Here is a 55,441-nt window from a genome sequence, read left to right as displayed (position 1 = left end):
CCGAGGTCCCGCAGGTACGGCAGGTGCGCCCGCAGGCCCGCCAGGTCGCCGGTGCCGTCCCCGTTCCCGTCGGCGAAGCTGCGCGGGTAGACCTGGTAGATCACTGCGCCACGCCACCACTGCGGGTCGGTCTGCGGCTGAGCCTGCGCCACTCGGGTCTCGTCTCTCGTGGGCCGTCGTCGTCGACGGGCCGGCTGTCCGGTCTCTCGGCGGCCGCGACGAGCTCCGCGGCCCGGAGGACCACCACGAGACGTCGATGTCGCGTTCCAGACACTAAAGGACGCGACGAGAACCACGCAAGAAACTGACAGGACAGTTATCGAAGTGTGACCGAGACGCCATCGAATCTCGATGAGCGCCCTTCACGACGAAGGCCCCGCCCCGCCCGGACGGGCGGAACGGGGCCAGCGCGCCGTGCTCGGGTTCAGCTCGCGACCGCGACCGGTTGCGCGGGAGCCGGGCCGGTCGAGCCGCGCACGACGAGCTCGGGCTCGAACAGCAGCTCGTCCTGGGGCACCGCTCCCCCGTGGATCTGGCTGACCAGCAGGTCGATCGCCGCCCGGCCCATCGGCTCGATGGGCTGACGCACGGTGGTCAGCGGCGGCTCGGTGCAGCTCATGAACGCGGAGTCGTCGTACCCGACCACCGAGATGTCGTCGGGAACCCGCAGGCCCGCGCGCCGGGCGGCCCGGATCACGCCGAGGGCCAGCGGGTCGCTCGCGCAGACGATGCCGGTGACCCCCTCTCGCAGAAGCCGGTTGCCCGCCGCCTGTCCGCTCTCCAGCGAGTAGGCGCTGCGGACCACCTGGTGGGCGCCGAGCTCGAGCCCCAGCCGCTGGGTGATCGCCTGCGCGGCCCGGAGCTTGCGCTCGGAGGGCACGTGGTCGATCGGGCCCAGGACCAGGCCGATCTTCGTGTGGCCCAGCGAGGCCAGGTGGCCCACCGCCTGCTCGATCGCCACCTCGTCGTCGCACGACACCCGGGGGAACGGGAGCTCCTCGATCGAGGCGTTGATCAGGACGACCGGCAGGTTGCGGCCCGTGAGCCGCTCGTAGTGCCCGTGCGTCGCGTCGCGCTGCGCGTAGTGGCCGCCGGCGAAGACGATGCCCGAGACCTGCTGCCCGAGCAGCAGCTCCACGTAGTCCGCCTCGGATACCCCGCCGGCGGTCTGCGTGCACAGCACGGGCGTGAAGCCCTGCTGCGCGAGCGCCCCGCCGACCACCTCCGCGAACGCGGGGAAGATCGGGTTCTGCAGCTCGGGCAGGACGAGCCCGACCAAGCGGGCACGCTCGCCGCGCAGCTTGGTCGGTCGCTCGTAGCCGAGCACGTCGAGCGCCGTGAGCACGGCCTCCCGCGTGGACTCCGAGACGCCGGGCTTACCGTTGAGCACGCGGCTGACGGTCGCCTCGGAGACGCCGACCTTGCGTGCTACCTCTGCGAGTCGCCGTGACATGCTCGTCACTCTACGTCGCTCGGCTGCAAGTCGCTTGCATATCGCTGCAAACGCTTTACCGGTCGCGTCACCCGTTTGGCGCCGTCCGACCTCGGCCGACGTGCGCGCTCCGCGGTGCACTTCTACCGTCGTGGTTGCCCCTCACCTCACAGACAGGTCCCTCGTGCCGTTGCCCGTGTCCCACTCGCCGGCGAGCCCCGCGCTCGGTCGGCGCTACCACCTGGAGCAGCAGCTCGGGCGGGGCGGGTCGGGCGAGGTGTTCCGCGCCACGGACGAGCGCCTCCACCGCGCGGTCGCGCTCAAGCTGTTCGCCATCGGCTCGGCCTCGCCGGACGAGATCCGCCGCTACGCGCACGAGGCGCGCGTGCTGTCCTCGCTCGCGCACCCGAGCCTCGTCGCGCTGCTGGACGTCGGCGCCGACGTGCTGCCGGACGTCGGCCCGGTCGCGTTCCTCGTCATGGAGCTCGTCGACGGCCGGACCTTGCGCGACACCATCGCGGACGGGCCGCTGGCCCCGGGGTACGTGGCCGACGTGGGACGGCAGCTCGCCCTGGCGCTCGACCACGCCCACGCCGCGGGCGTCGTGCACCGCGACGTCAAGCCCTCCAACGTGCTCGTCGCCACGGACCGCGCCGAGAGCGGCCACCGGGACGCGCCGTGGCTCCCGGTGGTGCTCGCCGACTTCGGCATCGCGGTGACCACCGTCCACGCCGCCGCGACCCAGCCCGGGACGTCGGGCACGGCGGGCTACCAGAGCCCCGAGCAGGCGCTGGGCGCCGCCGCGGGGCCGGCGAGCGACGTCTACTCCCTGGGCCTCGTCCTGCTCGAGTGCCTCACGGGCGAGCGCGCGTACCCGGGTGACCCGCTGAGCAGCGCCCTGGCCCGCCTGCTCGAGCCGGTCCGCATCCCGGAGCACGTCGGTCGGGACTGGACGCGTCTGCTGCGCGCGATGACCGCGGAGGACCCCGCCGCGCGTCCCGTGCCGACCGTGGTCGCCGCGGAGCTGCGGGCGCTCAGGGTCTGACGGCGGCGGCCGGCGACGGGTCCGGGATCCCGGCCTGTGCCGCGCGCAGCTTGTCGGTGAGCCGCTGCAACGTCGCCAGCTCGTCGCTGTCCAGGGCCCCGCCGACGAACCGCCGGATCGAGCGCACGTGCCGCCGCCCGATCTCCCGCTGCACGCGCGACCCCTCGGCGGTCAGGCTGACGGCGACGCCGCGGGCATCGCCGAGGACCGGACCTCGCTGCACGAGCCCGGCGGCCTCGAGCCGCTCGACCATCCGCGACAGGCTGGGCTGCGTGAGCAGGCTGCCCTCGCCGAGGTCCTTGAGCCGCGCCGTGCCGTCCGGGCAGCCGGAGAGCGTGAAGAGGACGTCGTACTCCCGGATGGTCAGCTCGCCCCAGACGTCGTCGCGCTGGAACCTGCGCATGAGGGCGACCTGGGCACGGAACAACGACTCCCACGCCTCGGCGGCCTCGCGTGCGCCGGGGAGCTCTCGTGCTCCGTCGTCCATCGACTGCCCCTCTGGTCACCCGCGGTCCATGCAAACGTATCTATCTCAACGCGTTGTCGACCGCCCCTGTTCCGCGGCGGTATCGAAAACACCCGCTCCGGCACGACTGAAACGCTTCGGCACCTCGCGGCCCCGGGCCTGCGGCGACCACTCTGCGATCCGGCACCGGCTCAACGAGGAGGACCCCCATGCCTGTCGTACCCACCACCCGGCGCTCGGCACTGCGCACCGCGGCCGTCGCCCTCGCTGCGACCATCGCCGTCGGCGCCGCCGTCGCGATCCCCGCCCAGGCGGCATCGACCCTCAAGGACCTGGCCACCGCGGCCGGCAAGGACATCGGCTTCGCGCTCGCACCCGACAAGCTCTCCGAGTCGGGCTACAAGTCCGTCGCCGACAGCGAGTTCACGCTCGTCGTCCCCGAGAACGCCATGAAGTGGGACGCCACCGAGCCGTCCCAGAACTCGTTCAGCTACGGCGCCGGCGACCAGGTGGCCGCCTACGCCGCGACCAGCGGCAAGAAGCTCTACGGCCACACGCTCGTCTGGCACTCCCAGCTGCCCGGCTGGGTCACCAACCTGTCCGGCACGGCCCTGCAGTCCGCCATGACCAACCACATCACCAACGTCGCGACCCACTTCCAGGGGAAGGTCGTCGCGTGGGACGTGGTCAACGAGGCGTTCGACGACAACGGCTCGCGCCGCGCGTCGTCGCCGTTCCAGCAGAAGCTCGGTGACGGCTACATCGAGACGGCGTTCAGGACCGCCCGGGCGGCGGACCCGGCCGCCAAGCTCTGCATCAACGACTACAACACCGACGGCATCAACGCGAAGAGCACCGCGATCTACAACCTGGTCAAGGACTTCAAGGCCCGCGGCGTCCCGATCGACTGCGTCGGGTTCCAGGCCCACCTGATCATCGGGCAGGTGCCCTCGGACCTGAAGGCCAACCTCCAGCGCTTCGCGGACCTCGGCGTCGACGTCCGGATCACCGAGCTCGACATCCGCATGGCGACCCCGGCCGACGCCACCAAGCTGGCCACCCAGGCAGCCGACTACAAGAAGGTGTTCCAGGCCTGCCTCGGCGTCACCCGCTGCCAGGGCGTGACCCTCTGGGGCATCACCGACAAGTACTCCTGGGTCCCCGGCACGTTCCCTGGCCAGGGCGCGGCGCTGGTCTGGGACGACGGGTACGCCACGAAGCCGGCCTACGACGCGATCGCCTCGGCCTTCGGCCAGGTCCCGCCCGTGACGACGACGCCGCCGGTCACGCCAACCACCCCGCCGGTCACCCCGACGACGCCCCCGGTGACCCCCACCACCCCGCCGAGCGCCGGTTGCCAGGTCACCTACGCCGTCAACCAGTGGAACACCGGCTTCACCGCCAACGTCACCGTGAAGAACACCTCCTCGGGCCCGATCAACGGCTGGTCTCTGAGGTTCACGTTCCCGTCCGGGCAGGCGATCACGCAGGCGTGGAGCTCCGTCGCCTCGCAGTCCGGCTCGGCCGTGACCCTCACGAACGCCGCCTGGAACGGCGCGATCCCGGCCGGCGGGAGCGTGCAGATCGGGTTCAACGGCTCGCACAACGGCACCAACGCGGCGCCGGGCTCGTTCGCCCTGAACGGCACGACCTGCACGACGGCCTGACCCGATCCGGCCCGGGACCCCCGCACGGGACCCGGGCCGGCTCGCGCCACCTGCGGATACGCTGGCGCGATGACGACCGAGGCGGCACCGCGCACCACCTACCTCCTGGTGGACGGCGAGAACATCGACGCGACCCTCGGGTCCTCGATCCTCGGCGGGCGACCCACCCCGGAGCAGCGGCCCCGCTGGGAGCGCGTGCTGACGTTCGCACAGCAGACGTGGAACCAGCCCGTGAAGGCGCTGTTCTTCCTCAACGCCTCCAACGGCTCGCTGCCCATGTCGTTCGTGCAGGCCCTGCTGGCCATCGGGTTCCAGCCGATCCCGCTGTCGGGCGAGTCGTACGAGAAGGTCGTCGACATCGGCATCAAGCGCACGCTCGAGGCCATCTCCGGCCGCGGCGGCGACGTGCTCCTGGCCAGCCACGACGGCGACTTCGCTCCCGAGCTCGAGGCGCTCGTCGACGACGAGGACCGCCGCGTCGGCCTCCTCGCGTTCCGGGAGTTCACCAGCACCCAGCTGTCGGCACTCGTGGCCCACGGGCTGGAGACGTTCGACCTCGAGGGCGACGTCGCCGCGTTCAACGTGCAGCTGCCCCGACTGCGGATCATCCCGCTCGACGAGTTCGACCCGCTGCGCTACCTCTGACGGCCCGACGCCAGGCCCAGGTCACGGCGCCATAACGATCTACCTGCTACCGGTCAGGTTTTACCTAGTACCGCGTGGCTCAGATGCTTTGTGCGCTGGTAGACAGTCGCCTGGTTCCGCCCGAGAAGTCCGCCGAGCTGCGCCGTCAACGGCGACGGTGCAGGTCAGCGGCTCCTCGGGCGGCCATCTATCGGCAGCACCGACCGGGCGGTCCCCTCCTCCCGGCGGTCACCACGACGAGGTGGTCATGAAGCGTCACATCCTGGCGGGGCTCGTCCTCGCACTCCTCACGACGGCGATCGTGCTGTTCTCCGGCCCCGAGCTCCAGGGCGTCGCCCTGCTCGGCGCCGCGCTCGGCGGGGCCCTCGGGCTCGTGCCCGACCGCTCCCCCGCCCAGCGCGCCGGCGGGTTCGCCGTCGGGTTCGCCGCCGCGTGGCTCGGCTACGCGCTGCGTGCAGCCGCCCTGCCCGACGCCGCCGCCGGCCGCGCGGTCGCGGTGCTGGTCGTCCTGGGCCTCTGCCTCGCCGTCGCCGGGCTGACGCGCGGCCGGCTTTCCCTCTGGTCGACGCTCCTCGGCGCGGCCGCGATGGCCGGCGCCTACGAGGCGACCTACGCCGCCGACCCCACCGCGTTCGTCACCTCCTCGGCCACCACCGCGACGTCGATCCTGCTCGCCGCCGGCGCGGGGTTCCTGGCCACGTCGCTGCTCGGCGTCGTCGTCGCGCAAGACCGCGAGGAGGAGCGCAACGAGCAGGACTCGTTCTTCGCCGAGGCCGAGCAGCCCGCCGCCCTCTACCAGGGCGCGGCGAGCTTCGCCGAGACCGCGCGTGGCGTGCCCGCCACCCGTCCTCTCGACCCCCAGGAGGCCTGACGTGCGCCGCACGACCACCACGGCGGCCGCGGCCGTCGTCCTGATCCCCCTGCTCGTGTGCGCCGCCGGCTCCCCCGCGCTCGCGGCGGACTCCGGCGACGTGGCCGTGACCAACACCGAGACCGTCCAGGCCCGCCTGTCGGCCACGGGCGCGTTCCAGGAGGCGCGCGTCTACGACCAGCTCGCCCTGAGCGGCCACGGCACGACGACCGTCACCAACCCCGTCTCGACCAAGGGGCTGCGCAACCTCGACGGCTTCGGCGGCTACACCGTGGTCGACGGCAACCTGGTGAGCACCCTCAGCGTCGACGGCGAGCGCCGGGAGCGCTCGGTGAGCACGTACGACAAGGACCTGCCCCTGCGTGTCGAGGTCACCTACACGCTGGACGGCAAGCCGGTGCAGCCGGGAGCCGTCGTCGGCAAGAGCGGCACCCTCGGCGTCCACTACAAGGTCACGAACACGACCGGCAGGACGCAGGACGTGACCTACGACGACGGCACCGGCGCGCAGGCCACCACGTCGGCCCAGACCGTCATCCCGATGATCGGCCAGCTGGTCACCGTCCTGCCGGCCACGTTCACCGACGTGCAGTCCGACGAGGCCGGCATGGCCGGCGACGGGCACGGCGGGACGCGGATGCAGTTCCAGATGACGCTGTTCCCGCCCATCGGCTCCGCCACCGCGGAGTTCGGCTACACCGCGACGGTGAGCCACGGGGTCGTGCCGAAGGCCAACCTCACGTCCATGCCGGTCTCCCCGCTGGACTACCCGTCGTTCAAGGGCGGCGCCGCGAGCTACAAGTCCGGTGCGCAGAAGGGCGTCGACCTGACGGGCGGTGCCCTGCAGATCGACGACTCGGTCCTGCAGCTGCACGACGGCGCGGCCCAGCTGCTGGCCGGCCTGCTCCAGCTGCGCGACGGCGCCGCGACCCTGTCCGCCGGGCTCAACGACGACGCGGCACCCGGCGCGGCGGAGCTCGCCGACGGCCTGACCGACGAGGCCGCGCCCGGCGCGGCGCAGCTCGCGGCCGGCCTCAACGGGAAGGCGGCCCCCGGGTCGTCGCAGCTTGCCGCCGGCTTGAACGGCAAGCTCGCACCCGGCGCCGACCAGCTCGCGGCCGGTCTCAACCGGGACGCCGCGCCCGGCGCGGCAGCCCTGGCCCTCGGCGCCGCCCAGCTCGACAGCGGGCTCGCCGACGCGGTGAAGAAGGCTCCGGCGCTGATCACCGGCCTCACGACCGTCGACGGCGGGCTGGCCAACGTCGAGGCCGGCCTGGTCAAGATCTACGGCGGTGTCGACCTCATGTCGCAGAAGGCTCCGGCGCTGAAGGCCGGGCTCGGGCAGCTCCGCGCGAAGATCGGCGACACGTCGACGCCCAAGACCCTGGTGTCCACGCTCGACACGATCCGCCTCGGCGCCTCGTCCGCGTCGACCGGCGCCTCGACGCTGTCGGCGAAGGCCGTGGGCCTCGGCGGTCTGCTCGACGCCGACATCGCGACGCTCGACGGTCTCAAGGGCGGGCTGACGGGCACCGACCTGGACACGTTCGTCGCCACCCTGGCCAAGCTCAGCGCCGAGGTCGACTCGCTCTCCGACCTGAAGGCCGAGTCGATCGCGTCGGGGAACGCTCTTCTCGCCGCACAGCTCAGCGCGGCGGCAGCGGGCCTCCAGGCCGCCGAGTGCGGCGTCAGCGGAGCACCCCAGGTGTGCCTCGACGCCAACGGCGGCAAGCTCGTCCCCGGCGTGCTCGAGTCGCTCGGTTCTCTCGAGGACGGTGTGGACGCGCTGATCACCGGGCTCGGTTCGGTCAAGGCCGGGATCGGCGACGACGACGACACCAAGGCCGACCTCACCGCGCGGGGCGGCATCCACTCGCTGCAGGCCGGCGTGAAGGAGCTCAGCGCGGGCGGCGGCGCCCTCGGCACCGGCCTCGGGCAGCTCAGCGCCGGCGCGACGAGGCTCAACGGGGGCGCGGGAAGCCTGTCCGCCGGCCTGACCACCGCGGCCGCCGGCTCGTCGGCGCTCGCCGCGGGCGTCCACGACGCGGCCGACGGTTCCACGGTCCTGGCCGAGGGCCTCCAGGGTGCGGCGTCGGGCTCCTCGGACCTGGCCAAGGGGCTCGCTGTCGCCGCCGCGGGTTCGCAGGCACTCGCCGAGGGTCTCGTCGACGCCGCCGACGGGTCCACGCAGCTGTCGGACGGCCTCGGCACGGCGGCGGAGGGTGCACCGCAACTCGTCGACGGCACGCAGCAGCTGTCCGACGAGGGCACCTCGCAGGTCGTGGTCAGCGGGCAGGCCACCGCCGAGGACTTCGGCGTGAAGTACGCGGTGCTCAGCGCGGGCGCCGAGCGGGCGTCGACCGAGGGCATGGCGTACGGCGCACCCGCGGGCGCGGTCGGCGCGACGGCCTACTCGATCGACATCGCCGGGGTCGACGGTTCCGGGGTCAGCTCGCTCGGGCGGTTCATCGCGGCGCTCGTCCTGTTCGCCGCCGGCGTCGGCGTCGCGACGCTGGCACGGCGGCGCTTCGTCTGAACGTCACCGAAGGCGTGCGGCCCCTCCCGGGTCGCACGCCTTCGGGCTGTCTAGCCGCCGAACCCCGCGGCGAGCGCGTCGTCGATCGCCTGCTCGACCTGGGCGCGGTGCTCGCCGGCGAAGAGAGCGACGCCGTGCGCGTCGCCCGTCAGCTCGACGAACGTGCTCGGGTCGTCGGGCCGCGACACGAGCTTCGACGACAGCGCCGTGACGTTCCGGTCGTCGGCCGAGGCGATCACGAGCAGCGGGCCGGTGTAGCGGCTGCCGGCCGCACGCGCGTCGTGACCGTCGTACTGCGCGGGCGGTCCGAGCGCGACGACGGTGACCGGGTCGAGGTCGTCGGCGAGCGCGGCGGCGTACATGCCGCCCTTGGACGCGCCGACGAACGCGACGTCCGTCGCCCCCTGCGCGTCCAGCACGTCGACCGCGTCCCGGAAGGACCGCTCGCCGTCGCTCGACCAGGTGAACGTCGCGACGAGGTACCCCTCGTCGACCAGCCGCTCGAGCTGCCGGGCCCACTGGCACACGTCGCCGTCGCTCTGCGGTGCCAGCACGACGCCGCGGGCGCCGGACCCGGCGACACCCACGAGGGTCGGGTCGCCCTCGGGTCCCACGTTCACCGCCGAGGCGCCGTCGGGCAGGCACAGGGGCGCGTCGGCGGGGCGGACCGTGGCGACCGACGACGGGGTCGGCGTCGATTCCCCCGCGCCGTCGCCGCACGCGCACAGCGTCAGGACCAGGGCGAGGACCCCGGCAGACGGGCGGAGACGGACCGCGGAGGGCACCCTCCGTTCCTAGGCCCAGGGACGGCCCGAGGGCAAGGCACTTGTCAGGTCGCGTCGTCGTACCGGTCGAGGACGATCTCGACCAGCCGGTCGTCCGGGGCCAGCGGCGCGGCGACCGCGTCGGCACCGGCCTCGAGCACGCGGTCGTAGAAGTACCCGGGCGCCAGGAGGTAGGAGGCGACGACGACCCGGCCGCCGGGGGGCAGGTCGGCGCGCGCGGTCTCGACGGCGGCCGCGACCCGGGGCTCGGCGCCGGCGCCGTACCCGATGGTCACCGGCTGCGGCATGCGGTCCGCCAGCCCGGCGGCGACGGACTCCACGGCGAGGGCGGCGGCGGGGTCGGTCGATCCGGCCGCGGCGAGGACGACGGCGTCGTCGGCCGCGAGCCCGACGGTCTCCAGCCGGTCCACGAGGATGTCGACCAGGCGCGGGTCCGGGCCGAGCGGGGAGGCTGCCGTGGCGCCGGGCTGGTCGACCGCGCGTGCGATGTCGACCTTGACGTGGAAGCCGATCGACAGCAGCAACGGCACGACGACCGCCGCGGACGCGTCGTTCTCGAGCGCGTGCGCGACCACGTCGGCGACCTCGGGCTGCTGCACGTCGACGAACGCCTCGCGCACGTCCAGGTCGGGCCGGGCCGCGGCGACGCCGGTGAGGATCGAGCGCACGGCCGCGCGACCGGACAGGTCGTCCGTGCCGTGGGAGCAGCCGACGAGCACCGGACCGTCGAGGTCCTGGGGACGCTCAGGTACCGGGCCGCGCGCGTGCAGGGCGTTCGTCATCCGACCTCCTCCAGCTGGAGACGGTAGCCCCTCTTCACCACCGTCCGGATGAGGACGCGGCTGCCGGTGGCCTCCCGCAGGCGCGCGATCGCGACCTCGGCGGCGTGGGGGTCGCGCGAGTCGCCGGGCAGCGCGGCGAGCACCTGGTCCCGCGGGACGACGGCGCCGCCGGCCGCGGCGAGCAGCCGGAGCACCTCGAGGCCGGTCGGCGTGAGGGCGAGCACGTGGCCGTCGAGCACCGCAGTGCCGCGGTGCACCTGGAGCGGGCCGGCGATGGTCTGCAGCGCCTGCAGGCCGCCGTAGTGCCCGACGAGCGCCCGGACCAGCGAGCCGAGCCGGCCCCGGTCGGGCACGAGCGGCTCGATGCCGCGCTCCAGCAGGGGCTTGGCGGTGATGGGGCCGACCGCGGCCATCACGACGGCGCCGCGCCGGGCCAGCCCGGCGATCCTGTGCGAGACCCCGGCGTCATCGGCGGCCGCCAACCAGGCCGCCGCGCCCGGCGCGGAGGTGAAGACGACGGCGTCGATCTCGCCGGCGGCCACCGCGCGGACGGACGCCTCGACGACGGCCGGGTCCGGCGGCGGTCCCCAGCGGTAGACGACCAGGCTGCGCACCCGGGCGCCCGCGGCGGCGAACGCCTCGTCGAGACCGTCGGCTCCGGCACCGTGGTGCTGCACCGCGATGTCGCGGCCCGCGACGCCCTCGTCGAGCAGCACCTCGGCGATCTCGGCGCTCGTCTCCGACTCGGCGACCCAGTCCGCCGTGAGACCTGCCGCCTGGATCGCGCCGCGGGCCTTGGGTCCTCGGGCGACGATGCGGGTGCCGCGCAGCATCTCCACCAGCGGCTCGTCGAGGCCCGCCGCGTCCGCAGCCTCGATCCAGCCGCGGAACCCGATGCCGGTGGTGACGACGACCGTGTCCGGCGGGTCAGCCAGCAGAGAGCGGGTGCCCTCGAGCAGCGCGGCGTCGTCGGTGTGCGGGACCATGCCCAGCGCGGGCGCGTGCCGGACGGCGGCGCCGCGGCGGCCGAGGGCTGCGGCGAGCTCGGCCGAGCGGCGGTCGGCGGTGATGAGCACGACGAGGCCCGCGAGGGTCTGGTCGATGGGTTCGCTCACGGTGCCATTGTGACGGGCGCGGGGGCCGTTGCGTCGGGAGAGCCGGTGGTGTGAGGCGCGTCACCCTGCTCGAGCAGGCCCGCGGCCGCCACCGCCCCCAGCACGATCACGGCGGGCGCCCGCACCCCCGCCGCGGCCGCGACGTCGACGACGTCGTCCAGCCGGGCGCGCGTGACGCGCTGGCCCGGCAGGGTCCCCTCCTCGACCAGCGCGACCGGCGTGGCCGGGTCGGCGCCAGCATCGAGCGCCTCGGTGGCCAGAGAAGCCAACGCGCTCACGCCCATGAGGACGACGACCGTGCACGAGGCGTCCCGCAGGCCCGTGAGCGCCGCGGACGACCAGCCGTCGTGCCCGTTCATCACGTGCACGGCCCCGACCGTCCCCCGGTGCGTGAGGGGGATGCCCGCGGCGGCGGGCGCGGCGAACGCGCTGCTCACTCCGGGGACCACGGTGACGTCCACGCCTGCCTCCCGGCACGCGAGGACCTCCTCGCCGCCCCGCCCGTACACGAACGGGTCGCCGCCCTTGAGCCGCACGACCGTGCGGCCGCGCTGCGCCTGCTCGACCAGGATCCGGCCGATCTCGTGCTGCGGGACCGGGTGGTGGCCGGGCGTCTTGCCGACGTCGATGATCTCGACCCCCGGTGCCAGCTCGTCCAGCACCGCGACCGGGCCGAGCCGGTCGGTGACCACGACGTCCGCCTCGGCGAGCGCGCGGCGGCCGGCGAGCGTCAGCAGCCCGACGTCCCCGGGACCGCCGCCGACGAGCACGACCCGCCCCTCCCGGGATCGCCGGTGCCGCAGGTCGACGCGCCCCTCGCGCAGGTGCTCGGCGAGGGCGTCCCGGACCGCGACGGTGCGCCGGGGGTCGGGCGTGCCGGTCGAGACGACGCCGACGAGCACGTTCCCCTGCTGCGTCGTGGCCGGAGTGCGGGCCGAGCCCTCGGCCCCCGCGCCGGCGTCGACGCAGAACGTCCGGCGGGCCTCGGCCCAGCCGGCGACCGCGGCGTCGGTCCCCCGGTCGCCCGTGGCCGTGTGCACCAGCCAGGCGCCGTCGAGGTCGGCTTCCTCCACCTCGCGCGCCCGCCACTCCAGCAGACCCCACCGGTGCAGGTCGAGCAGCACCTCGCACAGCTGGGGCGCGACGACGACCGCGCGCGCGGCGTCGGCGAGCAGTCCCTGCACGCGCCGCGCGGCCACCGGTCCGCCGCCGACGACGAGCACGCGGCGGCCCGTGAGCTGGAGCCCGAGCATGGTCGTCATCGCCCGACCTCCACGCGTCCGTCGCGCACCCGGACGGGCCAGGTGTGCAGGTCCGGGTCCATGCCGCGCGCCGGCTCCTTGCCGGCCACGTCGAGGCACCGGCCCGTCGTCAGGTCGAACACCTGCTTGTACATCGGGGAGGCGACCGTCGGGACCTCGACCCCCTCGACCGACCGGGAGCCGACGATGCCGCGGGAGATCACGTGCGCGTCGCTGAACGGGTCGTGCTGCTGGACGGCGAGCACGCGGCCGTCGAGCAGGCGGAAGAGGGCGACCTGCTCGCCGTCGAGGAGCGCGGCGGCGCCCCGCTCGGGAGCGAGGTCGTCGAGCCGGCAGACCGCCGTCCACACGCTGGTCTCGAGCAGGGTCATGAGCGGACCTCCAGGGTGGTGCCGGCGACGAGCACGGGCTCGCCGCGTCGGGCCGCGTCCTTCTCCTGCGCCGTGGCCGGACGCGACTGGCCGCGCTCCGGCACGTACGCCAGCGACGGGTCGGGAGTGTCGGGGGCGTTGACGAAGCTGGCGAACCGGCGCAGCTTCTCGGGGTCCTCGAGGGTGGCCCGCCACTCGTCCTCGTACTCGTCGACGTGCCGGGCCATCTGCTCGTCGAGGTCCGCCGCGATGCCCAGGGAGTCGTCCATGACGACCGCGCGGACGCCCTCCAGACCGCCCTCGACGTCCTCGATCCACGGCGCCGTCCGCTGCAGTCGGTCCGCCGTGCGCACGTAGTACAGGAGGAACCGGTCGATGGTGCGGACCAGGGTCTCGGTGTCCAGGTCCTCCGCGAGCAGCTGCGCGTGCCGCGGCGTGAAGCCGCCGTTGCCGCCGACGTAGACGTTCCAGCCGTTGTCGGTCGCGATGACGCCGACGTCCTTGCCGCGGGCCTCCGCGCACTCGCGTGCGCAGCCCGAGACGCCCAGCTTGATCTTGTGCGGCGACCGCAGCCCGCGGTACCGCAGCTCGAGCATGACCGCGAGCGCCACCGAGTCCTGCACGCCGAACCGGCACCACGTCGACCCCACGCACGACTTCACCGTGCGCAGCGACTTGCCGTACGCGTGGCCGGACTCGAAGCCGGCGTCCACCAGGCGCTGCCAGATGAGCGGGAGCTGGTCGATGCGGGCGCCGAACATGTCGATCCGCTGCCCGCCGGTGATCTTGGTGTACAGCCCGAAGTCCTTGGCCACGGCGCCGATCGCCATGAGCCCCTCGGGCGTCACCTCGCCGCCGGCGATGCGCGGGACCACCGAGTACGAGCCGTCCTTCTGCAGGTTCGCCATGACGTGGTCGTTGGTGTCCTGCAGCGCGGCACGCTCGCCCTCGAGGACGTGCGCCGGCGACGTCGTCGCCAGGATCGACGCGACGGTCGGCCGGCAGATGTCGCAGCCGCGTCCCTCGGCGCGGGTGCCGAACCGCTCGATGACCTGCGTGAACGACGAGACGCCCGACACCCGGACCGCGTCGTACAGCTGCGCGCGGCTGAGGGCGAAGTGCTCGCACAGCGCGGTGCTGACGGCGATGCCCTGCGCCGCCAGCTCGGTGGTCACCAGCTTCTTGACCAGCGGGAGGCACGAGCCGCAGCTGGTGCCGGCCTTGGTGCACGCCTTGACCGCGCCGAGGTCGGTGCACGCGTGGTCGGTGACCGCGCCGCGGATGGTGCCGGCCGAGACGTTGTTGCAGGAGCAGACGGCGGCGTCGTCGGGGAGCTCGAGGTCGGGCGCTCCCCCGCCGCCCTCCGGCAGCAGGTAGGCGGCCGGGTCGCCCGGGAGCTCGCGGCCCAGCATGGGGCGCAGGCTCGCGTAGGCGCTGGCATCGCCGACGAGCACGCCGCCCAGCAGCGTCCGGGCGTCGTCGGACATCACGAGCTTCTTGTAGACGCCGCCGACCGGGTCGGCCCAGACGATCTCGAGGGCGCCCGGCGTGACGCCGAACGCGTCCCCGAAGCTGGCGACGTCGACGCCCGAGAGCTTGAGCTTGGTCGCGGTGTCGGCGCCGGGGAACGCCGAGACCCCGCCGAGCAGCCGGTCGGCGGTGATCTCGGCCATCGCGTACCCGGGGGCCACGAGCCCGATGCAGGCGCCCTGGATGCACGCGACCTCGCCGACCGCGGAGATGTCGGGGTCGCTGGTCAGGCAGGTGTCGTCGACAACCACGCCGCCGCGCTGGCCGATGGTCAGGCCCGACGCCCGTCCGAGCTCGTCGCGCGGACGCACACCGGCCGCGATGACGACGACGTCGGCGTCGACCCGGCCGCCGTCGGCGAGGTCCAGGCGACCCACGCCGCCGCGGCGGTGCGGGCGGATGCGGGTCGYCATGGCGTTGAGGCGGACGCCGACCCCGAGCTGGTTGATGAGCCGGCGCAGGGCCTCGCCGCCGCCGAGGTCCACCTGCGCGGACATGAGGTGGGTGCCCACCTGCAGGACGGTGGTCTTCGCGCCCAGCGCCTGGAGCGCACCCGCCGCCTCGAGGCCGAGCAGGCCGCCGCCGAGCACCGCGCCCTTGACCACCCGGTCCTGCGAGAGCTTCTCGACGTAGCCGCGCAGGGCCGCGACGTCGTCGACCGTGCGGTAGACGAACACCCCCGGCAGGTCGGCGCCCTCGAGGGGCGGGACCCACGCCGATGAGCCGGTCGCCAGCACGAGGTGGTCGTAGTGCTCCACGCGGCCACGGCCCGTCGTGACGGTCTTCGCATCCCGGTTGATCTGCGTCACCGCGTCGTCGCGGACCAGCGTCACCAGCGGGTCGGACCAGAGCGCGGGGTCGCCGAGCGCGAGGTCGTCGGCGTCGCGACCCGAGAAGTAGCTGGTCAGCGCGACGCGGTCGTAGGGGCGTCGCGGCTCTTCCGCCAGGACCGTGATGCGCCAGGTACCGGCGGCGTCGCGGTCGCGCAACGCCTCGACCAGCCGCTGCGCGACCATGCCGCCGCCGACGACGACGAGGTGCTGGTTCATGGGGAGCTCCGTCTGGCTGGGGTCCGGGGGCACCTCCCACGCTAGGAACGGCGTGTTTCCGTCGGGGGTGCTGCCCCGTTACCCCGGAGGAACCTTTCCCGCACACGCCGTGGGTGCGCGGTGTGAGAGTGAGGGCATGAGTCCGGTCATCGCCCTGCTGCGGGCCGCCAACGTGGGCGGCCGCACCATCAAGGCCGCCCAGCTGCGATCCGCCGCCGAGGGCCTCGGCCACACCGAGGTCGCCACCTACGTGAACAGCGGGAACCTCGTGCTCGTGCCCGCCGGCGCCGCCTCCGACGTTGGTCCGGGGTTGTCGGAGGCGTTGTCTGCGGCGCTGGGCTTCGACGTCCCCGTGCTCACGCGGACGCTGGCGCAGTGGGACGCGATCGTCGACCGGTTGCCGTTCCCCGACGAGGCCGAGGCCGACCCGTCGCACCTGGTCCTGTACTGCTGGGACGGGGCGCCGAAGGACACGTCGTTCGACCCGACGCCCTACGGCAACGAGACCGTCGCGTTCGCCGGGCACGAGATGTACGCCTACTTCCCCGACGGCATCGGCCGCTCGAAGCTCACGCTCCCGATGATCGAGAAGTCGACAGGTCGCCGCGGCACCGCCCGGAACTGGAACACCGTGCTCGCGCTGCAGCGGCTCGCGCGCGAGCGCGCCTGACTAGCGTGGGCGCCATGAGCACCCTGTTCACCAAGATCATCGCCGGCGAGATCCCCGCGCGTTTCGTGTGGGCCGACGAGGTCGCCGTCGCGTTCGGCACCATCGCCCCGATCACCGACGGCCACGTGCTCGTGGTGCCGCGCGAGGAGATCGTGCAGCTCACGGATGCCCCCGACGACGTGCTGGCCCACCTGATCGCCGTGGCGAAGACCATCGGGCGGGCCCAGCAGCAGGCGTGGTCCGCGCCGCGCGCCGCGCTGCTGGTGGCGGGCTTCGAGGTCCCTCACCTGCACCTGCACGTGCTCCCCGCGTGGGACGAGGCCAGCCTGACGTTCCGGAACGCGCGCACCGACGTCCCGGCGGCGGACCTGGACGCGGCGGCGGAGCGCGTCCGCGCGACCCTCGTCGACCAGGGCCACGGCGCCCACGTCCCGGCCACGCTGAGCTCCCCCGCCCTCTGACCCCGTCGCAACGTCCGCACGATCGAGCGCCCGGGCGACCGAATCTGCGGACGCTGCGCACTCCCGACCGCCAACGTCCGCACGATCGTGCGTCCCGGCGACCGAATCTGCGGACGCTGCGCACTCCCGACTGCCTATGTCCGCACATTCGAGCGTCCCGGCGACCGAATCGGCGGACGTTCGCGCAGCTCTTGGAAGTTCGGCCTCGAACCCCCCGGCATCGGGCGGGCGGGCTGCGGTGTTGTGGTTGCGCAGACGCACGGGTGTCGGGTGACGACAACCCGGCTCCGGCGCGGCAGAGTCGGGGCACCACCACGGGAGGCAGGAATTGATGGCCGGACGTCCTGACAAGGGGCTGCACACGGGGCTGGCCGCGCTGGCCGGGGTCGCCGCGGGGGCCGTGACGCTCGGCGTCGGATCGATCGTCGCGCTGGTCACGGGCCCGACGTCGGACCCGCTCGTGGCCGTCGGGTCCGCGTTCGTCGACGCCACGCCCACCTGGCTCAAGGACTTCGCAGCCTCGACGTTCGGCACGGCGGACAAGCTCGTGCTCCGGCTCGGCTCGGTGGTGGTCGTGCTCGCGCTCGCCGCCCTGGCCGGGGTGCTCGCCTCACGCCGGTGGGCCTGGGGCGCGACGCTCGTCGTCGTCCTCGGGGCGGTCGCGGGCCTCGCGGCGATGGGTCGGCCCGACGCCGGGACGCTCGCCGCGCTCCCGAGCGTCGCCGGCGCGGTCGCCGGCCTCATGACCCTGCGTGCGCTGGTGCGGCGGCTCCCCGGCGCCCCCAGCCAGCGGCCACGGCCGTCGGCCGCCGAGCGCCGCGCGTTCCTGCAGGCCACGGCCGYGGCCGGGKGGCTCGGGGTGGTGGGCGTCGTGATCGGGCGCGTCGTCGGCGCCGGTGCCCGGGGCGCCCAGGCGGCGCGTGCGGCGATCCAGATCCCCCGCCCGAGCACCACGGCGGCACCGGTCCCCGCGGGGGTCGACGTCGGGGTGGACGGCGTCGGCCCCTGGCAGACCCCGGCCGGCGACTTCTACCGGATCGACACCGCCCTCGTCGTGCCGCAGGTCGACCCGAGCACGTGGAGCCTGAGGGTGCACGGCATGGTCGAGCAGGAGATCACGCTCACCTGGGACGAGCTGCTGGCGAGCGAGCTGGTCGAGGCCTGGGTGACGCTGGCGTGTGTGTCCAACCCGGTGGGCGGCGACCTCATCGGCAACCAGAAGTGGCTGGGCCTGCCCATCCGGGAGCTGCTCGCGAGGGCGAAGCCGACCGGCGACGCCGACATGGTCCTGTCCCGCAGCGTCGACGGGTTCACCGCGTCGACGCCGCTCGAGGCGCTCACCGACGGCCGCAACGCGCTGCTGGCGATCGCGATGGACGGCGAGCCGCTGCCCGTCGAGCACGGCTTCCCGGTGCGGATGGTGGTCCCGGGGCTCTACGGGTACGTGTCGGCGACGAAGTGGGTGACCGACCTGACGGTCACGCGGTTCGCCGACGCGACGGCCTACTGGACCGACCGCGGCTGGTCCCCCGAAGGGCCCATCAAGACCCAGTCGCGCATCGAGGTGCCGAGCTCCGGCGCGTCGGTGCCCGCCGGGTCTGTCGTCGTGGCCGGTACCGCCTGGGCGCAGCACCGCGGCATCACCGGCGTGCAGGTGCGCGTCGACGACGGCGCGTGGAACGACGCGACGCTCGCCGACGACGGCGGCATCGACTCGTGGCGTCAGTGGTCGTGGACGTGGGACGCCGAGCCCGGCGACCACGACCTGTTCGTCCGCGCGTCCGACCCGGTCGGCCCGCAGACCGGCACGCCGGCCGACGTCGTCCCCGACGGCGCGACCGGCTACGACACGGTCCGCGTCAAGGTCTCCTGACGAGCCTCGGCCGGCTGGTCCGGGTCCGACTTGCGGAGCCAGTCGACGATGCCGCAGACGGCGTCCTGGCAGCCGCCGCAGCCCGTGGTCGCGCGGGTGGTCGCGGCGACGTCCTCGACCGACCGGGCGCCGTGGCGCCAGCACCCGACGATGTCGCCCTTGGTGACCCCGTTGCACCGGCACACGACGGCCCGGTCCGGCATCATCGTCGGGCTCGCGGCGGGGACGGCGACGCCCGCGACGGGTCGCATCAGCAGCTGCGCGGGGTCGGCCGGGGCCGGCGTGCCGCGCGTGTAGGCCGCGACGAGGTCGGCGGCGACCGGTCCGGCGCCGACGCAGGTCGCGCCGACGACGCGCCCGTCGGCGACGACGACCTCGATGTGCCGGCCGCCCTCCGGGTCGCTGAGCCGGACGCGCCGACCCCCGGCCCGGGGACCGCAGAGCCCCATGGCGACGACGTCGAGCCCCACGCCCTTGACCTTGACCACGTCGGTGCCGACGGTCGGCAGGGGCGAGTGGTCGCGCGCCGCGGCCGGCTCGGTGAGCAGGGTGGCGAGCCGCCGGGCCTGGTCCCAGCCCTGCGCGATGAGCCCGGAGCCGCCCTCGGGAGGTTCCGCGCAGTCGCCGATCGCGAACACCCGCGGGTCGGCGGGCGAGGCGAGGTCCGGGCCGACGACGATGCCGCGCGCGACGTCGAGGCCCGCGCGCTGCGCGAGTCCGACCTCGGGCGACGTGCCCGCGGTCAGGACGAGCAGGTCGCTGGTCAGGACCTCCCCACCCTCGAGCCGCACGCCGGTGACCCGGCCGTCGCTGACGAGCGCCTCCTCGGTGCGCGCCCCGACGCGGACCGCGATGCCGAGCGACGAGAGCCGCGCCGTCGTCACCGCGGCGGCCGCGTCGTCCAGCTGGCGGTCCATGAGGTGCCGCCCGCCGTGCACCACGGTGACGGGTACCCCGCGGTTGGCCAGTCCGCAGGCGACCTCGAGCCCCAGCACCCCCCCGCCGACCACCACCGCGCGGCGCGCGTTGACCGTGGCGGCGACGATCTCGCGCGCGTCGTCGAGGGTGCGAAGCGCGTGCACGCCGGCGGGCAGTCCGTCGTCGTCGCGGCGGCCGAACAGGTCGGGGATCCGCGCCCGCGCACCGGTGGCCAGCACGAGCACGTCGTAGGGGTGCCGCTCACCGGCGTCGTCGTGCACCACGCGGGCGGACCTGTCGACGGTCACCGCGCGCGTGCCCGGCAGCACCTCGCTCGCGGTCTTGTGGGCACCGCGCGGCAGGGTGATCGAGGCGACGTCGAGCTTGCCGGCGACCACCTCGGACAGCAGGACGCGGTTGTAGGGCTCGTACTCCTCGGCACCGAGCACCAGGGTCTCGAACCGGCCCGACCGGTCCCGCTGGTGCAGATCGTCGACGAAGCGCGCGCCGACCATCCCGTGGCCGACCACGACCACCCGCACCTGGCTCATGAGACCCCCAGCAGCGTCGCGTCGTCGAGCACGTCGACCGACCCCTCCCACCGGCGCACGTCGACCGCGCACACCTTGAACTCGGGCATCCCGGAGATCGGGTCGGTCGCGTCCGTGGTCAGCCGGTTGGCGCTGCTCACGCCGCTCCAGTGGAAGGGCAGGAACACCGTGTCGGCACGCACCGCGTCCGTGACCCGAGCCCGGACCACCCCGCGGCCGCGCGCCGTGTCGAGCTGCACCAGGTCGCACTCGGCGATCCCCAGCAGGTCGGCCAGCAGCGGGTGGATCTCGACGTACGGAGCCGGCGCGCTGCGCACCAGCTCCGGCACGCGCCGCGTCTGCGCGCCGGACTGGTAGTGCGCGAGCACCCGGCCGGTCACCAGGAACAGCGGTGCGTCGCGGCGCAGGTCCTCGGACGGGCCGCGGTGGTCGACGGGGACCAGGCGGGCGCGGCCGTCGGGCGTCGGGAAGCGGTCGAGGAACATGCGCGGCGTGCCCGGGTGCGGCGTCGGACCCGCCGGGACGGGCCAGAAGAGGTCGGGCTCGGCGTCGAGGCGCGCGTGGCTCAGGCCGCTGTAGTCGGCGCGACCGCCGGCCGACGCGCGCGCGAGCTCGTCGAACACGGCGGACGGGTCGGTGTCGAAGCGGACGGTCGAGCCCAGCCGGTGGGCCAGGTCGGCGAGGATCTCGAGCTCGCTGCGCACGCCCGGCGGCGGTGGGAGCGCCCGGCGCCGCCGGATCACGCGGCCCTCCAGCGACGTCATCGTGCCCTCCTCCTCAGCCCACTGCGTGACCGGGAGGACGACGTCCGCCAGCAGCGCGGTCTCGGACGGCAGGAAGTCGCAGACCACCAGCAAGTCGAGCGACGCCAGCCGCTCGCGCACCCGGTCCGCGTCCGGGGCGCTGACCAGCAGGTTCGACCCGTGCACCAGCAGCGCCCGCGGCCCGTCCGGGGTGCCGAGCGCGCGCAGCAGCTGGATCGCGGGCATGCCGGTGCGCGGCAGGTCGGCGGGGTCGACGCCCCACACCCCGGCCACGTGCGCCCGCGCCGCCTCGTCCTCGATGGACCGGTAGCCGGGCAGCTGGTCGGCCTTCTGCCCGTGCTCGCGACCGCCCTGCCCGTTGCCCTGGCCGGTGATCGCGCCGTAGCCGGACCCGACGCGACCGGGCAGGCCGAGCAGCAGCGCGAGCGTGATCGCGGCGGTGACGGTGTCCGTGCCCTGCGTGCTCTGCTCGACGCCGCGACCGGTGAGGACGTAGGCGCCCGTCCCGCCGCGCGACGGCGACGCGTTGGCCAGCACGAACGCGGTGCGGCGCAGGGTGGCCACCGGGACGCCGGTGACCTGCTCGGTCCGCTCGGGCCACCAGAGCGCCACCGAGCGCCGGATCTCGTCGAGACCCGTGGTCCGCTCGGCGAGGTACGCCCGATCCGCGAGCCCCTCCGCGAGCACGATGTGCGAGAGCCCCAGCAGCAGCGCGAGGTCGGTGCCGGGCATCGGCTGCAGGTGCACCCCGCCGTCGTCGGCGGTCAGGTCCGCGGTGGCCGAGCGCCGGGGATCGACGACGAGGACGCCGCCCACGGACCGGGTGTGCGCGAGGTGCTGGACGGCCGGCGGCATCGTCTCCGCGAGGTTCGAGCCCAGCAGCAGGACGGCCTGCGCCCCGCCGAGGTCGGCCAGCGGGAACGGCAGCCCGCGGTCCAGGCCGAGGGTCCGGTTCGCGCCGGCCGCCGCGCTCGCCATGCAGAACCGACCGTTGTAGTCGATGTTCGGCGTCGCCAGCACCGTCCGCGCGAACTTGCCGAGCGCATAGGCCTTCTCGTTGGTGAGCCCGCCGCCCCCGAACACCGCGACGGACTGCGGCCCGTGGGACGTGCGCAGGTCGGCCAGGCGTGACGCGACGAAGCCGAGCGCCTCGTCCCAGGACACCGGCGATCCGTGCAGCAGCGGCGTGGTCAGGCGGTCCGGCGCCCGCAGCAGCGTCGGCGACGTCCAGCCCTTCTGGCACATGCCGCCCTTGTTCGTCGGGAAGTCCCGGCCCGCAGCGGTGACAGTGCCCGCGGCGCCGCCGGTGCCGATCTCGAGCGTCTGCGCGCACTGCAGAGCGCAGTACGGGCAGTGGGTGGCCGCGGGCCGGGACATCAGATGACCGTCGTGCCGTAGGCGCCGGAGCGGCGCTGGTACACGAACCACGTGGTGGCGCCCATGACCAGGTACAGGCCGACGATCACCCAGAGCGCGCCCTGGATGTTGCCGGTGAGCGAGGTGGAGATCGCGAACCCCCGCGGGATGAGGAACCCGCCGAACGCCCCGACCGCACCGGCGATCCCGAGGCAGCCCGCGGCGGCCTTGACGCGCCGGGCGCGGTCCGCGTCGTCGGTGGTGCCGAACCGGAACACCGCGGGGATCATCCGGTAGACCGAGCCGTTGCCGGCGCCCGTGGCGATGAAGAGCACGAGGAACGACGCCAGGAACGGCCAGAACTCGTGCGCCCGCAGGGCGAAGATCGCGCACACGACGCCGATCGCCATGACGGAGAACGCGACGATCGTGACGCGGGCGCCGCCCAGCTTGTCGGCCAGCATGCCGCCGAGGGGGCGGGCGATCGAGCCGACGAGCGCCCCGGCGAACGCGATGGAGATGGTCACCTCGGGGAACTGGCTCTTGAGCAGCGTCGGGAACGCGCCCGAGAAGCCGATGAACGAGCCGAAGGTGCCGATGTAGATGAACGAGATGATCCAGGTGTTCCTCGACCGGGCGGCGACGCCGTAGGAGCGCGGGTCCGACTTGGCGTTGGACAGGTTGTCCATGAACCGCCAGGCAAGCAGGGCCGCGATCAGGACCAGCGGCACGAACATCAGCCCGGCGCGCTCGAGCTCGAGGCCCGCGGCGCCGACGATGACGAGCGGCACGGCGAACTGCACCGCGGCGGTGCCCAGGTTGCCCCCCGCGGCGTTGAGGCCGAGCGCGCGGCCCTTCTCCCGCTCCGGGTAGAAGAACGAGATGTTGGCCATCGAGGACGCGAAGTTCCCGCCGCCGACGCCCGCGAGGGCCGCCACCGCCAGCAGGGCGCCGAAGCCCAGGTCGGGGTTCTGTACGGCGATCGCGAGGCCGATCGTCGGGACCAGGAGCAGCAGCGCGGACACGATCGTCCAGTTGCGGCCGCCGAAGAGCGGCACCGCGAACGTGTAGGGGATGCGCAGCGTGGCGCCGATCAGCGACGGGACGGCGATGAGCCAGAACATCTGGTCGACGGTGAGGTCGAAGCCCGCCGCGGGCAGCTGCGGGACGACGATGCTCCACAGCGCCCAGACGGCGAAGCCGAGGAACTCGGCGAACACCGAGAGACCAAGGTTCCGGCGGGCGATGACCCGGCCGACGGAGGCCCACTGGCCGCCGTCCTCGGGGTTCCAGCCGTCGATCCAGCGGCCGGGGCGGTGCGTGAGCGGAGCGCGTGCGCTGTCGAGGACCGGTGCGTCGGTCGCGAGCTGGGTGGCCATAGGGACCTCCGGAGGACGGGTGGGGTCTGTGTCGACGACGACGCTAGGGAGCGCATGTTTCGACCGACCTGCCCGCCCCGTTGCGCGTTCGGATCCATTCGCGCACCGGTTGCCGCGGCGGCCTGTGAGATCAGCCGAGCGGTCGCACCCGCACGTGCTCGCTCGGGACGGCGAGCCGGACGGTCGCGCCGACGTGCAGACCCAGCAGCGCGACCTGCGCCGGCGGCAGGTCGACGAGCACGTCGCCGGTGGTCCGCAGGCGCACCCCGGTGGTCCCCGGCTCGAGGTCGATCACCCGCGCGGTCCAGCCGCCGTCGCCGCCGACGACGACCGCGCCGGGCGGGAACGTCACCTGGGCACGACCGCCCGGCGCGGCGGCGCACGGTACGAGCAGGCCGTCGGGGCCGGCCAGCAGCGTCCCGCCGCCGGCACCGGCCACGAGCGTGCCGACGACGAGGTTGACCCCGGCCAGCGCGGCCGTGAACGGATGGACGGGGTCGGTGAGCACGTCGAGCGGCCGACCCTGCTCGACCACCTGACCGTCGTGCAGGACGACGACCCGGTCCGCCAGCGTGACGGCGTCGAGCACGTCGTGGGTGACCAGGACGGTCGCCGTGCGCGTGCGCCGGACCTGTTCGCGCACCAGCTCGCGCAGCTCCGCGGCCGTGCGCACGTCCAGCTGGGCGAACGGCTCGTCGAGCAGGAGCACGTCGGGCCCGGCCGCGAGCGCACGCGCGAGGGCGACCCGCTGGCGCTGCCCGCCGGACAGCGCGTCGGGGCGACGGTCGGCCAGTCCGTCGAGGCCGACGGCGGTGAGCCACTCGTCGGCCGTCTCCCGGGCCTCCTTCGCCGGCACGCCGGCCGCGCGAGGGGCGAAGGCCACGTTCTCGCGCGCGCTCAGATGCGGGAAGACCAGCGGGTCCTGGCCCAGCAGGCCGACGGACCGACGCTCGGGACGGACGTCCGTCTCCACGCGCCCGTCCCAGACGGCGGTCAGCGTCCGGTCCCCCACCCGCACCACGCCGTCCGCGGGGACCAGGTGCCCGGCGAGCACCGCGAGCAGCGTCGACTTGCCCGCGCCGTTGGGGCCGAGCACCGCGACGATCTCGCCGGGGTGGGCGGCGATGGTCACGTCGAGCGCGAAGGCGCCCCGGCGGACCGCGACCTCGGCGTGCAGGGACGTCATGCGGCCCGCCCGGGCCGCCAGGCGCGCGCCGCGAGCAGCACCGCGATCGCCGCGAACACCAGCAGGAGCGACAGCGCGACGGCCGTGCCCTGCGTGACGCCGGCCCCGTTGAACGCCGAGTAGATGGCCAGCGGCATGGTCTGCGTGACGCCCGGGGAGTTGCCGGCGAACAGCGCGGTCGCGCCGAACTCCCCGAGCGCCCGCGCGAAGCACAGGACCGTGCCGCTCACCAGGCCGGGCATGACCAGCGGGATGGTGATGCGCCGCAGGACGGTCCACGGCCCGGCTCCGAGGCTCGCGGCGACGATGTCGAACCGGGTGCCCGCCGTCCGCAACGAGCCCTCGACGGAGAGCACCAGGAACGGCATGGCGACGAACGCCTGCGCGATGACCACGGCCGCCGTGGTGAACGGGATCGTGATGCCGAACCACGTGTCCAGCGACTGCCCGACCAGCCCGCGCCGCCCCAGCAGGTACAGCAGCGCGATGCCGCCGACCGTCGGCGGCAGCACGAGCGGCAGCGTGACCAGGGCGCGCAGCACGTCGGCCGACCAGCCCCGCGCCCGCGCCAGGACGACCGCCAGCGGGACGCCCAGCGCCAGGCACACGACAGTGGCCGCGACCGACGTGGTCAGCGACAGCCGCAGCGCATCCATCGCGGCGGGCGTGGAGATGTCCGCGGGCAGCGTGGACCAGTCGGCGTGCACGACGAGGGCGACGACGGGCAGGACCAGCAGCCCGGCTGCGAGGGCCGCCGGCAGCCAGAGCAGGCCCGGGACGCGGGCAGGTCTCACGGCGCGGTGAACCCCAGGTCCGAGAGGATCTTCTGACCCGCGTCGGAGAGCACGAGGTCGACGAACGCCCGGGCGACGTCCTCGTTCTCGGTCGTCGTCAGCACGACGATCGGGTACTCGTTCACCGCCGTGGCCGCCTCGGGGAACTCGACGCCCTCGACGGTGTCGCCGGCCGCGAGCACGTCGGTCCGGTAGACCAGACCGGCGTCGGCGTCACCGGTCTGCACCTTGGTGAGCACGGCCTTGACGTTCTGCTCCTGGCTGACCGGGGTCAGCGTGAGGCCCACACCGTCGAGGACCTTGTGCGCCGCCGCGCCGCAGGGCACCTCGGGCGCGCAGAGGACGACCTTGCCGCCCGACGTCGAGAGCGCCGCCAGGTCCGCCAGCGACGTGATGGTCGTCGGGTTGCCCGGCGCCACGACGATCTCGAGCGTGTTCGTCGCGAAGACCGTCGGCGTCCCGTCGGCGAGGCCCGCGTCGGTCACCGTGGCCATGTTCGCCAGGTCCGCAGACGCGAACACGTCCGCCGACGCCCCGCCGACCAGCTGGGTCGCCAGGGTGGACGAGCCGTCGTAGGTGGTCGGGTGCACCGTGACCCCCGGATTCTGCGCGGCGAGCTCCTGGCCGATCGCGTCGAAGGCACCCTGCAGCGAGGCCGCGGCGAACACGGTGAGCTCGCCCGTCAGCTCGGGTGTGGACGTCGGGGTGCGCTCGGCAGCAGGCGTCGCCGACGAGCACCCGACGAGCGCGAGCAGCACGGCCGCGGTGCCGACGAGCGCGCGGGCCCTCATCGCTGCGTCCGCGGGGTCTCGACGAGCACGGTGGTGGCCTTCACGACGGCGGTCGCGCGCGAGCCCACCTCGAGCCCGAGCTCGCGGACCGCCTCGCTCGACATCAGCGACACCAGCCGGAACGGGCCGGCCTGCAGCTCGACCTGGGACATCACGGTGTCGCTGAGGATGCCGGTCACCAGCCCGGGCAGCCGGTTGCGCGCCGAGCTGGTGCCGGCGGCGGGGTCCTCCGGGGTCCGTGCTCGCTCGACGGCCAGCGCCGCGAGCTCGACGCCCCCGACCACGCTCCGGCCGGCGTCGTCGGTCCGGGCCTCCAGCGCACCGGAGTCGACCCACCGCCGGACCGTGTCGTCGCTCACGCCCAGCAGCTCGGCTGCCTCGCTGATCCTGTAGTCGGTCACGAACGCGATCGTAGTGCCGCAGGTACGGCTGTCCAGGGCCATCTGGTCCGCGGATGCGGAAGTCCGGCGCGACCACACCGCGGGCGGTACGGTCCGTTCATGGCGAAGAAGTCGGGCAAGAAGCGCAAGGGGAAGATCCCGAACGACATCTACGAGGCCGAGCTCTTTCGCCTGCAGGCCGAGCTGGTCAAGGTCCAGCTCTGGGCCAAGGCCACCGGCGCCCGGGTCGTCGTGATCTTCGAGGGCCGCGACGCTGCCGGCAAGGGCGGCACGATCAAGCGGATCTCGGAGTACCTGAGCCCACGCATCGTGCGCATCGCCGCGCTGCCGACGCCGACCGATCGCGAGAAGACTCAGTGGTACTACCAGCGCTACGTCGCCCACCTGCCTGAAGCCGGCGAGATCGTCCTGTTCGACCGGTCCTGGTACAACCGCGCCGGCGTGGAGCACGTGATGGGGTTCTGCACCCCGCAGGAGTACAGCCGGTTCATGCGGCAGACGCCGATCTTCGAGCAGATGCTCATCGAGGACGGCATCCTCCTGCGCAAGTACTGGTTCTCGGTCTCCGACAGCGAGCAGCTCAAGAGGTTCCGCTCCCGCCTGAACGACCCGGTACGCCAGTGGAAGCTCAGCCCGATGGACACCGCGTCGCTGAGCCGGTGGGAGGAGTACTCCAAGGCCAAGGACGAGATGCTCGTGCACACCGACGTGCCGGCCAGCCCGTGGTTCATCGTGGAGTCGGACATCAAGAAGCACGCGCGGCTCAACATGATCAGCCACCTGCTCTCGACGATCCCGTACACCGACGTGCCGCACGAGAAGGTCACGCTCCCGGACCGGCCCCCGGCCACGAACAACTACGTCCGTCCGCCGCGCGAGCTGTCGACGTACGTCCCCGACCACGTCCTCGAGCTGATGGGCGACCCGGAGAAGCACCTCTGACGCCGACGGCGAACGACCGTTGCGTCGCGGGCGATCACCTGCGACGTTGATCCGCATGTCGACGACCTCGACCTCCCCGGGCCCCGCCCTGCGGGTCTCGCTGCCCGGCCTCCAGCCGTCGGTGCGGGACTTCCTCACCAACGAGGCCGGCAGCGCCGTCTATCTGCTGGCCGCCACCGTCGTCGCGCTCGTCTGGGCCAACTCCCCGTGGGCGGACGCCTACGAGTCGATGTGGTCGACCATGGCCGGCTTCCACATCGGCACCTGGGGTGTCGAGCTCGACCTGCACGACTGGGTCAACGACGCCGCGATGGCCATCTTCTTCGCGGTCGTCGGCCTCGAGATCAGCCGCGAGGCCACCACGGGAGACCTTCGCGACAAACGGACCGTCGCGGTGCCGGCCCTCGGCGCGATCGGCGGCCTGCTCGTCCCGGTGCTCATCTACCTGGCCTTCAACGGCGGGACCGACGCGGCCCACGGCTGGGGCGTCGTGATGTCGACGGACACGGCGTTCCTCGTCGGCATCCTCGCCCTCTTCGGCCCGAAGTGCCCCGACCGGCTGCGGCTGTTCCTGCTCACGCTGGCGATCGTCGACGACATCGGTGCGATCACCGTGATGTCGGTCTTCTACACCTCCGAGGTCGACATGGCCGCGCTCGCGCTCGCCGGGGCGATCGTCGTGGGGATCCTCGTCCTGCGCTGGCTCAACGTCTGGCAGCTGGCGCCCTACGTGCTCGCCGGCATCGCGCTGTGGTTCGCCGTCCAGGCGTCCGGCGTGCACGCCACCCTCGCGGGCGTCATCGTCGGCCTGCTGGTGCCTGCCCGGCCCGCGGAACAGGAGACCATCGAGGAGGTCGCCGGGTACGGCCGCAAGCTGATCGACGACGCCACTGCTGAGCGCGAGCACCTCGCGGAGCTCGCGGCCCGGGCGGCGGTGCCGACGAACGACCGGCTGCAGCGCATCCTGCACCCCTGGAGCGCGTTCGTCGTCGTGCCCCTGTTCGGGCTGGCCAACGCGGGCATCGTGCTGGACGCGGAGTCGTTGCAGTCGGCGGCGCACTCCCGGCTGGCCATCGGCGTGGCCGTCGCCCTGGTGCTGGGCAACGCGATCGGCATCACCGGCGCCTCGACCGTCGCGCTGCGGCTCGGCCTCGGCGAGCTGCCCGGCCGGGTGCGCTGGGGACACCTGCTGGGCGGCGCCGTGCTGGCCGGCATCGGCTTCACCATCTCCCTGTTCATCGCCGGCCTGGCGTTCGACGACGCGCAGCAGCTGGACGACGCGAAGATCGGGATCCTCGCCGGGTCGCTGACGGCCGCCGTGCTCGGTTCGATCCTGCTGCGGTGGCTGGGCGAGAAGCTCCCGCTCTGCTCCCCGCTCAGCGACGCCCCGCCACCCCTGCCGCCGCTGCCGTGGCGGGCGCCGGTCTAGGGCGACCACGCCCGCCGGAGGAGCCGCCGCCAGGGCGGCTCCTCCGGCGGCCGGATCAGCCCTCCTCGGTCGCCGTGGGTTCCGGCGTCGGCTCCGGGGTCGGCTCCGCCGAGGCGCCCTCCTTGGCCCCCGCGAGCGCCGCCTGGAACGCCGCGATCGTCGCGGCGTCCACCGTGCCCGTCACCGGGACACCCAGGTCGGTCTGCGCCGCCCCGACGGCGGCCGTGAGCTCGTCCGACCACGTCCCGTCGACCGGCCCGTCCCAGTAGCCCGCGAGCTTGAGCGTCTGCTGCAGCGCCGCGGTCGCCGCGGCGGATGCCGCGGCCGCCTCGGCGCCCTTCGCCTCGAGGGCCGCCTGGAGCGCGGCGTTGGTCGCCTTGTCCATCGTCCCCGTCTCGGGCAGCCCGCTCGCCTTCTGCAGGGCCTGCACCGCGGCGACGGTCTGCGGGCCGTAGACCCCGTCGACCGGTCCGGGGTCGTACCCGGCGTCCTTCAGCGACTGCTGGAGCGCCGCCGTGTAGGCGCTGACGGTGGCGCTCGCCTCCGCCTGCCGCTCGTCCGACAGGCAGCCCGCGTCGGCGAAGAGGCGGAGCCAGGACATCTCCAGGGCCACGGCCGCCGAGTTGAACTGCTCGGACGCCTGCACCAACGGTGTGTCCGCGGTGATGCTCCCGAGCGCGGACGCGAAGTCGTCCTCGGCCTGCTGGACGCGGGTCACGCTGGCGGCGGGGACCGTGGGCTCCGGGCTCGGCGAATCCTCGGTGGGCTCGGGCGCGGGCTCACCGGCGGCGGCCGCCTCGGCGGCGGCCAGCTCGGCCTGCGCCGTGGCGAGGTCCTCCTGTGCCTGGACGACCGCGTCCCGGGCGTCGACGGCACTCTGCGCCGCGTCCTTCGTCTCCGCAGCGGGCTCGGCGAGGTCGTCGCCGGCCGTCTGGACGTCGCCGACGGTGACCGCCGTCTGGTTCAGCACGTCGCCGTAGCGGTCAAGGGCAGTGATGTACGTCGAGCTCGCGTCACAGAACGCCGCGCCGGCGTCGGTCGCCGCGGCCTGCGCAGTGGCCAGGGCCTCTTCCGCGGCCGCGACGTCGGCCTTCGCGACCTCGACGTCGGACTTGGGCGTCTCCTCCGGCCCCGACGTGTCGCCGGTGCATCCCGACAGGGCCAGCAGCAAACCAGCGCCGACGGCAAAAGCGACGGTCCGCGACGTGCGACGACGCCCGGGCGCCTCGAGGACTGCGCGGCGGCTCATCGGACGATGTCCCGACCGTGAACCGTCAGCGCCCAGATCACGAAGACGTCGAGCGCGATGATCACGAGGCTCCACCACGGGTAGTACGGCAGCCAGGCGAAGTTGAGCAGGATGCTGAGGACCGCCACGGCGACGCCGACGGTCCGGGCCCACACGGCACCGCTGAGCACGAAGAAGCCGGCGAGCACGACCACGAGACCCGCGACGAGGTGGATCCATCCCCACGTCGTGACGTCGAACTCGAAGATCCACTCCTGGCCGGCGACGTAGAACGTGTCGTTGGCGACCGCCACCACTCCCTGCACGGCGTGCAGGACGCCGATGAGGATCATCATCGTCGCGGCGAACACGGTCAGGCCGACGGCAAATCCACTGCGCTGCTCTGTCACGTTCGGATCCCTCTCTTGATGTGGCGCTGACTCACGAGCGGTCGAAGAGCTGCCCGTCGCGTCACGCGACCCTTCCCTGGATCGGCACGAGAAATCCCCGTGAACAGGATCATTGCGGCGAGGGAGGCGAAATGCCAGCACCCACGAGGGTGGCGCAGGAACTCGCTCTGGCCTCCTTGGCGACGCCGACGCGGATGCGTCGACCACGTCGCGGCCCGCCGAGCCGTCAGAACCGACCGACCGACAGCCCCGCCCGTCGTGCCGCGCCGGACCCCAGCGCGATGCCCGCGAGCACCCCCAACGAGATCGCGACCATCGTGGTGCCGGCGGTCACGACCGTGTTGAGCGCCTGCGCGTCGTCGCCGAGGATCGAGGTCACTCCGACGAGCCCGAGTGCGCCGGGCACGAGCAGCCAGAACCCCGGAAGGAACCCCACGAGCGCGGGCGGCCCGGTCGGGCGGGTCGCGGCGAACATCGCGACGGGCGTCATCAGCAGCGCCCCGAAGAAGGCGGAGAAGGCGCCGCCGAAGAACAGCCCGCCCACCACCTGACCGGCGTACGCGACGACGAGCACGAGCAGGATCCACGGGAGCGCGGTCCGTCGGGCGCAGTTGTGGAACACCACGCCGGTGCCGTAGACGAGCACGCCGATCCACGGACCAGCCCACCCGAGTGGCTGGAAGGCCGCGGACCCGACGTCCGAGGCCGGCACACCGACGAGCGCCGCTGCACCGGTGATGCCGAGCGCGAGCAGGACAAGCTGCATGCCGCCCGCGGCCAGCCGCGCGGAGCCGGCGATCATCTGCCGCGTCGCCAGGTCGATCGCCGCCGTGGTGAGGAGGGCACCGGGCAGGAAGGTCACCAAGGGGGCAACGAGGGGCGCGAGCATCCCGATGTCGATGCCCGTGCGCGACAGCAGGAAGACCGCGGCGGAGACACCGAACGCGCAGGTCAGCACCACGAGGGCCTGGTAGGGGGCAGGCAGGCGCCCCGTGGCCACCTGCGCCACGGCGATCGCCGCGCCGAGCGCCGACGCCACGAGCACGTCGACGAGGCTGCCGCCCAGGATCATGGCGAGCCCGGCCGTGACCGCGACGTACCCCAGGATGCGGGCGCTCCCGGAGTACAGCGGTGGCGCGGTGACCGCGGCGCGGATCCGCGCGATGCCCTCGACCGGCCCGACGTCGCCGGCCTCGGCCTCGTCGGCGACGGCGAGGACGTCCTGCACCTGGTGCAGCCTCAGCTGCCGCCAGCCCGCGGAGGACGCCGCGGTCTGCGTCGAGACGCCGTGGGGCACCGACACCAGCAACGCCGTCGGCAGCGCCACCACCTCGACCTCGGGGGCGCCGTTGATCGCCGCGACCCGCTCGAGCGTCCGGTTCACCTGGACCACCGGCGCGCTCGAGTCGATCAGGGCCTCGCCCAGCACCATGAGGAACCGGACCGTGTCCGACACCGCGTCCGACGGCAGGGCGACCGGGCTCGTCGCGTCGAGCACGTCAACGGTCGACGTGGTGGCGGCCGGAACCGCCGCCGTCGCCGGCACCGGCGGACGCCCGTCGCGGTTGCGCCGCACAGCGAGCACCAGCGCCGCGGCGGCCGCGACGAGGATGACGAGCGCCGTGATGATCGCCCCGAGCGGGATGGTCGAGCTCGCCACGGCCGGGTCGTGGCTGAAGGGCACCTCGACGACCACGGTCTCCGTGACGGTCGGCTCGGGCGAGGGAACGGCCGTGGTGGTCTCGTCGGTCGGGGTCGGGGTCGGGACCGGCGCCACCGAGCTGGACTCCGTCGGCGCGACGGTGTCCACGGGCGCGGGGGTCGACGGAGCGGTGCTCGTGGTGGTCGTGGGCTCCGGGAGAGTCTCGACGGGGTCGGGTGTGACGGCAGCGGTCACCCCGGGGTCCGGCGCGGCGCCCGCGGCCGAGCCGCTCACGGCCCGGTCCGGGAGACGAACGCGGCGTAGCGGTCGAGGATCAGCGGCCAGTCGGTGAACTTGTCGCGGAAGCTCGCGTTGCCCTCGTCCCAGCCGCCGTGCTCGAGCTCGACGCGCGTGCCGCCCTCGTCCAGCGGCACGAACTGCACGGTGATCCGGCTCGGGTGCTCGGAGGTCTGGCCGAGCGTCGAGGTGTGCACGACGAGCGCGCCGCGGGCGATCGCGAGCACCCGCCCCCACACGACGTCGCCGAGGGTCGCGTCGACCAGGTAGACGCGCCCACCGACCCGGGGCTCGATGCCGGCGCCGCGGAACCCGGCCGGGTCCGGCGTGTAGTCGGGGTGCCACCACTGCCCGATCCCGTCGACCCACGCGTCGAACGCCTCCACCGGTGTGGGGGCGACGACGAGCTGGTGACGGATCGGCTCTATCACGACACGGGGTCGCCGTCGCCGTACGGGGGCAGCCGAAGCGTGCGGGCGTCCGTCGCCAGGATCGCCGGGGTCGCCGCGCGCAGCGACTCGACGGTGTCCGTGCCGGCGCGCACGAACCGCCCCGACAGCCCGTCGAGCTCCCCGTCCCCGAACGCCCGGACCAGCTCGGCGACGGCCTCGACCGGCGTCCACTCCGTCCGCCCCTCGTGCAGCGGCATCGACGTGGTCATCGCCGTCTCGACGTGCCCGGGCGCGAGATCGAGCACGCGGATCCCCCGGTCCCGGTACTGCGCGTCCAGCTGCGTGGTGAAGCGCGCCAGCGCGCCCTTGCTGATGGCGTAGCCGGTGTAGCTGGTCATCGCCCGGTGGCCCGCGCCGGAGTTGAGGTTGAGCACCCGCCCGTCGCCGCGCGCGAGCATGCCGGGCAGCACCGCGTGCGTGACGAGCAGCGGACCGCGGACGTTGGCCTCGATGACGCGCCAGGAGTCCTCGACGTCGTCGTCGACGAACGACACCTCCGCGCGCTCGATCACGCCCGCGTTGTTGACCAGAAGCCCGATGCCGCCGAGCGCTTCCTCGACCCGCGCGACCGCGTCGAGCACGGCCGTCCGGTCGACGAGGTCCGCCGCGGCCACGACCGCCGCGTCGGCGTCGACCTCCTCGGCGACGGCGTCCAGGTGCGCCCGGGTCCGGCCGACGAGCGCGACGCGGTACCCGGCGCGCGCCAGACCCAGCGCGATCCCCCGGCCGATCCCCCGCCCGGCACCCGTGACCAGCGCCGTCCTCATCGCGCCGCCTCGACCGCATCGCGCAGCCGGTCGAGCGTGACCTTCCCGTGGTAGCGCGCGCCGCCGACGAACACCGTCGGCGTCCCCCGCACCCCGAGCTCGATGCCGGCGGCGTAGTCCGCCGAGATGGCCGGTGCGTAGGCCTGCGCACCCTCGCCGGCCACCTCGGCGGGGTCGATCCCGAGCGCGCGTGCGGCAGCGCGCAGATCCTGCTCGGAGAGGCGGTCCTGGTGGCTCATCAGCTCGTCGTGCATCTCCCAGAACTTGCCGTGGGTACCTGCTGCCTCGGCGGCCAGGGCAGCCGAGAGCGCGTACGGGTGCACCTCGAACAGCGGGAAGTGCCGCCAGACCAGCCGCACCTGCCCGTCGGAGGTGTCCACCAGCTCGCGCAGCGCGGGCGCGGCTGCCCGGCAGTACGGGCACTCGAGGTCACCGAACTCGACCACGGTGACCGGGGCGTCGACGCGGCCGTACACGTGCCGCTCGGCGGGGATGTCGTCTGCCATGGGTCGAGGATGCCCGACCGCGCCGCGTCGGGACAGCGGAACGGGCCGCCCGGTCGTCGGCGATCGACCTGCACGTCAGGCGCCGTGTCGGATCTCCGACGCAGCCTCCGAGGCCGGCCAAGACCGCGGGCCCACGTGCCCTCTCCCTCAAGGAGGCATCCGCGAGCACGCGAGGACGCAGCGAGACGTCGAGTACCGCGCGATGCAGACGGGCCGCGGATCGGGCGCGACACCGTTCGGGTGCGACGTCGGGCTGAGCGCTCGGTCGCGGTGCCCTCAGGTGCGGAGTGGTTGTCCGTGTCGGTCGGTGAATCGCCATCGGCCTGAGTGGTCGCGGGTGATCTCGATGCCTCGGTCGTGGACGACCTCGTGGTGGTGCCAGCACAGCAGGGCGCCGGTGCGCACGTCGGTGGAGCCACCGTCGCGGTGCCAGTGCTCGGTGTGGTGGACCTCCGACATCGCCGGTGGCGCATCGCAGCCGGGGTATTGGCAGTGCTGGTCGCGGGCGATGATCGCCCGGCGTCTGGCACCCGTGTAGGTGCGTTCGGCGCGTCCCACGTTCAGCACCTGGGACTGGGGTCCGAACACGACCCGAGTGATCGCCGAGTCGCACGCGAGCCGTGCGAGCACGCTGTCCGGGATGGGACCGGTGCCGACCAGCTCCCCGACCGCGAACCGCTCGACGTCCCCGGCCCGCAGTGGCGGGCGCGGCGACGCGACATCGCCGACTGGTGGCGGCCCGTTCGGCGACGCGAGGACACCCGTGGTTATGTTCTGCGGCTCGCCCGTGGTGGCCGACCCGCCGCCGGACGCCCCGGTCGACCCGCCGCCGGACGCCCTGGCCGAACCGCCGCCGGACGCGCGGCCGCCGGACGAACGGCCGCCGGGTGCCCGGTCCAGCGCCCGGTGCAAGGTCTCGAGGTCGACCACGGCGGTGATGTGGGGGCGGTGGGTCCCGGTCGCGCCGGTCAGGTCCCGGTCCAGGACCAAGCGGGTCAGGTTCACCAATGCCCCCGCGCGGCGCCGCGCCGCCGGCTCACCCGCACTGTCCGCGCTCGTCGACATCACCGCGGACAGGGCCGCCTGCAACGCGTGGCCGTGCTCGCTCGTCAGGAACCCGCGCAGGTGGCACCCGTCCATCGTCTGGGCCAAGGTCAGGAACTCCCGGTCCGACGCATCCCTGTACCCGCGGTCGTCGGCGGCCGGGTCCGCGTGCGCGGCCCAGCGGCGGGCCAGCAGCTGGAACTGGGAGACCGGCAACACCCGGGCGAACTCCAGCAGAAACTGCTCCCCGCACTCCTCGGCCGGGGCGGCCAGCGCCGCACGGCGGTCCTCGGTGTTCGCCGCGCCGGCGATCGCGTGGGCGGCCTCCAGCGGCACTCTCCCGGCGACCGCCTCGACCGTGGTGGTGGGCAGGTCGTCCCGGAACGCCCGCCCGAGCGTTACCAGACGCTTCGCTTGCCCGTGAGGGAGGCGACCCTGCGCCGCGACCCACGACGTGATCGACCGCGCACCCTCCAGCGCCCACCACCCATCGGCCTCCACCACAGGAACCACCCGCGCCGCGATCGCGGACAACCGCCCCGCCAACCCCAGGGCCTCCCGCACCACCTCGACCGCAGCCACACCCTCCAGCCGCCCCGCCGAGGTCGACGGATCCGACGCGACCGCCAACGCATCGACCGCCGACCTCAACGCCGCCAACGCGACCGCCGCAGGCGAGCCCACGCCCGTCTCCGGTGACCCGCCGACCGACCCGGCCGACCCGGTCGACCCGGCCGACCCGGCCGACCCGGCCGACCCGGTCGACCCTCTCGAGTCGGCCGACCCTCTCGAGTCGGCCGGCAAGCCTGACGCAGAGCCGGCAACGCCACGGTCCTCGTCGATCGACACCGTCAGCCACCTCCTTCGCGCCACCGGGACGGACCCGAGAATCGAGCCCGACGATCCGCCCACAAAGAAGTGTTCCAGGCACCACTGACATTCACCGGTGCATTCATTCGCATCGTGAGACGAGGGTCGAAACCACATCGTCGCAGGTCACAGCGCCACCGAGCCGTCCACAGCCGCCAAATTCTTGGCGTTCATCCACAAGACAACGGACGCATGCGGAGAATACAAGAGCCGACAACCTCCGATGCCCATGGCATTTCGCGGCTCTGCTGAAGAGAGTGTCGGCCACAACCCGACAGAAGACGCACTCATCAACGCTCACGGAGCCCAGCTGTGCCCGGGTCGGCGGCTCCAGCGACGCGTCTCGGTGATGGATGGCACCACCTTCACCGGGGTGCGAGCGAGCTGCAGCTTCCGCGCACGTAGCCACCAACAGGCGCGGCCCTGCGGGCAACGGTGGAACCACGAGAGTGGGGACGAGCAGGTCTCAGCGCCGCCGCGGCCGCAGCGGCGGGCTCACCGTCCCTGCGCCGGCAGCGATGCCGGCCACCAGGTCCCGCACGGCATCGACGGCCGACCACTGCGGCCGCCAGTCGAGCTCGCGCTCGGCACGAGAGGTGTCGAGCACCGGCGCGGCCAGCGCCATGTCGAGCCAGCCCGGCCCGACCGGCACCGCCCGGGCGTGCCACGCCGCGGCAAGCACCCCCCTCGCCTCGGAGACCGCGACGTCGCGCAGCCGCCCGCGCGCCACGACGTCGGCCACCTCGGGACCGCGCAGGACGTCAGGCGCGGCGATGTTGAACGCACCCCGCACGCGGCGGACCACTGCCTCGCGGTAGGCCTGCGCGGCGTCGTCGGCGTGGACCGCCTGCAGCCGCAGCCCCGTGGGCCACGGGAGCACAGGGAGCCGGCCGGCGATGGCGCGCTTCGGCGCCCAGGGACCCAGGAAGTACCGCGAGATCTCGTGCCCAGCGGCCCGCTGGAACACGAGCGCGGGGCGCAGCCGGGCGATCGCGAGGTCCGGGTAGCGCTCCTCGGCCTCGTCGAGCACGCGCTCGACGGCGGCCTTGTCCACGGAGTACGACGACGACCGCACGCCGTCGGTGGCCCAGCCCTCCCCGCGCGGGACGTCGTCGGGGGCGGGCGAGTAGGCGCCGACGCTGGACGCCACGACGACGTGCGGGACCCCCGCCCGACGAGCCGCCTCGACCACGTTCCGCGTCCCGGACACGTTGACGTCGTGGAGCCGCCGACGGTTGTGGCTCGGCTGGATGGCCCAGGCGAGGTGGACGACGGCGTCGGCACCGAGGAACGCGGGCTCGAGATCGTCGACGGCGGCCGGCGCCGCGACGTCGCACTCGACCCAGGACGCGACGCCGTAGGGGGTCGGAGGGGGCCAGCGCGGGATCCGTCGCGCGACGGCGACCACCGAGGTCACCGTCCCGTCGTCCACGAACCGCCGCAACAATGCCGTGCCGACGTTGCCGCTGGCACCGACCACGACGACCCTCATGCGCACACGCTCGCAGCACAGCGGACGCGGCGCATCTGGGGACCCGTGTCAGCCACCCGGCAGGACGTCGACGACGTCGCTCGGGCCGAGCGGGCTCGCGTCGTCGGAGCGCACGCCGTCGACCACGAACGAGCACCCACCGATGAGCTGGGCGAGCTCGCCGCCGTGCCGGATCAGGACCTGTGCGCGCAGCTCACCGACCGTCGAGGCGGGAACCTGCTCGGCGGCGGTGCCGGCGGCCTCGGCGGCGGCCGCCACGTACCGGACGAGCGCCATGGCCCCATGCTGCCACCGGACCCACGGTCCGGACAGGCACCCGTCAGAAGAGCAGGTGCTCCCGCGGCCGCCCCTTGGCCTCGAGCCCGAGCAGGAACCGCTTGGCGTCCAGGCCGGCCGCGAAGCCGGTGAGGGACCCGTCGGCGCCGATGACCCGGTGGCACGGCACGACGATCGCGATCCGGTTGCGGCCGTTCGCCGCCCCGACGGCGCGGGACGACGTGCGCGGGTCCAGCCCGATCTCCGCGGCGAGGTCGCCGTAGGACCGCGTCTGCCCGTACGGGATGCGCAACAGCCCCTCCCACACCCGGCACTGGAACGTGGTGCCGACGAAGTGCAGCGGGAGGTCGAACTCGGTGCGCGTGCCGGCGAAGTACTCGTCGAGCTGCTCGCGGACGTGGTCGAACTCGTCGTCCGCCCGTTCGCCGAACGGACCCTGCGCGGCCTCGTACTTCGAGCTCGGCAGCAGGAGCGCGCTGAGCCCACCATCGTGGGCGACGAGCGTGATCGGACCGAGCGGCGAGGGCACGACGGTGTGCACCACGCGCACCTCGTCGAGAGTATCCAGACCTGACGCTGTGCTCGTTCCCACATCCCCCTGGATCGTCATGGTCGACATCATTCCCCCACCCACTGACAACGCCCGCCCGTCGCGCGTCTCCTGAGGGAAGACGCGCGACGGACGGGCGATGTGAGGTGCGAGATCAGTCGGTGCTGCGCAGCAGCGTGCGGACCCCGACCGCCAGCCCGACCGCGGCCGTGAGCACCGCGGCGAGCCACCCGGCCGCGACGGCGCTGCTGGTCAGGTCGCCGGCGAACAGCGCCCGCTCGGCCTCGACCACCCACCGCAGCGGGTCGAACGCGGAGGCGACCTTCATCCACTGCGGACCGGTCTCCAGCGGCAGGAGCATCCCGGACAGGATGAGCAGCGGGAACAGCACGGTCTGCTGCACGGCCCAGAACATCCACTCCTGCTTGCGCACGGCGATCGCCAGCGCGTAGCTCAACGAGCCGAGCCCGACACCGAGCACCGCCAGCATCGCGAGCCCGACCACAGCGCCCGCGGGGTCGGCGCGGAAGCCGAAGGGCAGCATCACGACGACGACGATGACCGCCTGGGCGACCAGCGGCACCATCTCCTTGAGCGAGCGCCCCACCAGCTGGGCCGAGCGGGACAGCGGCGTCACCAGCAGCCGCTCGTGCGCCCCGGTCTGCATCTCGAACTGCAGGTTGGCGCCGGTGGTCGAGGTGCCGAACAGCGTGGTCATCACGAGGACCGACGGCACGAACCACTGCCACACCTCGGCGGAGCTCAGCCCGTCGGACGTGCCGACCAGCAGCGGGCCGAACAGCCCCAGGAACACCAGCGGCTGGACCAGGCCGAACACGACCGAGAACGGCTCACGGACCACGGGCCGCAGCTCGCGGGTCATCACGAGCCACACGTCGGCGAGCCACGACCGCCGGACCGGCGTCACGGTGCTCACCGGCGGGGTGAGGGTCAGGGTGCTCATGCTGCGACCTCCTCGGTAGCGGTGCTGGACTCGCGCAGGCTGCGGCCCGTCAGGGCCAGGAACACGTCGTCGAGCGTCGGTCGGACGGCGACGGCCTCGAGGAGCGGTGCACCCGCGTCGGATGCCGCGAGCACGAGCGACGGGACGGCGACGCCCGCGTCGGCGACCCGCGCCTCGACCCGCGCGCCGTCGACGGTCACGTCGCGGGCGCCGGGCAGCGCCTCGACGATCGACGCCACCCGGGCCGCGGTCCCGTCGAGCGCGACGGTCAGCACCACCCGGTCGCCCGCGAGGGTCCGCTTGAGCCCGTCGGCGGTGTCGTCGGCGATGACCTGGCCGTGGTCGACGACGACGACGCGCTCGGCCATCGTGTCGGCCTCGTCGAGGTAGTGGGTGGTGAGCACGATCGTCATGTCGTGCTCGGCGCGCAGCCGCAGGATGTGGTCCCAGAGGTTCGCTCTGTTCTGCGGGTCGAGGCCGGTCGACGGCTCGTCGAGGAACAGCAGGGAGGGCGCGTGCACGAGGCCGAGCGCCACGTCGAGCCGTCGCCGCTGCCCGCCGGACAGGTCCGACACCTTGCGCCGCGCCAGCGAGGTCAGGTCGAGCGCGTCCAGCAGCTCGCCGGTCCGCCGCCGGGCCGATGCGCGGTCGAGCCCGTACACCTGGCCCTGCATCGTGAGCTCGTCGGCGGCGCGCTGCTGGTGCCCGGCGCCGTTGCCCTGCCCGACGTAGCCGATGTGCCGCCGGACCGTGGCCGGGTCGGCGACGACGTCCACGCCGGCGACGGTCGCCGTCCCGGAGGTCGGGCGGACGAGCGTGGTCAGCATGCGCATGGTCGTGGTCTTGCCCGCACCGTTCGGCCCGAGCACGGCGACGAGCTCGCCGGGCGCGATGTCGAGGTCGATCCCGCGCACGGCGTGCACGGTCTCGGTGCGGCTCACCACGAAGTCCTTGGTGAGTCCTCGCGTCTGGATCATCGGTTCTCCCTCGTGAGTGGGTACCTGCACAGCCTTCTCGGCGTAGCGGTCAGGTCTTGTCCGCTACCCGATGCGATCCTGGGGACATGTCGACGCCGTCCTCCCGCCTGCTCGCGCTGCTGTCCCTCCTGCAGGCGCGCCGTGACTGGCCCGGCGGCGTGCTGGCGGACCGGCTCGGCGTCAGCCCCCGGACGGTGCGCCGCGACGTCGACCGGCTGCGCGAGCTCGGCTACCCCGTCCACGCCTCGAAGGGACCAGACGGCGGCTACCGGCTCGACGCAGGCACACAGATGCCGCCGCTGCTCCTCGACGACGAGCAGGCCGTCGCGCTCGTCGTCGCCCTGCAGACCGCGTCGACCGGCGTCGCGGGGGTCGACGAGGCGGCCGTGCGCGCCCTCGCGACGCTGCGCCAGGTGATGCCCGCGCGACTGCGCACGGCGGCCGACGCACTCCAGGTCACGGCGATCTCGCGCTCAGGCCACCGGCCGCAGGTCGACCAGGAGGTTCTGCTGGTCGTCGGCTCCGCCGTGCGCGCGCGGGAGGTCCTGCGGTTCGACTACGCCGGTGGGAGGGCCACGGACCTCCCGCGCCGCGCCGAGGCCCACCACCTGGTCACCTGGGGCGGACGCTGGTACCTCGTCGGCTACGACCTGGAGCGCGGCGACTGGCGCACGTTCCGCGTGGACCGCATGACGCCCAAGACCGGCTCCGGCCCGCGCTTTGCTCCCCGGGAGCTGCCGGCGCCGGACGTCGCCGCCTTCGTCGCCGACCGCTTCAGCGGTATCGACCCGTGGCCGTGCCGGGGCGAGGCCGAGGTGGACATGGCGGCGGCCGAGGTCGCCCGCTGGGCCGGCCGCGGCGCCCTGGTTGAAGCGCTCGCCGACGACCGCAGCCGCGTGGTCCTGCGCGCCTGGTCGTGGGACGGCGTCGCCGCCACCTTCGCCATGTTCGGCGTGCCGCTGCGCGTGGTCGGGCCGCCCGAGCTGGCCGACGCGATGCACCGTCTGGCCGCCCGGGTGACGGCCGCGGTCACGGCTTGAGCAGAGCGGGGTGCCGGGGGTCGTCCACGTGCACGACGACATCGGCCACCTGCGCCGGCATCATCTCGTCGTCGTAGCGGGCGAACGCGGGCAGCACCCAGCGGTCCGCCTCCGGCGTGCGCCGATCGAGAGTGGCCGGGCGCACCGTGAGGTGCACGGCGAGCTCGTGGTCGAGCCACCGCCCCAGCAGCAGGCTGCCGTCGAGGAGCAGGACCGCCCCGTCGGGTGCCTGCGCGTACGGCGCACGGGTGGCGCGGTCGGTCGCCGCGTCCCAGAGCGTCGGCAGGTAGCGGCCGCTGGCGACGAACGGGTCGAGCACCTCGCGGCCGAGCGCCCGCAGGTCGAGCCGGTCCTCCAGGTAGGCGTCGGCGTCGTCCCGGCCGTGCTCGAACCGCACCGAGGCGGGCCGCAAGAAGTCGTCCGCGTGCACCCTGGCCACAGGCCGCCCGGCCGCGCGCAGGGGCTCGACGAGGGCGTCCGCCAGCTCGCTCGGGCGCGTCGGCGGCGCGCCGTCGACCAGCACGCGAACCCGGCCGGACCGCTGCGCGACGAGCCGGACCAGGTGGTCGACGAGGGCGTCGGTGGTGACGGGCTGGATCGGGCTCAGGGCTGCCGGCCCTCGCCGTGGTCCTCGGCGGTCTGCTCGCGCTCGTCGATGACGTCCTGGCCCGGTCCGGAGAAGTTCCGCGACCGCTCCAGGGCCTCGATGCTGCCGGTGAACAGCCGGGCGTCCTGCCCGCCGGTGCGGATGGTCTGCGTGTCGTCCGACGACCACGCGCCGGGCACGGGGAGCGTCGGCGTCGGCGCCGTCTCGGGTCGGGCACGCCGCCCGGTGGCCGGTGCCGGTGCCGGCGACGCCCCCTCCCACCGGGTCTTGGGCAGCGCCTGCGGCGCCTCCCGCTGCAGCCAGCCGACCAGCCCTTCGCGCACGTAGCACCGCAGGTCGAACAGGGTGGGGGCGTCGACGGCGCTGGCCAGGGCCCGCACCCGCACCACCCCACCGATCGCGTCGGTGACCTGCAGGATGCCGACCCGGCGGTCCCACAGGTCGGTGTCCTGCAGCAGCCGGTTGAGCTCGGCGCGCATCGGCTCGACGGGCACCTCCCAGTCCACGTCGAGCTCGACGGTGCCCAGCAGGTCCGCCGCGCGGCGGGTCCAATTCTCGAACGGCGTCGTCGTGAAGTAGGTGGACGGCAGGATCAGGCGGCGGTCGTCCCAGATGTGCACGACGACGTACGTCAGCGTGATCTCCTCGATCCGCCCCCACTGCTGGTTGACGACGACCACGTCGTCCACCCGGATCGCGTCGGTGAACGCCAGCTGCATCCCGGCGAAGACGTTGGCCAGCGAGCTCTGCGCCGCCAGGCCGGCCACGATCGAGATGAGCCCGGCGGAGGCCAGCAGGCTCGCGCCGAGCGCCCGCGCCGACGGGAACGTCAGCAGGATCGCGGCGATCGCGCAGAGCACGAGCACGGCCACCGTGAGGCGGCGCATCACCTGGACCTGGGTGCGGATCCGGCGCGCGTGGCGGTTGTCGGCGACGTCGATGCGGTACCGCTGCAGGGCCGCGTCCTCCAGCACGAACGCGAGGCTGCCGATGAGCCACGCCATGGTGATGATGAACGCGATGAGCAGCACGTGCTCGGCGGTCCGCGTCCAGTCGGCCGGGTCCGTGCTCAGCCGCAGCGCGATCCACACGGCCACCACCAGCAGGACCGCCCGCATCGGCTTGCGCGAGCGCCGGGTCAGGTCGGCCGCGACGGCGGACTTTCGCGCGACGCGCCGGACCAGCACGGCGATGAGCGTGGCCGTGAGGTACGCGATGACGACGGCGGCGAGGATCGAGACGGTGGGGACGACGAAGCCCTGGACCTCGTGGGAGACGGTGTCGTCGGTGGTCGCGAAGGGCAGGAGCACGATGCCAGCGTACGTAGGTGCGCCCCGTCCCCGTTTCTCGGGGACGGGGCGCAACGGAGAGGCGTCTCGCCGGCACGAGGCTTGGCGCACTCCCTGAACCCTGACGGGCGGTCCGGCTCTCGCCGTGACCCTCGGCAACATGGCCAGATCTTCGACCGGCTGGTCGCCCCGGTCACCCGGCGCGATCAGCTACTTCAGTTCTAGCACTGTCACGCGAATGGCGCATCCTTTCCATGTCTCGATCTTGTGTTGGTAAAGCCGCCTGCCGGTACGGTCGGAAGGATTCGACTCGGAGGGCACACCATCGCCAGAACTCTCGTCGTGCGGCGACCGTTCGACCCCGCGCCCGCGCTCGCCTCGCTGGTCGCCCACGCCGTGCCCGGCGTGGAGGCGGTGGACGGCAGCACGGTGCGGCGCGTCGTCGGAGGCGCCGTCGTCACGGCGACCCTGGCGCAGGACCGCATCGATCTGACGTCCTCCCACAGCGCTGGACCCGACCTCCGGGCGCTCGCGGACGCGTGGTTCGGGCTCGCCGACGACCTCGACGCGGTGCGCGACGCGTTCGCGCACGACGAGGTCCTGGGACCGCTCGTGCGAGCGCGGCCCGACCTGCGCATCCTCGGCCACCCCGACGGGTTCGAGGCCGCCGTCACGACGGTGCTCGGGCAGCAGGTCTCGCTCGCCGCCGCGCGCACCTTCGGCGGCCGGCTCGCTGCGGCCTACGGGACCCCGGGCCCGGACGGGCTGACGGTGTACCCGTCCCCGGCCAGGCTCGCGGCCGTCGACCAGGTCGAGCTGCAGGCCGTCGTCCGCATCACCCACTCCCGCGCCCGCACGCTGCACGCGCTCGCGCACGCGTGTGCCGACGGACTCGTGCTCGCAGCGGGCACCCCCGACGCCCGAGCACGGCTGCTCGCGCTGCCCGGCATCGGCCCGTGGACGGCCGACTACCTCGCGCTGCGCGTGCTMGGGGATCGCGACGCCATGCCCGTCGGGGACCTCGTGCTGCGTCGCGCGCTGGGCGTCGGGACCGACCGCGACGTCACCCGGTTGGCCGAGCCGTGGCGCCCGTGGCGGGCCTTCGCCGCGGTGCACCTGTGGACCGCAACGGCATACATGCTCTGAGCAGGCACAACGCGCTGCGGTGACGGCTCGGTCACGATTCGGTGCCGCGCGTGGCGGCGCCGTCACAGTTCAGTCACAGGCAACCCGCAGCAACGCCGCCGGCCCTACGGTCACGGCCATGAACCCGACGACGAGCCGCCCCGCCCCGACCGTCCGCGCCCGCACCGCCCGCCTGGCGGTCGTCGGCGTCATCGCACTCAGCGCCGCACTGAGCGCCTGCTCCGCCGGCGACAGCGGATCGGACGCCGCCGACTCCGGCGTCTCCGAGAGCCAGGCCGACGGCGGAGCCGTCGGTGCCGACCAAGGCGGCGGAACCGACACCGCGGTCGAGCAGGGCACCGAGGGGGGTGACACCTCGGCCGCGCCGGCCGCGAGCGCGGTCGACGCCAACCGGAAGGTGATCCAGACCGGGGACGTCGCGATGTCGGTGAAGAACCCCCAGGCCGCCGCCGACGCCATCGTGCAGCTCACCGAGGACGCCGGCGGTCGGGTCGACGCCCGCTCCGAGCAGGCCCAGACCGACACCGAGGTCGGCCGCGCCGCGCTCACCATCCGGCTCCCCGCCGCCGCCGTCACACCGACGCTCATCGCCCTGCGGGACCTCGGCGACGTCGACACGGTCGACCTCTCCAAGAAGGACGTCACCTCCGCCGCGCTGGACCTCGACGCCCGCATCCACGCCATGCAGCTGTCCGTCGGCCGGATGGAGAACCTGCTCGCCACCGCGACGACTCACGACGACATCGTCACGGCGGAGAACGCCCTGACCGAGCGGGAGACCAGCCTCGAGTCGCTCCTGTCGCAGCGGTCGGCCCTCACGGAGCAGGTGCAGCTCTCGACCATCCGCGTCGCGCTCGTCGGCCCCGACCTGCCGCCCTACGTCGAGCCCCCCGCGCCCCCCGTGGAGCCGACCGGCCCGCAGTCGTTCCTCGAGGGCCTGGCCACCGGCTGGGGGTCGCTGGTCGAGCTGGTCTCGGGCATCGTCATCGTGGTCGGCGTCCTGATCCCGTGGCTCGCCTTCGGCGGAGCGATCGCCGCGGGCGTCGTGGCCGTGGTTCGCTGGTCCCGCAAGTGGCGCACCCCGGCGACCGTCCGGCCCCTCGCGGCGGGGCCCGGCAACCCGTTCGACCCGCCCGTGGGTCCCCCGGCGGCGCGTCCCGTGGATCCCGACGAGCGCTGAGAGGTCGCAGTGGCGCGGTTCGTCCTGCTGCACGTGCGCGGCCCGGCGGTCCCCGACGGCCGGTCGGTCGGGGACCAGCGGGGCATCGCCCAGCACTACGCGTTCCTGCAGCGGCGGCACGCGGCCGGCGAGCTCGTCGCCGCGGGTCCGTTCGAGGACACGGAGGGCAGCGGGATGACGATCCTCGACGTCGAGTCCCTCGAGGAGGCCGTGCGGCTGGCCACGCAGGACGACCGGTCCGTGGTCGACGGCGTGCTCGCGGTGACCGTCCGACCGTGGCGCGTGGTCCTGTCGCGGGACTGAGTCAGATCGCCGCGCGGCGGACCGCGTCGACCGAGCGGGCCACGTCCTCGTCGTCGGTCGACCAGTTGCTCACCGAGACGCGCAGCACGTCGCGGCCCCGCCAGCGGGAGCCGGACATCCACGTCACCCCGTCGGCCAGCACGCGCGCGGTGACCTCCCGGGTCCGCTCGTCGCTGCCGAACGCGACGCTGACCTGCGTGAAGACGACGTCGTTGAGGATCTGCGCGCCCTCGATCGCGGCGATGCCGTCGGCGATCTGCCGGGCCCGCGCGACGAGGCCGTCGACCAGGTCCGCGACCCCGGAGCGACCCAGCGAGCGCAGCACCGCCCACACCGGCACCCCGCGCGCTCGCCGCGAGAGCTCGGGCACCTTCTCCATCGGGTCCCCCGACCCCTGGAAGGTCGCGAAGTAGTCGGCGTGCACGCCGAACGCCCGCCGCAGCGGCTCCGGGCGAGCGACGATCGCGAGGCCGCAGTCGTACGGCACGTTGAGCGTCTTGTGCGCGTCGGTACCCCACGAGTCGGCCCGCTCGTAGCCGGTGAGCAAACCGCGCAGCCGCGGGGACGCCGCCGCCCACAGCCCAAACGCGCCGTCCACGTGCACCCAGGCGCCGTGGGCGTGCGCCACGTCGATGGCCTCGGCCATCGGGTCGGACGCGCCCGAGTGCAGGTTGCCCGCCTGCAGGCACACGATCGTCGGGCCGTCGCCCAGGGCTCGTTCGAGCTCGCCGACGACGAGCCGCCCCTGCCGGTCGGCCGGCACCGCGGTCGGCGCGCCGAGTCCCAGGTAGCGCAGCGCGAGGTCGACCGTCTCGTGGCGCTCCGCCCCGACGAGCACGCGGACCCGTGGCGCACCGGCCAGGCCGTCTCGGTCGAGGTCCCACCCGACGTCCGTGAGCACCTGCTGGCGGGCCGCGGCCAGCCCGGTGAAGTTCGCCATCGTGGCGCTCGTGACGAACCCGACGTCGGCGCCGGCCGGTAGCCCCAACAGGTCGAGCGCCCACGCGCCGGCGGCCTCCTCCACCGCCACCACCCCCGGCGTCGAGTACCGCAGCGCCGTGTTCTGGTCCCACGCGCTCACCAGCCAGTCGGCGGCCAGGGCCGCGGGGTGCGTGCCGCCGATGACCCAGCCGAAGAACCGGCCCGACGGCATGCCCATCAGGCCCGGCTCGACGCCCGCCGCCAGCTCGTCGACCACGACCTCCGGGGCGGTCGGGCCGTCGGGCAGGGGCCCGCCGAGCACCGCGGCCAGGTCGTCGGCGTCGACGCGGGGCCGGACGGGGCGCTCCGGCAGGGATGTCAGCCACTCCCGCGCGTGGTGCGCCGCGCGCTCGAGCGCCGGGGAGAACGCCGGCCACCGTGCCGTCATGGCGCCAGCCTCCCAGAATGGCTGCCGTGAGGGCAGACGAGTGCCGACGACGTTTCGTCGCGGCGGAGCGCGCGGTGCTGGCGACGACCGGCGCGGACCACCGCCCGCACCTGGTGCCCGTGACGTTCGCGGTCGTCGGCGACGTGATCGTCGTGACCGTCGACCACAAGCCCAAGCGCAGCACCGACCTGCGTCGGCTGCGCAACATCCGGGAGAACCCGTCGGTCTCCCTCCTCGTCGACCACTGGTCGCCGGACTGGTCCGAGCTCTGGTGGGTGCGCGCCGACGCCACCGCCGAGGTGGTCGACGGCCCTCCGACGGCCGGCGAGCTGGCGGCGCTGCAGGAGCGGTACCCGCCCTACCGGGAGCTGCCTCCGCACGGCCCGGTGATCCGGGCGCTGGTGCGGGACTGGACGGGATGGTCGGCGAACGGGTGAACGGGCGCGTCCGGCGACCACCTCGGGGGCCGGGCGGCCGCGAAATCACCCGGTCGATTCGTCCGGCGGTGTGGGTGGATCGCGGGTTTGTGTCGGCCCATCACCCGGACGGCCGCGTCCGCCCGTGCGCACGGTGAATACCGTCGAGGTCGGCGCCTGACCGTCCGGGCCGGGCCCAGGTCCGGACCTCGGCGAGGTCGCGGCAGCCGAGGAGGTGGACATGGGCGCAGCGGGCAAGGACCCGCAGTGGCGGGATGCGGAGCGCTTCGCCGAGAGGCACGCCCGCACCGTCCTCGCGCGCACCGACGTCCGCGTCACACCGAGCGGCACACCGACCGAGCTCGACCTCATCGGGGCGGACTTCGCGGGCCGGGTCGAGCACCGGCGCAGCCCCGTCGGCCGTGACGGCCTGGAGGACCTGCGGGCGGCGGCCGGCTCCTCGGTCGCGGTCTTCTACTCGCGCTCCGGCTACACCAAGACGGCGGTGCTCTGGGCCGAGGAGCACCGGATCGCCCTCTTCGGCTACACCGACACGGGCTACGCCGCTCCCGTGAACCAGTGCGCGGTCGAGCTCGTGCACCGCGGGCAGACCGAGAGCGAGCAGCACGTCAGGGTGGCCACGGAGCTGGTGGCCCGGCGCGCGAACGCTGCCCGCCAGGCGGCCGAGCGGCGGGAGCGTGAGGCGCACGCCGAGGTGCTGCGCGCCGAGAACGAGGCCCGCGTGGCTGCCGAGCGACGCAAGGTCGCGCGCGCCCGCTCCGAGACGCTGCTCGGCCGGACCGTCGTGCTCCTGCTGGCCATGCAGCTGGACCCCGACGCGCTCCGCCGCACGATCGAGCGCCTGGCGCAGTCCACGCTGGTCAGCGCCGTGGCCGACTCCTCCGCCCGGATGTCGATGAGCGACCGGCCCCACGCCGTCGCGCTGGTGAGGTCACTGGTCGACGACGCCGCCGCCGCGCTCGAGGTGCTGACCCCGCCCGACGCCCGTGACAGGGCGAACTACCGGGCCGCCCGCCAGAGCGTCGAGCACGCCCTCGACGCACTCGACGGCGCGGGCGGGGCGGGGATCGTCGGGCACGTGGCCCCCGAGACCGTGGCGGCGCAGATGCGCCAGGCCGAGCGGTGCTGGCGGGCCCTGGTGGACGAGCTGGAGAAGGCCGTGCCCGGCCAGCCGGGCCCCCTGGTCCCGTCGCAGCGCCGACCGCGTCACCTGTGGTCGACGGTCTAGTCACGTCCCACGAGCGAGCGCGTCGACGAGGAGCGCGAGCCGGGTCACGACCTCGTCGAAGCCGGCCGTGGCCCGTACGGTCGCCTCGTCGAGGTACGCGTCCCGCCGGAGCTCGACCATCAGCGAGGCCACGCGGGCGTCCGTGCCGTAGTGCGTCAGCGGCACGTACGTCCCGGCGAACGGCGAGTCGAGCGCGACGTCCCAGCCCTCGAAGGCCTCGCGGCCGGCGGCGACGAGCCACGGCGGCGTGTGGAACGGGTCAGTGCCGAGGCAGACCTGCGGGCGCGCAGCGGCGGCGGCCGCGAGCTCGTACGGCAGCCGGGTCGTCGGGTACGAGTGGAGGTCGAGCAGGACGGCGCGACCGTGCTCGGCGAGCATCGCGTCCACCTGCGCCGTCACGGCGGCGGCGTGCGGGTGGAACCAGCGGTCGAGCAGCGTCGGGTCGGCGGTGTCCCGCAGGACTCGGCCGTCGTGGGTCCGGGTGTAGACGGCGCCCATCCCCACGGCGTTCATCGACTCGCGGTCGTCGGGGAACCGCTCGACGTCGACCACCAGTCGCGAGACGGGGGCGGCCAGGACATTGGCCGACACCGCCCGCGCGAGCTCCTCGGTGAGGGAGTCGGTCATGAGGTCGAGCTCGCGCTCGAGGTCGGCGTCCGACAGCACGATCCCCGACCGGACGTCGGCGGGGATCGTGCGCGAGCCGTGCGGGACGTGGACCAGGACGCTCGACGTCACCCGGCGGAACCCGCCGGCGACCCGGGCGCCGCAGGGACCCAGCGCTCGGTCGGCATGAGGATCCAGAGGACCGGGTAGATCAGGAGCTGGCTGCCCGGTATGACGAACAGGACCAGCACGAACAAGAGTCGTGCGGGCCAGGGGTCGATGCCGAACCGTCGGCCCAGCCCGGCGCAGACGCCGCCCAGCACTCGGCCGTCGGCCGGCCGGACCAGGCCCTGGCGAGCCATGCTGTCGTGGATGGTGCCCATCGTCGTGCTCCTCTCGCGCCGGCCGTCGTCGACCGGACACCCCCAGGATGCGCCGGAGCCCGGATCGACCGCATCGGTGATCGCCCGGATCCTGCCCCTGAGCCACGAGCCCGGCACCCTGGGCGTGCACCGCGCCTACTTGTCGCCGCCCTTGCCCTTGCCCGAGTTCTCGTCCTTGCCCTTCGCGGGGGGCTCGGGCTTCGGAGCGGGGGCAGGAGCAGCCTGCTCCGTCGCCGCCTGCTCCGCCGCCGCCTGCTCCGCCGCCGCCTGCTCAGCGGCCGCCTGGTCCGCGGCGGCCTGCGCGGCGGCGGCCTGCTCGGCCGCGACGCGGTCCCGCTCGGCCGTGATCTGCGCCTCGACCTGGTCGAGCGCGGCGTCGACCTCGCGGTAGCGCGCGGTCGACACCTCGCCGGCGTCGACGCCGGCGTCGAGCTCCGTGCGCGCCTCGGTGACCAGGCCGAGCGCGTCGTCCCAGCGCGCCTCGGCCGAGGCCTGGCTGACGGCGAGCACCGTGCCCTGCAGGGTGTGCGCGCGATCGGGGGCCAGGTCCGGGCTGTTGCCGCACCCCGCGACGAGCAGGCCCGCGCCCAGCACGAGAGCGAGCGCGCGCCTCATGGCTCGACGCTCTCTTGCAGCCGGGTGAGCGAGTCGCCGACGGTGCCCGGGACAGTCGGGTAGGACGGGGGTGCCGTCGGACCCGGTCCGCCCGCCACCTGCCCGACGAGCAGGGCGCCGCCCGTCAGCAGCACCACCGCACCGGCGACGATCCCCCATCGAGCGGAGCGGGGGCGCGCCTGCCGACGGGAGGGCGCCGGGAGCCCGTCGTCGATCGCGGGCAGCACGAGCGTCTCGGACGACGGCACCGCAGCGATCGGGGCGAGGGCGACCGCGACCTCCTCGGCGGTCGGCCGCTCGTCGGGCGACAGGCGCGTCATCCGCGCGAGCACGTCACGAAGATCCGGACGCAGGTCCTTGGGGATGCGGGGCACAGAGGTGAGCCGGACCGTGGCGACCTCGGCGGGCGTGCCGGTGAAAGCGGGCCGGCCGGTCGCGCACTCGAGGAGGACGAGGCCGAGCGAGTAGATGTCGCTCGCCGGACCGAGGGCGCCTCCGGCCGCCTGCTCCGGGCTCAGGTAGCTCATGGTGCCGAGCGTCATGCCCGTCAGGGTCAGCCGGGTGGCGCCAGCCAGCCGGGCGATGCCGAAGTCGGCCAGCTTGATCGCGTGCCCGCCGGGGCTGTCGTCGTCGAGCGCGTCCGGCGCCGTCAGCAGCACGTTCGCCGGCTTGATGTCGCGATGCACGATCTCCCGTGCGTGGACGACCGCGAGCGCCTCGGCCAGGTCCTTCCCGACGACGGCCACCTGCTCGGCCCCGAGGGTGCCACGCCGCAACCGCTCCGCGAGGGTGGGTCCGGCGACGAGCTCCATGACGAGGTAGACCTGCTGCGAACCGTCCTCGCCGTGCACCGTCCCGGCGTCGTGCAGCACGACCAGACCGGGATGGCCCAGGGTCGCCAGCACGCGGATCTCCGCGCGGTTGCGCAGCAGGTCGTCGCCGTCCTCGTGGGCCGCGGGGAACACCTTGACGGCCACGTCGCGCTCGAGCACCAGGTCGCGCGCCTGGTGCACCGTCGCCATGCCGCCCTGACCGAGCACCCGGTCCAGGCGGTAGCGGCCGTCGAGCACCGTCGGACGGTCGTCGTCCGACGTCTCGGGGCGCGTCCCGGGCAGATGTTCCAGCACGTCGATCGACGCTAGGCCGTCCCAGCGGCACCCGCACGCCGGGGGCGGGTGAGACCCCGCGAGCCGTACCGTCGGGTGTCATGACCGTTCCTGACCCCGCGACGTTCAGCGCGGCATGGGTCAGCGCGTGGAACGCGCACGACCTCGACGCGCTGATGGCCCACTTCCACGACGACGTCGTGTTCACCTCGCCGGTCGCCGCGCAGATCGTCCCCGGGTCCGGCGGGGTGGTGCGCGGCAAGGAGGCGCTGCGCGCCTACTGGACTGAGGGGCTACGACGGATCCCGGACCTCCAGTTCACCGTCGAGCGCGTGTTCGCCGGGGTGAGCGCGCTGGTGATCAGCTACCGCAACCAGCGCGGCAACCTCGTCGACGAGGTGCTCGTCTTCGCGGACGGCCTGGTGATCGAGGGGCACGGCACGTACCTCGCCGTTGACGACAACCCGACGGGAACGGCCTGACGATCCGGACGTAGATCGTCCGGAACCCGTCCTACGGTCGGCGCATGACGAAGACCGCACCGTGGTTCCCGCCGCTCGCCGGCACCGAGCTCGACCACCTCGTCGGCGCCCTCGACCGGCTCCGCACGACGTTCCGCTGGAAGGCCGACGGGCTCGACTCCGCCGGCCTCGCCCAGCACATCGGCGTCTCCGCCCTGACCCTCGGCGGGCTGCTCAAGCACCTCGCCGCGGTGGAGGACACCACGTTCCGCTGGAAGCTCGCCGGCCAGCACCCCGGCGAGATGTGGCAGCCGCAGACCTGGGGCGAGAACGACACGGAGCTGCTGTCCGCGGGCGACGACACGCCCGAGCAGCTCTACGCCGCGTGGGACGGCGCCGTCGAGCGGTCGCGGGACCGGTTGGCCGGGGCGCTGGAGAACGGCGGCCTGGACCAGCTCGGGCACGACGGCGACGACGACGGCAACCACGCGACCCTGCGGCGGCTGCTCTTCGACCTCATCGAGGAGTACGGCCGGCACACGGGCCACGCGGACCTGCTCCGCGAGGTGGTCGACGGGCGCGTGGGTGAGGACCCGCCGCTCGACTGGCGCCCCGTGTCCGGGGCTCCCCTCACGTGGATCCGGGAGTGGTGACGGGCTCCACCGTGGCCGACTCCGTGGCCGCCAGCATCCGGCGACCCAGCGCGCGGACGGTCGCCAGCAGCTCGGGACCGCCGACCACGCGGTAGTCCACGGGCACCGGCGCGAGCCGCTCGGCATACCAGTAGGGGTTGCTCGTCGTCCCCACCAGCCGGCACGACGAGCCGTCGATCGGCTCCAGCCGACCGAGACCTCGCGGGAGCCAGTGCTGCACGCGGTGCGCCGGCGCCTGCAGGACGACGTCGACCTCGAACTCCCAGCCGGCCGCCAGGTGCGCGTCGAGCTCGGCGACCGGGTCGAGGTCCGCGGGCGGCGTGAACGTCTGGTCGAGCAGGTCCACCCGCTCCACCCGGTCCACGCGGTACGCGCGACGGGCGTCGGACGCGACCGACCAGCAGAGCAGGTACCAGCGGCCGTGCCGGACGACGACCGCCCACGGGTCCACCTCGGTGTCCCACGCGTTGCCGCCCTCCGACCGGTACGCCACCCGCACGCGCCGGCGGGCTGCGCAGGCCTGCACGAGCGCCGTCGCCGTGCCGGGGTCCGGCCGCGCGGCGGCCCGGTCCGGAGCCGGGGCGGCGACGTCCCGGACGGCCCGCACGGGTGCCGCCACCGCCTCGGGCAGCGCCCGCAGGATCTTGCCGATCGCGGTGCCGACCGGTTCGGTCGGGTCGTCGAGGTCGTGGTGCCCGTCCAGCACGGCCATGACCAGCGCCAACGCCTCGGGCGCGGTGAGCATGAGCGGCGGCGGTCGCAGCCCGCGTCCCACCCGGTACCCCCCGTAGGGGCCGCGCTCCGACACGATCGGGATGTCCGCCTCGCGCAGGGTGCCGACGTAGCGCCGGGCTGCCCGCTCCGAGACGCCGAGAGCGTCGGCGATCCGGTCGGCCGTGATCCCGGGGCTGGCCTGGATGAGCTCCAGCGCCGTCAGCGCGCGGGCTGTCGGGTTCCGGTCGCCTCTCATGGCTCCCCCGTTCCGGACGCCATCCGTCCGGAACCGACCCTAGGAGTAACGACCTCGTTTCGCGACGAGGTCGTGCCGACGACACCGTGGCGCCACGCCGGACGCGCGGCGTACCGTCGCAAGGGCACGATCACCGGGCGTCCGACGAGAGCGGGAGATCAACCATGAGCATGATGGCGGACATGATGAAGTCCATGCCGATGGGCACCACGGGCATGACGATGCCGATGATGCAGGAGTGCATCGAGGCGTGCTCGGCGGCCTCGATGGCGGCGACTATGTGCGCGGACGCCGACGGAGGCGAGGGCATGGGCCGATGTGCGTCCATGTGTATGAACACCGCGGACGTCGCCACGGCGATGATGCGGATGATGATGCGCCCGACCGGCTACGACATGGGCGTCATGACCTCGATGATGACGGCGTGCATGACGATGGGCGAGGCGTGCGCGGCCGAGTGCTCGATGCACGCCGACATGTCCGAGCACTGCCGCATCTGCGCCGCGGCGTGCATGGCGATGGTCGACGCGTGCAAGGCCGCGATGACCTCGATGCAGATGGCTTAGGCCACCACGGGGCGCGCCGAGTACCACGCGCCCCCCAGAGCGACCACGCCGGCGACCAGGTGCACCGCGACGGGCTCCCCGATCGCGGGCGCCGCCGTGGTCGCGAGGACGGCGAGGTGCCCGTCCAGCAGTGCGACGGTGAGGGTGCCCGGCTCAGCGGCGGACACCAGGCCGTCGCGCCAGGCGCTGGGTGAGGCGGTGGCGACGGCTTCCTGGATGGGAAGCAGGTCGATACGGGTGCGGTTCGGCACGTTCGTGCTCCATCGATCGTCTTGCGATGCCACTGTGTGGTCCGCACCGGCGCGCCCAGGGTGCTCCCCCGGTGCGAACGGTGACGGGCTGCGCCGCGGTGCGGCGGGACTGGTCCACGCCCTCGGGCCAGGCGGAACGCCTGCGGGGAGCTCCTCAGAGCTGCGGGGACCGGTACGACAGAGTCGTCAGCGACACATTCGACAGCTACACCGGCGCGTCGACACGGCGTCGACGGAACCCTCGTGGCGCGGGGCCACGGGCGCGGTGCGGTCGATGGACATGTCACGAGTGTGCGACGCCGTCCACATGCTGTCAAGGCATCTCACATCTCGGACGGGGCGCGTCCGCGCGCCCGAGCGTCAGCCCACCGGGGCCTGGGCGAGCAGCCCGCGCAGGTGGGCGAGCAGCTCGCCTCGCGTGCTCAGGCCCAGCCGCTGGCGCATCCGCGCGACGTGGTGCTCGACGGTCTTCGGAGAGATGTACAGCCGCTCGGCGATCTGCCGGTACGTCTGACCGTCGACCACGAGGCGAGCGACCTCGAGCTCGCGCGCGCTCAGCACGGGCTTGGCCGCCGGGCCCGATCCCGCGGCACGCGCGCGACGGGGGGCTCGGGCCGCCGGCCGCGGCGGGCCGGGGTGCGGGGGCTCGACGCGTGGGGGCCGCAGCGCCCGCGCGAGCTGCAGC

General features: G+C 74.0%; 58 protein-coding genes (1 of these 58 cut by a window edge). 19 read left to right on the top strand and 39 right to left on the bottom strand.

Annotation, left to right across the window (positions count from 1 at the left end):
• Positions 1-152 carry the 5' portion of a glycoside hydrolase family 13 protein gene (locus ACXJKA_RS15010; RefSeq protein WP_456826015.1) on the bottom strand. Its footprint begins 1,492 nt before the window's first position, so only the first 152 of its 1,644 coding nucleotides appear in the window; it begins with the start codon at positions 150-152; its stop codon lies beyond the left edge, outside the window.
• 272 nt (positions 153-424) lie between these two features.
• The gene (locus ACXJKA_RS15005; protein ID WP_456826014.1) at positions 425-1,453 is read right to left on the bottom strand and encodes a LacI family DNA-binding transcriptional regulator; all 1,029 of its coding nucleotides are present in this window, start codon (positions 1,451-1,453) and stop codon (positions 425-427) included.
• Positions 1,454-1,616: 163 nt separating this feature from the next.
• Between ACXJKA_RS15005 and ACXJKA_RS15000 the strand changes: the two genes are divergently transcribed.
• Complete coding sequence (locus tag ACXJKA_RS15000; RefSeq protein WP_456826013.1) at positions 1,617-2,477, top strand: serine/threonine-protein kinase; 861 nt, start codon at positions 1,617-1,619, stop codon at positions 2,475-2,477.
• On the opposite strand, the gene ACXJKA_RS14995 is transcribed toward ACXJKA_RS15000, so the two are convergent.
• Complete coding sequence (locus ACXJKA_RS14995) at positions 2,467-2,964, bottom strand: MarR family winged helix-turn-helix transcriptional regulator (RefSeq protein ID WP_456826012.1); 498 nt, start codon at positions 2,962-2,964, stop codon at positions 2,467-2,469. The two genes, ACXJKA_RS15000 and ACXJKA_RS14995, sit on opposite strands and share 11 nt — an antisense overlap.
• Positions 2,965-3,152: 188 nt before the next feature.
• Between ACXJKA_RS14995 and ACXJKA_RS14990 the strand changes: the two genes are divergently transcribed.
• The 4 genes from ACXJKA_RS14990 (at position 3,153) to ACXJKA_RS14975 (ending at position 8,662) form a co-directional block, all read left to right on the top strand.
• Positions 3,153-4,610 carry an endo-1,4-beta-xylanase gene (locus ACXJKA_RS14990; protein WP_456826011.1) on the top strand — a complete coding sequence of 486 codons (1,458 nt, stop codon included), beginning with the start codon at positions 3,153-3,155 and terminating at the stop codon, positions 4,608-4,610.
• A gap of 69 nt (positions 4,611-4,679) precedes the next feature.
• Positions 4,680-5,255, top strand: coding sequence for an NYN domain-containing protein (locus ACXJKA_RS14985; RefSeq protein WP_456826010.1), 576 nt, complete (start codon positions 4,680-4,682; stop codon positions 5,253-5,255).
• Positions 5,256-5,502: 247 nt separating this feature from the next.
• Positions 5,503-6,126, top strand: a complete 624-nt coding sequence (locus ACXJKA_RS14980) for a hypothetical protein (RefSeq protein ID WP_456826009.1) — start codon at positions 5,503-5,505, stop codon at positions 6,124-6,126.
• Between the two features lies 1 nt (position 6,127).
• Positions 6,128-8,662: a hypothetical protein gene (locus ACXJKA_RS14975; RefSeq protein ID WP_456826008.1), complete on the top strand. Its 2,535-nt coding sequence runs from the start codon at positions 6,128-6,130 to the stop codon at positions 8,660-8,662.
• 50 nt (positions 8,663-8,712) lie between these two features.
• Here ACXJKA_RS14975 and ACXJKA_RS14970 read toward each other — a convergent pair whose 3' ends face one another.
• The 6 genes from ACXJKA_RS14970 to nirB are packed head-to-tail and all read right to left on the bottom strand — an operon-like array spanning position 8,713 to position 15,556.
• The gene (locus ACXJKA_RS14970; RefSeq protein ID WP_456826007.1) at positions 8,713-9,447 is read right to left on the bottom strand and encodes an alpha/beta fold hydrolase; all 735 of its coding nucleotides are present in this window, start codon (positions 9,445-9,447) and stop codon (positions 8,713-8,715) included.
• 44 nt (positions 9,448-9,491) lie between these two features.
• Positions 9,492-10,229 (bottom strand): sirohydrochlorin chelatase, encoded by a 738-nt coding sequence (locus tag ACXJKA_RS14965; RefSeq protein ID WP_456826006.1) that lies wholly within the window; start codon positions 10,227-10,229, stop codon positions 9,492-9,494.
• Positions 10,226-11,344, bottom strand: a complete 1,119-nt coding sequence (locus tag ACXJKA_RS14960; protein WP_456826005.1) for a uroporphyrinogen-III synthase — start codon at positions 11,342-11,344, stop codon at positions 10,226-10,228. Before ACXJKA_RS14960 ends, ACXJKA_RS14965 begins: the two co-directional genes overlap by 4 nt.
• On the bottom strand, positions 11,341-12,606 hold the full coding sequence (cobA, locus tag ACXJKA_RS14955) for a uroporphyrinogen-III C-methyltransferase (RefSeq protein ID WP_456826004.1): 1,266 nt from the start codon (positions 12,604-12,606) through the stop codon (positions 11,341-11,343). The genes ACXJKA_RS14960 and cobA overlap by 4 nt, the downstream gene beginning before the upstream one ends.
• Positions 12,603-12,977 carry a nitrite reductase small subunit NirD gene (gene nirD, locus ACXJKA_RS14950; RefSeq protein WP_456826003.1) on the bottom strand — a complete coding sequence of 125 codons (375 nt, stop codon included), beginning with the start codon at positions 12,975-12,977 and terminating at the stop codon, positions 12,603-12,605. The genes cobA and nirD overlap by 4 nt, the downstream gene beginning before the upstream one ends.
• Positions 12,974-15,556, bottom strand: a complete 2,583-nt coding sequence (gene nirB, locus ACXJKA_RS14945; RefSeq protein ID WP_456826002.1) for a nitrite reductase large subunit NirB — start codon at positions 15,554-15,556, stop codon at positions 12,974-12,976. The genes nirD and nirB overlap by 4 nt, the downstream gene beginning before the upstream one ends.
• 136 nt (positions 15,557-15,692) lie before the next feature.
• Between nirB and ACXJKA_RS14940 the strand changes: the two genes are divergently transcribed.
• The 3 genes from ACXJKA_RS14940 (at position 15,693) to ACXJKA_RS14930 (ending at position 18,560) form a co-directional block, all read left to right on the top strand.
• Positions 15,693-16,226, top strand: coding sequence for a DUF1697 domain-containing protein (locus ACXJKA_RS14940; protein WP_456826001.1), 534 nt, complete (start codon positions 15,693-15,695; stop codon positions 16,224-16,226).
• Between the two features lie 14 nt (positions 16,227-16,240).
• Positions 16,241-16,687, top strand: a complete 447-nt coding sequence (locus ACXJKA_RS14935) for an HIT family protein (RefSeq protein ID WP_456826000.1) — start codon at positions 16,241-16,243, stop codon at positions 16,685-16,687.
• 331 nt (positions 16,688-17,018) lie between these two features.
• The gene (locus ACXJKA_RS14930; RefSeq protein WP_456825999.1) at positions 17,019-18,560 is read left to right on the top strand and encodes a molybdopterin-dependent oxidoreductase; all 1,542 of its coding nucleotides are present in this window, start codon (positions 17,019-17,021) and stop codon (positions 18,558-18,560) included.
• Here ACXJKA_RS14930 and ACXJKA_RS14925 read toward each other — a convergent pair.
• From ACXJKA_RS14925 to ACXJKA_RS14895, 7 genes are all read right to left on the bottom strand, one after another.
• On the bottom strand, positions 18,530-20,029 hold the full coding sequence (locus ACXJKA_RS14925) for an FAD-dependent oxidoreductase (RefSeq protein WP_456825998.1): 1,500 nt from the start codon (positions 20,027-20,029) through the stop codon (positions 18,530-18,532). The genes ACXJKA_RS14930 and ACXJKA_RS14925 overlap by 31 nt on opposite strands.
• Positions 20,026-22,170: a molybdopterin oxidoreductase family protein gene (locus tag ACXJKA_RS14920; protein WP_456825997.1), complete on the bottom strand. Its 2,145-nt coding sequence runs from the start codon at positions 22,168-22,170 to the stop codon at positions 20,026-20,028. Before ACXJKA_RS14920 ends, ACXJKA_RS14925 begins: the two co-directional genes overlap by 4 nt.
• Positions 22,170-23,528 (bottom strand): MFS transporter, encoded by a 1,359-nt coding sequence (locus ACXJKA_RS14915; RefSeq protein WP_456825996.1) that lies wholly within the window; start codon positions 23,526-23,528, stop codon positions 22,170-22,172. The genes ACXJKA_RS14920 and ACXJKA_RS14915 overlap by 1 nt, the downstream gene beginning before the upstream one ends.
• Positions 23,529-23,658: 130 nt before the next feature.
• Positions 23,659-24,714: an ABC transporter ATP-binding protein gene (locus ACXJKA_RS14910; protein WP_456825995.1), complete on the bottom strand. Its 1,056-nt coding sequence runs from the start codon at positions 24,712-24,714 to the stop codon at positions 23,659-23,661.
• Positions 24,711-25,508: an ABC transporter permease gene (locus ACXJKA_RS14905; protein ID WP_456825994.1), complete on the bottom strand. Its 798-nt coding sequence runs from the start codon at positions 25,506-25,508 to the stop codon at positions 24,711-24,713. Before ACXJKA_RS14905 ends, ACXJKA_RS14910 begins: the two co-directional genes overlap by 4 nt.
• Complete coding sequence (gene modA, locus ACXJKA_RS14900) at positions 25,505-26,299, bottom strand: molybdate ABC transporter substrate-binding protein (RefSeq protein WP_456825993.1); 795 nt, start codon at positions 26,297-26,299, stop codon at positions 25,505-25,507. The genes ACXJKA_RS14905 and modA overlap by 4 nt, the downstream gene beginning before the upstream one ends.
• The gene (locus ACXJKA_RS14895; RefSeq protein ID WP_456825992.1) at positions 26,296-26,700 is read right to left on the bottom strand and encodes a TOBE domain-containing protein; all 405 of its coding nucleotides are present in this window, start codon (positions 26,698-26,700) and stop codon (positions 26,296-26,298) included. The genes modA and ACXJKA_RS14895 overlap by 4 nt, the downstream gene beginning before the upstream one ends.
• 99 nt (positions 26,701-26,799) lie before the next feature.
• Between ACXJKA_RS14895 and ppk2 the strand changes: the two genes are divergently transcribed.
• Both ppk2 and nhaA read left to right on the top strand, forming a co-directional pair.
• Complete coding sequence (gene ppk2 / locus ACXJKA_RS14890; protein ID WP_456825991.1) at positions 26,800-27,642, top strand: polyphosphate kinase 2; 843 nt, start codon at positions 26,800-26,802, stop codon at positions 27,640-27,642.
• Positions 27,643-27,697: 55 nt separating this feature from the next.
• Positions 27,698-29,071 (top strand): Na+/H+ antiporter NhaA, encoded by a 1,374-nt coding sequence (gene nhaA, locus ACXJKA_RS14885; protein WP_456825990.1) that lies wholly within the window; start codon positions 27,698-27,700, stop codon positions 29,069-29,071.
• A 55-nt stretch (positions 29,072-29,126) separates the two neighbouring features.
• Here nhaA and ACXJKA_RS14880 read toward each other — a convergent pair whose 3' ends face one another.
• The 12 genes from ACXJKA_RS14880 to ACXJKA_RS14825 form a co-directional block, all read right to left on the bottom strand.
• Positions 29,127-30,320, bottom strand: coding sequence for a peptidoglycan-binding domain-containing protein (locus tag ACXJKA_RS14880; protein WP_456825989.1), 1,194 nt, complete (start codon positions 30,318-30,320; stop codon positions 29,127-29,129).
• Complete coding sequence (locus ACXJKA_RS14875; RefSeq protein WP_456825988.1) at positions 30,317-30,709, bottom strand: DUF7144 family membrane protein; 393 nt, start codon at positions 30,707-30,709, stop codon at positions 30,317-30,319. The genes ACXJKA_RS14880 and ACXJKA_RS14875 overlap by 4 nt, the downstream gene beginning before the upstream one ends.
• Before the next feature lie 226 nt (positions 30,710-30,935).
• Positions 30,936-32,645, bottom strand: a complete 1,710-nt coding sequence (locus ACXJKA_RS14870) for a threonine/serine ThrE exporter family protein (RefSeq protein ID WP_456825987.1) — start codon at positions 32,643-32,645, stop codon at positions 30,936-30,938.
• Complete coding sequence (locus ACXJKA_RS14865; RefSeq protein ID WP_456825986.1) at positions 32,642-33,079, bottom strand: SRPBCC domain-containing protein; 438 nt, start codon at positions 33,077-33,079, stop codon at positions 32,642-32,644. The genes ACXJKA_RS14870 and ACXJKA_RS14865 overlap by 4 nt, the downstream gene beginning before the upstream one ends.
• Positions 33,076-33,867: an SDR family NAD(P)-dependent oxidoreductase gene (locus ACXJKA_RS14860; RefSeq protein WP_456825985.1), complete on the bottom strand. Its 792-nt coding sequence runs from the start codon at positions 33,865-33,867 to the stop codon at positions 33,076-33,078. Before ACXJKA_RS14860 ends, ACXJKA_RS14865 begins: the two co-directional genes overlap by 4 nt.
• Positions 33,864-34,373 (bottom strand): DsbA family protein, encoded by a 510-nt coding sequence (locus ACXJKA_RS14855; RefSeq protein ID WP_456825984.1) that lies wholly within the window; start codon positions 34,371-34,373, stop codon positions 33,864-33,866. Before ACXJKA_RS14855 ends, ACXJKA_RS14860 begins: the two co-directional genes overlap by 4 nt.
• A 276-nt stretch (positions 34,374-34,649) precedes the next feature.
• Complete coding sequence (locus ACXJKA_RS14850; RefSeq protein WP_456825983.1) at positions 34,650-36,101, bottom strand: DUF222 domain-containing protein; 1,452 nt, start codon at positions 36,099-36,101, stop codon at positions 34,650-34,652.
• Between the two features lie 652 nt (positions 36,102-36,753).
• Entirely contained in the window at positions 36,754-37,779 is a 1,026-nt protein-coding gene (locus ACXJKA_RS14845) for an NAD-dependent epimerase/dehydratase family protein (protein WP_456825982.1), read from the bottom strand.
• A gap of 48 nt (positions 37,780-37,827) precedes the next feature.
• On the bottom strand, positions 37,828-38,055 hold the full coding sequence (locus ACXJKA_RS14840) for a MoaD/ThiS family protein (protein ID WP_456825981.1): 228 nt from the start codon (positions 38,053-38,055) through the stop codon (positions 37,828-37,830).
• Positions 38,056-38,098: 43 nt separating this feature from the next.
• Positions 38,099-38,599, bottom strand: a complete 501-nt coding sequence (locus tag ACXJKA_RS14835) for a methylated-DNA--[protein]-cysteine S-methyltransferase (protein ID WP_456825980.1) — start codon at positions 38,597-38,599, stop codon at positions 38,099-38,101.
• Positions 38,600-38,759: 160 nt separating this feature from the next.
• Complete coding sequence (locus ACXJKA_RS14830; protein WP_456825979.1) at positions 38,760-39,569, bottom strand: ABC transporter permease; 810 nt, start codon at positions 39,567-39,569, stop codon at positions 38,760-38,762.
• Complete coding sequence (locus ACXJKA_RS14825) at positions 39,566-40,546, bottom strand: ATP-binding cassette domain-containing protein (protein ID WP_456825978.1); 981 nt, start codon at positions 40,544-40,546, stop codon at positions 39,566-39,568. Before ACXJKA_RS14825 ends, ACXJKA_RS14830 begins: the two co-directional genes overlap by 4 nt.
• Before the next feature lie 86 nt (positions 40,547-40,632).
• On the opposite strand from ACXJKA_RS14825, the gene ACXJKA_RS14820 reads away from it, so the two are divergent.
• Positions 40,633-41,586, top strand: coding sequence for a helix-turn-helix transcriptional regulator (locus tag ACXJKA_RS14820; RefSeq protein ID WP_456825977.1), 954 nt, complete (start codon positions 40,633-40,635; stop codon positions 41,584-41,586).
• Here the strand turns inward: ACXJKA_RS14820 and ACXJKA_RS14815 are convergent.
• Positions 41,576-42,109, bottom strand: a complete 534-nt coding sequence (locus tag ACXJKA_RS14815; RefSeq protein WP_456825976.1) for a uridine kinase — start codon at positions 42,107-42,109, stop codon at positions 41,576-41,578. The genes ACXJKA_RS14820 and ACXJKA_RS14815 overlap by 11 nt on opposite strands.
• A gap of 80 nt (positions 42,110-42,189) precedes the next feature.
• Positions 42,190-43,503, bottom strand: a complete 1,314-nt coding sequence (locus tag ACXJKA_RS14810; RefSeq protein ID WP_456825975.1) for a mechanosensitive ion channel family protein — start codon at positions 43,501-43,503, stop codon at positions 42,190-42,192.
• Between the two features lie 321 nt (positions 43,504-43,824).
• Between ACXJKA_RS14810 and ACXJKA_RS14805 the strand changes: the two genes are divergently transcribed.
• The 3 genes from ACXJKA_RS14805 (at position 43,825) to ACXJKA_RS14795 (ending at position 46,111) form a co-directional block, all read left to right on the top strand.
• A complete protein-coding gene (locus ACXJKA_RS14805) occupies positions 43,825-44,628 on the top strand; it encodes a DNA-3-methyladenine glycosylase 2 (RefSeq protein ID WP_456825974.1) in 804 nt (267 codons plus the stop codon).
• Between the two features lie 118 nt (positions 44,629-44,746).
• The gene (locus tag ACXJKA_RS14800) at positions 44,747-45,808 is read left to right on the top strand and encodes a DUF4349 domain-containing protein (protein ID WP_456825973.1); all 1,062 of its coding nucleotides are present in this window, start codon (positions 44,747-44,749) and stop codon (positions 45,806-45,808) included.
• Between the two features lie 9 nt (positions 45,809-45,817).
• Positions 45,818-46,111, top strand: coding sequence for a YciI family protein (locus tag ACXJKA_RS14795; RefSeq protein ID WP_456825972.1), 294 nt, complete (start codon positions 45,818-45,820; stop codon positions 46,109-46,111).
• Between the two features lies 1 nt (position 46,112).
• Here ACXJKA_RS14795 and ACXJKA_RS14790 read toward each other — a convergent pair whose 3' ends face one another.
• Entirely contained in the window at positions 46,113-47,480 is a 1,368-nt protein-coding gene (locus ACXJKA_RS14790; RefSeq protein ID WP_456825971.1) for a pyridoxal phosphate-dependent decarboxylase family protein, read from the bottom strand.
• 26 nt (positions 47,481-47,506) lie between these two features.
• Here ACXJKA_RS14790 and ACXJKA_RS14785 point away from each other — a divergent pair, with 26 nt between their 5' ends.
• Positions 47,507-47,917: a TIGR03668 family PPOX class F420-dependent oxidoreductase gene (locus tag ACXJKA_RS14785; protein WP_456825970.1), complete on the top strand. Its 411-nt coding sequence runs from the start codon at positions 47,507-47,509 to the stop codon at positions 47,915-47,917.
• Positions 47,918-48,137: 220 nt separating this feature from the next.
• Entirely contained in the window at positions 48,138-49,145 is a 1,008-nt protein-coding gene (locus tag ACXJKA_RS14780; RefSeq protein WP_456825969.1) for a hypothetical protein, read from the top strand.
• Here ACXJKA_RS14780 and ACXJKA_RS14775 read toward each other — a convergent pair whose 3' ends face one another.
• The 4 genes from ACXJKA_RS14775 to ACXJKA_RS14760 all read right to left on the bottom strand — a co-directional run bounded on the left by ACXJKA_RS14775 (position 49,146) and on the right by ACXJKA_RS14760 (position 51,876).
• Complete coding sequence (locus tag ACXJKA_RS14775) at positions 49,146-49,883, bottom strand: N-formylglutamate amidohydrolase (RefSeq protein ID WP_456825968.1); 738 nt, start codon at positions 49,881-49,883, stop codon at positions 49,146-49,148.
• A complete protein-coding gene (locus ACXJKA_RS14770; protein ID WP_456825967.1) occupies positions 49,880-50,134 on the bottom strand; it encodes a PspC domain-containing protein in 255 nt (84 codons plus the stop codon). The genes ACXJKA_RS14775 and ACXJKA_RS14770 overlap by 4 nt, the downstream gene beginning before the upstream one ends.
• A 135-nt stretch (positions 50,135-50,269) precedes the next feature.
• Positions 50,270-50,749, bottom strand: a complete 480-nt coding sequence (locus ACXJKA_RS14765; RefSeq protein WP_456825966.1) for a mucin-associated surface protein — start codon at positions 50,747-50,749, stop codon at positions 50,270-50,272.
• Positions 50,746-51,876 carry a serine/threonine-protein kinase gene (locus tag ACXJKA_RS14760; RefSeq protein ID WP_456825965.1) on the bottom strand — a complete coding sequence of 377 codons (1,131 nt, stop codon included), beginning with the start codon at positions 51,874-51,876 and terminating at the stop codon, positions 50,746-50,748. The genes ACXJKA_RS14765 and ACXJKA_RS14760 overlap by 4 nt, the downstream gene beginning before the upstream one ends.
• Before the next feature lie 80 nt (positions 51,877-51,956).
• Here ACXJKA_RS14760 and ACXJKA_RS14755 point away from each other — a divergent pair, with 80 nt between their 5' ends.
• Together ACXJKA_RS14755 and ACXJKA_RS14750 are read left to right on the top strand one after the other, a co-directional pair.
• Positions 51,957-52,337 (top strand): nuclear transport factor 2 family protein, encoded by a 381-nt coding sequence (locus tag ACXJKA_RS14755; RefSeq protein WP_456825964.1) that lies wholly within the window; start codon positions 51,957-51,959, stop codon positions 52,335-52,337.
• A gap of 44 nt (positions 52,338-52,381) precedes the next feature.
• On the top strand, positions 52,382-52,969 hold the full coding sequence (locus tag ACXJKA_RS14750) for a mycothiol transferase (protein WP_456825963.1): 588 nt from the start codon (positions 52,382-52,384) through the stop codon (positions 52,967-52,969).
• On the opposite strand, the gene ACXJKA_RS14745 is transcribed toward ACXJKA_RS14750, so the two are convergent.
• Positions 52,947-53,939, bottom strand: coding sequence for a helix-turn-helix transcriptional regulator (locus ACXJKA_RS14745; RefSeq protein ID WP_456825962.1), 993 nt, complete (start codon positions 53,937-53,939; stop codon positions 52,947-52,949). The genes ACXJKA_RS14750 and ACXJKA_RS14745 overlap by 23 nt on opposite strands.
• Positions 53,940-54,069: 130 nt before the next feature.
• A complete protein-coding gene (locus tag ACXJKA_RS14740; RefSeq protein ID WP_456825961.1) occupies positions 54,070-54,249 on the bottom strand; it encodes a hypothetical protein in 180 nt (59 codons plus the stop codon).
• Between the two features lie 16 nt (positions 54,250-54,265).
• Between ACXJKA_RS14740 and ACXJKA_RS14735 the strand changes: the two genes are divergently transcribed.
• Positions 54,266-54,505 carry a hypothetical protein gene (locus tag ACXJKA_RS14735; RefSeq protein ID WP_456825960.1) on the top strand — a complete coding sequence of 80 codons (240 nt, stop codon included), beginning with the start codon at positions 54,266-54,268 and terminating at the stop codon, positions 54,503-54,505.
• Here the strand turns inward: ACXJKA_RS14735 and ACXJKA_RS14730 are convergent.
• A complete protein-coding gene (locus ACXJKA_RS14730; RefSeq protein ID WP_456825959.1) occupies positions 54,502-54,756 on the bottom strand; it encodes a nuclease in 255 nt (84 codons plus the stop codon). The genes ACXJKA_RS14735 and ACXJKA_RS14730 overlap by 4 nt on opposite strands.
• Positions 54,757-55,116: 360 nt before the next feature.
• Positions 55,117-55,441: helix-turn-helix domain-containing protein (locus ACXJKA_RS14725; RefSeq protein WP_456825958.1), on the bottom strand; the 325-nt coding region annotated here is incomplete at its 5' end.

The organism is Cellulomonas sp. P5_E12 (assembly GCF_054049315.1).
This window is presented reverse-complemented; position numbering and strand designations above follow the sequence as displayed.

Bases quoted from the DNA above. Each gene is read 5' to 3' on its own strand.
- ACXJKA_RS15005 (WP_456826014.1), bottom strand. From the start codon at position 1,453: ATGTCACGGCGACTCGCAGAGGTAGCACGCAAGGTCGGCGTCTCCGAG.
- ACXJKA_RS14995 (WP_456826012.1), bottom strand. From the start codon at position 2,964: ATGGACGACGGAGCACGAGAGCTCCCCGGCGCACGCGAGGCCGCCGAG.
- ACXJKA_RS14990 (WP_456826011.1), top strand. From the start codon at position 3,153: ATGCCTGTCGTACCCACCACCCGGCGCTCGGCACTGCGCACCGCGGCC.
- ACXJKA_RS14985 (WP_456826010.1), top strand. From the start codon at position 4,680: ATGACGACCGAGGCGGCACCGCGCACCACCTACCTCCTGGTGGACGGC.
- ACXJKA_RS14980 (WP_456826009.1), top strand. From the start codon at position 5,503: ATGAAGCGTCACATCCTGGCGGGGCTCGTCCTCGCACTCCTCACGACG.
- ACXJKA_RS14965 (WP_456826006.1), bottom strand. From the start codon at position 10,229: ATGACGAACGCCCTGCACGCGCGCGGCCCGGTACCTGAGCGTCCCCAG.
- cobA (WP_456826004.1), bottom strand. From the start codon at position 12,606: ATGACGACCATGCTCGGGCTCCAGCTCACGGGCCGCCGCGTGCTCGTC.
- nirD (WP_456826003.1), bottom strand. From the start codon at position 12,977: ATGACCCTGCTCGAGACCAGCGTGTGGACGGCGGTCTGCCGGCTCGAC.
- ACXJKA_RS14940 (WP_456826001.1), top strand. From the start codon at position 15,693: ATGAGTCCGGTCATCGCCCTGCTGCGGGCCGCCAACGTGGGCGGCCGC.
- ACXJKA_RS14935 (WP_456826000.1), top strand. From the start codon at position 16,241: ATGAGCACCCTGTTCACCAAGATCATCGCCGGCGAGATCCCCGCGCGT.
- ACXJKA_RS14925 (WP_456825998.1), bottom strand. From the start codon at position 20,029: ATGAGCCAGGTGCGGGTGGTCGTGGTCGGCCACGGGATGGTCGGCGCG.
- ACXJKA_RS14920 (WP_456825997.1), bottom strand. From the start codon at position 22,170: ATGTCCCGGCCCGCGGCCACCCACTGCCCGTACTGCGCTCTGCAGTGC.
- ACXJKA_RS14915 (WP_456825996.1), bottom strand. From the start codon at position 23,528: ATGGCCACCCAGCTCGCGACCGACGCACCGGTCCTCGACAGCGCACGC.
- ACXJKA_RS14910 (WP_456825995.1), bottom strand. From the start codon at position 24,714: ATGACGTCCCTGCACGCCGAGGTCGCGGTCCGCCGGGGCGCCTTCGCG.
- modA (WP_456825993.1), bottom strand. From the start codon at position 26,299: ATGAGGGCCCGCGCGCTCGTCGGCACCGCGGCCGTGCTGCTCGCGCTC.
- ppk2 (WP_456825991.1), top strand. From the start codon at position 26,800: ATGGCGAAGAAGTCGGGCAAGAAGCGCAAGGGGAAGATCCCGAACGAC.
- nhaA (WP_456825990.1), top strand. From the start codon at position 27,698: ATGTCGACGACCTCGACCTCCCCGGGCCCCGCCCTGCGGGTCTCGCTG.
- ACXJKA_RS14880 (WP_456825989.1), bottom strand. From the start codon at position 30,320: ATGAGCCGCCGCGCAGTCCTCGAGGCGCCCGGGCGTCGTCGCACGTCG.
- ACXJKA_RS14860 (WP_456825985.1), bottom strand. From the start codon at position 33,867: ATGAGGACGGCGCTGGTCACGGGTGCCGGGCGGGGGATCGGCCGGGGG.
- ACXJKA_RS14855 (WP_456825984.1), bottom strand. From the start codon at position 34,373: ATGGCAGACGACATCCCCGCCGAGCGGCACGTGTACGGCCGCGTCGAC.
- ACXJKA_RS14845 (WP_456825982.1), bottom strand. From the start codon at position 37,779: ATGAGGGTCGTCGTGGTCGGTGCCAGCGGCAACGTCGGCACGGCATTG.
- ACXJKA_RS14840 (WP_456825981.1), bottom strand. From the start codon at position 38,055: ATGGCGCTCGTCCGGTACGTGGCGGCCGCCGCCGAGGCCGCCGGCACC.
- ACXJKA_RS14830 (WP_456825979.1), bottom strand. From the start codon at position 39,569: ATGAGCACCCTGACCCTCACCCCGCCGGTGAGCACCGTGACGCCGGTC.
- ACXJKA_RS14825 (WP_456825978.1), bottom strand. From the start codon at position 40,546: ATGATCCAGACGCGAGGACTCACCAAGGACTTCGTGGTGAGCCGCACC.
- ACXJKA_RS14820 (WP_456825977.1), top strand. From the start codon at position 40,633: ATGTCGACGCCGTCCTCCCGCCTGCTCGCGCTGCTGTCCCTCCTGCAG.
- ACXJKA_RS14800 (WP_456825973.1), top strand. From the start codon at position 44,747: ATGAACCCGACGACGAGCCGCCCCGCCCCGACCGTCCGCGCCCGCACC.
- ACXJKA_RS14790 (WP_456825971.1), bottom strand. From the start codon at position 47,480: ATGACGGCACGGTGGCCGGCGTTCTCCCCGGCGCTCGAGCGCGCGGCG.
- ACXJKA_RS14780 (WP_456825969.1), top strand. From the start codon at position 48,138: ATGGGCGCAGCGGGCAAGGACCCGCAGTGGCGGGATGCGGAGCGCTTC.
- ACXJKA_RS14770 (WP_456825967.1), bottom strand. From the start codon at position 50,134: ATGGGCACCATCCACGACAGCATGGCTCGCCAGGGCCTGGTCCGGCCG.
- ACXJKA_RS14765 (WP_456825966.1), bottom strand. From the start codon at position 50,749: ATGAGGCGCGCGCTCGCTCTCGTGCTGGGCGCGGGCCTGCTCGTCGCG.
- ACXJKA_RS14755 (WP_456825964.1), top strand. From the start codon at position 51,957: ATGACCGTTCCTGACCCCGCGACGTTCAGCGCGGCATGGGTCAGCGCG.
- ACXJKA_RS14750 (WP_456825963.1), top strand. From the start codon at position 52,382: ATGACGAAGACCGCACCGTGGTTCCCGCCGCTCGCCGGCACCGAGCTC.
- ACXJKA_RS14745 (WP_456825962.1), bottom strand. From the start codon at position 53,939: ATGAGAGGCGACCGGAACCCGACAGCCCGCGCGCTGACGGCGCTGGAG.
- ACXJKA_RS14740 (WP_456825961.1), bottom strand. From the start codon at position 54,249: ATGCCCTCGCCTCCGTCGGCGTCCGCGCACATAGTCGCCGCCATCGAG.
- ACXJKA_RS14735 (WP_456825960.1), top strand. From the start codon at position 54,266: ATGTGTATGAACACCGCGGACGTCGCCACGGCGATGATGCGGATGATG.